Source organism: Zoogloea sp., from assembly GCF_030157465.1.
Taxonomy (GTDB): domain Bacteria; phylum Pseudomonadota; class Gammaproteobacteria; order Burkholderiales; family Rhodocyclaceae; genus Zoogloea.
The window spans coordinates 6,194-60,156 of the sequence record NZ_JAOAUU010000169.1 but is presented as its reverse complement, the minus strand read 5'-3'; the positions used below and the strand labels follow the sequence as shown (position 1 = coordinate 60,156).

At 63.5% G+C, this 53,963-nt stretch carries 60 protein-coding genes (1 of these 60 cut by a window edge); 28 read left to right on the top strand and 32 right to left on the bottom strand.

The genetic code is table 11. The annotated features are described in order from the left end of the window. From Q1W26_RS20655 to leuS, 9 genes are all read right to left on the bottom strand, one after another. Positions 1–168 carry the start of an H-NS histone family protein gene (locus Q1W26_RS20655; RefSeq protein WP_300444532.1) on the bottom strand. Its footprint begins 219 nt before the window's first position, so 168 of the gene's 387 nt are visible here — the first part of the coding sequence; the start codon lies at positions 166–168; the stop codon falls past the left edge of the window. A gap of 191 nt (positions 169–359) precedes the next feature. Next, the gene (gene ybaK / locus Q1W26_RS20650) at positions 360–851 is read right to left on the bottom strand and encodes a Cys-tRNA(Pro) deacylase (protein ID WP_300444598.1); all 492 of its coding nucleotides are present in this window, start codon (positions 849–851) and stop codon (positions 360–362) included. A 79-nt stretch (positions 852–930) separates the two neighbouring features. Continuing rightward, complete coding sequence (locus Q1W26_RS20645) at positions 931–1,437, bottom strand: methylated-DNA--[protein]-cysteine S-methyltransferase (RefSeq protein ID WP_300444530.1); 507 nt, start codon at positions 1,435–1,437, stop codon at positions 931–933. Between the two features lie 71 nt (positions 1,438–1,508). Beyond that, on the bottom strand, positions 1,509–2,087 hold the full coding sequence (locus tag Q1W26_RS20640; protein ID WP_300444528.1) for a chalcone isomerase family protein: 579 nt from the start codon (positions 2,085–2,087) through the stop codon (positions 1,509–1,511). A gap of 121 nt (positions 2,088–2,208) precedes the next feature. Further along, a complete protein-coding gene (locus Q1W26_RS20635) occupies positions 2,209–3,486 on the bottom strand; it encodes a glutamate-5-semialdehyde dehydrogenase (RefSeq protein ID WP_300444526.1) in 1,278 nt (425 codons plus the stop codon). Between the two features lie 65 nt (positions 3,487–3,551). Further along, positions 3,552–4,583: a DNA polymerase III subunit delta gene (holA, locus tag Q1W26_RS20630; protein WP_300444524.1), complete on the bottom strand. Its 1,032-nt coding sequence runs from the start codon at positions 4,581–4,583 to the stop codon at positions 3,552–3,554. Next, positions 4,580–5,128, bottom strand: coding sequence for an LPS assembly lipoprotein LptE (lptE, locus tag Q1W26_RS20625; RefSeq protein WP_300444522.1), 549 nt, complete (start codon positions 5,126–5,128; stop codon positions 4,580–4,582). Before lptE ends, holA begins: the two co-directional genes overlap by 4 nt. After that, on the bottom strand, positions 5,125–5,334 hold the full coding sequence (locus Q1W26_RS20620) for a hypothetical protein (protein ID WP_300444520.1): 210 nt from the start codon (positions 5,332–5,334) through the stop codon (positions 5,125–5,127). Before Q1W26_RS20620 ends, lptE begins: the two co-directional genes overlap by 4 nt. Positions 5,335–5,354: 20 nt before the next feature. Then, a complete protein-coding gene (leuS, locus tag Q1W26_RS20615) occupies positions 5,355–8,105 on the bottom strand; it encodes a leucine--tRNA ligase (RefSeq protein WP_300444518.1) in 2,751 nt (916 codons plus the stop codon). 215 nt (positions 8,106–8,320) lie between these two features. On the opposite strand from leuS, the gene Q1W26_RS20610 reads away from it, so the two are divergent. The 10 genes from Q1W26_RS20610 to murA are packed head-to-tail and all read left to right on the top strand — an operon-like array spanning position 8,321 to position 15,378. Continuing rightward, positions 8,321–9,124: an ABC transporter ATP-binding protein gene (locus Q1W26_RS20610; RefSeq protein ID WP_300444515.1), complete on the top strand. Its 804-nt coding sequence runs from the start codon at positions 8,321–8,323 to the stop codon at positions 9,122–9,124. Further along, positions 9,124–9,906 carry a lipid asymmetry maintenance ABC transporter permease subunit MlaE gene (gene mlaE, locus Q1W26_RS20605; RefSeq protein WP_300444513.1) on the top strand — a complete coding sequence of 261 codons (783 nt, stop codon included), beginning with the start codon at positions 9,124–9,126 and terminating at the stop codon, positions 9,904–9,906. The genes Q1W26_RS20610 and mlaE overlap by 1 nt, the downstream gene beginning before the upstream one ends. Next, entirely contained in the window at positions 9,906–10,382 is a 477-nt protein-coding gene (gene mlaD, locus Q1W26_RS20600) for an outer membrane lipid asymmetry maintenance protein MlaD (protein WP_300444510.1), read from the top strand. Before mlaE ends, mlaD begins: the two co-directional genes overlap by 1 nt. A gap of 59 nt (positions 10,383–10,441) precedes the next feature. Continuing rightward, complete coding sequence (locus tag Q1W26_RS20595; protein ID WP_300444507.1) at positions 10,442–11,227, top strand: VacJ family lipoprotein; 786 nt, start codon at positions 10,442–10,444, stop codon at positions 11,225–11,227. After that, the gene (locus Q1W26_RS20590) at positions 11,224–11,856 is read left to right on the top strand and encodes an ABC transporter substrate-binding protein (protein ID WP_300444504.1); all 633 of its coding nucleotides are present in this window, start codon (positions 11,224–11,226) and stop codon (positions 11,854–11,856) included. Before Q1W26_RS20595 ends, Q1W26_RS20590 begins: the two co-directional genes overlap by 4 nt. Then, a complete protein-coding gene (locus Q1W26_RS20585) occupies positions 11,853–12,137 on the top strand; it encodes an STAS domain-containing protein (protein WP_300444501.1) in 285 nt (94 codons plus the stop codon). The genes Q1W26_RS20590 and Q1W26_RS20585 overlap by 4 nt, the downstream gene beginning before the upstream one ends. Positions 12,138–12,164: 27 nt before the next feature. Next, a complete protein-coding gene (locus Q1W26_RS20580) occupies positions 12,165–13,067 on the top strand; it encodes an ABC transporter ATP-binding protein (protein WP_300444498.1) in 903 nt (300 codons plus the stop codon). 20 nt (positions 13,068–13,087) lie between these two features. After that, the gene (locus Q1W26_RS20575; RefSeq protein ID WP_300444496.1) at positions 13,088–13,843 is read left to right on the top strand and encodes an ABC transporter permease; all 756 of its coding nucleotides are present in this window, start codon (positions 13,088–13,090) and stop codon (positions 13,841–13,843) included. A 14-nt stretch (positions 13,844–13,857) separates the two neighbouring features. Further along, on the top strand, positions 13,858–14,112 hold the full coding sequence (locus Q1W26_RS20570; RefSeq protein ID WP_300444493.1) for a BolA/IbaG family iron-sulfur metabolism protein: 255 nt from the start codon (positions 13,858–13,860) through the stop codon (positions 14,110–14,112). 15 nt (positions 14,113–14,127) lie between these two features. Then, positions 14,128–15,378, top strand: a complete 1,251-nt coding sequence (gene murA, locus Q1W26_RS20565; RefSeq protein ID WP_300444489.1) for a UDP-N-acetylglucosamine 1-carboxyvinyltransferase — start codon at positions 14,128–14,130, stop codon at positions 15,376–15,378. 70 nt (positions 15,379–15,448) lie between these two features. On the opposite strand, the gene rnk is transcribed toward murA, so the two are convergent. Continuing rightward, positions 15,449–15,832, bottom strand: a complete 384-nt coding sequence (gene rnk, locus Q1W26_RS20560) for a nucleoside diphosphate kinase regulator (protein ID WP_300444486.1) — start codon at positions 15,830–15,832, stop codon at positions 15,449–15,451. A 176-nt stretch (positions 15,833–16,008) separates the two neighbouring features. Here rnk and hisG point away from each other — a divergent pair, with 176 nt between their 5' ends. Together hisG and hisD are read left to right on the top strand one after the other, a co-directional pair. Further along, complete coding sequence (gene hisG / locus Q1W26_RS20555; protein ID WP_300444483.1) at positions 16,009–16,653, top strand: ATP phosphoribosyltransferase; 645 nt, start codon at positions 16,009–16,011, stop codon at positions 16,651–16,653. Next, on the top strand, positions 16,650–17,966 hold the full coding sequence (gene hisD / locus Q1W26_RS20550) for a histidinol dehydrogenase (RefSeq protein WP_300444480.1): 1,317 nt from the start codon (positions 16,650–16,652) through the stop codon (positions 17,964–17,966). The genes hisG and hisD overlap by 4 nt, the downstream gene beginning before the upstream one ends. 69 nt (positions 17,967–18,035) lie before the next feature. On the opposite strand, the gene hisC is transcribed toward hisD, so the two are convergent. Further along, on the bottom strand, positions 18,036–19,127 hold the full coding sequence (gene hisC / locus Q1W26_RS20545; RefSeq protein ID WP_300444477.1) for a histidinol-phosphate transaminase: 1,092 nt from the start codon (positions 19,125–19,127) through the stop codon (positions 18,036–18,038). Between the two features lie 111 nt (positions 19,128–19,238). Here hisC and hisB point away from each other — a divergent pair, with 111 nt between their 5' ends. The 10 genes from hisB to tatC all read left to right on the top strand — a co-directional run bounded on the left by hisB (position 19,239) and on the right by tatC (position 24,705). Then, positions 19,239–19,826, top strand: coding sequence for an imidazoleglycerol-phosphate dehydratase HisB (hisB, locus tag Q1W26_RS20540; protein ID WP_300444474.1), 588 nt, complete (start codon positions 19,239–19,241; stop codon positions 19,824–19,826). Next, the gene (hisH, locus tag Q1W26_RS20535; RefSeq protein WP_300444471.1) at positions 19,823–20,461 is read left to right on the top strand and encodes an imidazole glycerol phosphate synthase subunit HisH; all 639 of its coding nucleotides are present in this window, start codon (positions 19,823–19,825) and stop codon (positions 20,459–20,461) included. The genes hisB and hisH overlap by 4 nt, the downstream gene beginning before the upstream one ends. A gap of 66 nt (positions 20,462–20,527) precedes the next feature. Then, the gene (gene hisA, locus Q1W26_RS20530) at positions 20,528–21,274 is read left to right on the top strand and encodes a 1-(5-phosphoribosyl)-5-[(5-phosphoribosylamino)methylideneamino]imidazole-4-carboxamide isomerase (protein ID WP_300444468.1); all 747 of its coding nucleotides are present in this window, start codon (positions 20,528–20,530) and stop codon (positions 21,272–21,274) included. Between the two features lie 3 nt (positions 21,275–21,277). Then, complete coding sequence (gene hisF, locus Q1W26_RS20525; RefSeq protein WP_300444466.1) at positions 21,278–22,036, top strand: imidazole glycerol phosphate synthase subunit HisF; 759 nt, start codon at positions 21,278–21,280, stop codon at positions 22,034–22,036. Further along, positions 22,033–22,428: a phosphoribosyl-AMP cyclohydrolase gene (gene hisI, locus Q1W26_RS20520; RefSeq protein WP_300444463.1), complete on the top strand. Its 396-nt coding sequence runs from the start codon at positions 22,033–22,035 to the stop codon at positions 22,426–22,428. Before hisF ends, hisI begins: the two co-directional genes overlap by 4 nt. Then, on the top strand, positions 22,425–22,751 hold the full coding sequence (locus tag Q1W26_RS20515) for a phosphoribosyl-ATP diphosphatase (RefSeq protein ID WP_300444461.1): 327 nt from the start codon (positions 22,425–22,427) through the stop codon (positions 22,749–22,751). The genes hisI and Q1W26_RS20515 overlap by 4 nt, the downstream gene beginning before the upstream one ends. A gap of 12 nt (positions 22,752–22,763) precedes the next feature. Further along, on the top strand, positions 22,764–23,111 hold the full coding sequence (locus Q1W26_RS20510; protein WP_300444458.1) for a histidine triad nucleotide-binding protein: 348 nt from the start codon (positions 22,764–22,766) through the stop codon (positions 23,109–23,111). A gap of 16 nt (positions 23,112–23,127) precedes the next feature. After that, positions 23,128–23,352 carry a Sec-independent protein translocase subunit TatA gene (gene tatA, locus Q1W26_RS20505; protein WP_300444455.1) on the top strand — a complete coding sequence of 75 codons (225 nt, stop codon included), beginning with the start codon at positions 23,128–23,130 and terminating at the stop codon, positions 23,350–23,352. A gap of 106 nt (positions 23,353–23,458) precedes the next feature. After that, positions 23,459–23,965: a Sec-independent protein translocase protein TatB gene (tatB, locus tag Q1W26_RS20500; RefSeq protein WP_300444452.1), complete on the top strand. Its 507-nt coding sequence runs from the start codon at positions 23,459–23,461 to the stop codon at positions 23,963–23,965. Next, on the top strand, positions 23,962–24,705 hold the full coding sequence (gene tatC, locus Q1W26_RS20495; protein WP_300444450.1) for a twin-arginine translocase subunit TatC: 744 nt from the start codon (positions 23,962–23,964) through the stop codon (positions 24,703–24,705). Before tatB ends, tatC begins: the two co-directional genes overlap by 4 nt. Positions 24,706–24,955: 250 nt before the next feature. On the opposite strand, the gene Q1W26_RS20490 is transcribed toward tatC, so the two are convergent. From Q1W26_RS20490 to Q1W26_RS20450, 9 genes are all read right to left on the bottom strand, one after another. Beyond that, a complete protein-coding gene (locus Q1W26_RS20490; protein WP_300444448.1) occupies positions 24,956–25,660 on the bottom strand; it encodes a PEP-CTERM sorting domain-containing protein in 705 nt (234 codons plus the stop codon). Positions 25,661–26,114: 454 nt separating this feature from the next. Further along, complete coding sequence (ychF, locus tag Q1W26_RS20485) at positions 26,115–27,206, bottom strand: redox-regulated ATPase YchF (RefSeq protein WP_300444445.1); 1,092 nt, start codon at positions 27,204–27,206, stop codon at positions 26,115–26,117. Positions 27,207–27,517: 311 nt separating this feature from the next. Further along, on the bottom strand, positions 27,518–29,224 hold the full coding sequence (locus tag Q1W26_RS20480; RefSeq protein ID WP_300444443.1) for a bifunctional protein-serine/threonine kinase/phosphatase: 1,707 nt from the start codon (positions 29,222–29,224) through the stop codon (positions 27,518–27,520). A gap of 90 nt (positions 29,225–29,314) precedes the next feature. Then, positions 29,315–30,529 (bottom strand): nitrate/nitrite transporter, encoded by a 1,215-nt coding sequence (locus tag Q1W26_RS20475; RefSeq protein WP_300444441.1) that lies wholly within the window; start codon positions 30,527–30,529, stop codon positions 29,315–29,317. 158 nt (positions 30,530–30,687) lie between these two features. Further along, entirely contained in the window at positions 30,688–30,999 is a 312-nt protein-coding gene (nirD, locus tag Q1W26_RS20470; protein ID WP_300444438.1) for a nitrite reductase small subunit NirD, read from the bottom strand. Positions 31,000–31,010: 11 nt separating this feature from the next. Further along, complete coding sequence (nirB, locus tag Q1W26_RS20465) at positions 31,011–33,473, bottom strand: nitrite reductase large subunit NirB (RefSeq protein ID WP_300444436.1); 2,463 nt, start codon at positions 33,471–33,473, stop codon at positions 31,011–31,013. Between the two features lie 347 nt (positions 33,474–33,820). Continuing rightward, positions 33,821–34,324 carry a disulfide bond formation protein B gene (locus Q1W26_RS20460; RefSeq protein WP_300444433.1) on the bottom strand — a complete coding sequence of 168 codons (504 nt, stop codon included), beginning with the start codon at positions 34,322–34,324 and terminating at the stop codon, positions 33,821–33,823. Between the two features lie 88 nt (positions 34,325–34,412). After that, positions 34,413–35,312 (bottom strand): acetylglutamate kinase, encoded by a 900-nt coding sequence (argB, locus tag Q1W26_RS20455; protein WP_300444431.1) that lies wholly within the window; start codon positions 35,310–35,312, stop codon positions 34,413–34,415. Positions 35,313–35,436: 124 nt separating this feature from the next. Continuing rightward, complete coding sequence (locus Q1W26_RS20450) at positions 35,437–35,853, bottom strand: Hsp20/alpha crystallin family protein (RefSeq protein ID WP_300444429.1); 417 nt, start codon at positions 35,851–35,853, stop codon at positions 35,437–35,439. A gap of 135 nt (positions 35,854–35,988) precedes the next feature. Here Q1W26_RS20450 and Q1W26_RS20445 point away from each other — a divergent pair, with 135 nt between their 5' ends. After that, positions 35,989–36,198, top strand: coding sequence for a cysteine-rich CWC family protein (locus Q1W26_RS20445; protein ID WP_366143714.1), 210 nt, complete (start codon positions 35,989–35,991; stop codon positions 36,196–36,198). On the opposite strand, the gene nudB is transcribed toward Q1W26_RS20445, so the two are convergent. The 12 genes from nudB to ccsA all read right to left on the bottom strand — a co-directional run bounded on the left by nudB (position 36,155) and on the right by ccsA (position 48,261). Further along, positions 36,155–36,637: a dihydroneopterin triphosphate diphosphatase gene (nudB, locus tag Q1W26_RS20440; RefSeq protein ID WP_300444426.1), complete on the bottom strand. Its 483-nt coding sequence runs from the start codon at positions 36,635–36,637 to the stop codon at positions 36,155–36,157. The two genes, Q1W26_RS20445 and nudB, sit on opposite strands and share 44 nt — an antisense overlap. Positions 36,638–36,644: 7 nt before the next feature. Next, positions 36,645–37,088, bottom strand: a complete 444-nt coding sequence (locus Q1W26_RS20435) for a barstar family protein (RefSeq protein ID WP_300444423.1) — start codon at positions 37,086–37,088, stop codon at positions 36,645–36,647. 6 nt (positions 37,089–37,094) lie between these two features. Beyond that, positions 37,095–37,472 (bottom strand): ribonuclease domain-containing protein, encoded by a 378-nt coding sequence (locus Q1W26_RS20430; protein WP_300444420.1) that lies wholly within the window; start codon positions 37,470–37,472, stop codon positions 37,095–37,097. Positions 37,473–37,524: 52 nt separating this feature from the next. Beyond that, positions 37,525–39,150: a tetratricopeptide repeat-containing response regulator gene (locus tag Q1W26_RS20425; RefSeq protein WP_300444418.1), complete on the bottom strand. Its 1,626-nt coding sequence runs from the start codon at positions 39,148–39,150 to the stop codon at positions 37,525–37,527. A 120-nt stretch (positions 39,151–39,270) separates the two neighbouring features. Next, positions 39,271–41,061 carry an aspartate--tRNA ligase gene (aspS, locus tag Q1W26_RS20420; protein WP_300444415.1) on the bottom strand — a complete coding sequence of 597 codons (1,791 nt, stop codon included), beginning with the start codon at positions 41,059–41,061 and terminating at the stop codon, positions 39,271–39,273. A 52-nt stretch (positions 41,062–41,113) separates the two neighbouring features. Then, on the bottom strand, positions 41,114–41,749 hold the full coding sequence (locus tag Q1W26_RS20415; protein ID WP_300444412.1) for a DUF502 domain-containing protein: 636 nt from the start codon (positions 41,747–41,749) through the stop codon (positions 41,114–41,116). Between the two features lie 26 nt (positions 41,750–41,775). Then, on the bottom strand, positions 41,776–42,042 hold the full coding sequence (locus Q1W26_RS20410; RefSeq protein WP_300444410.1) for a zinc ribbon domain-containing protein: 267 nt from the start codon (positions 42,040–42,042) through the stop codon (positions 41,776–41,778). 111 nt (positions 42,043–42,153) lie between these two features. After that, positions 42,154–43,011, bottom strand: coding sequence for an A24 family peptidase (locus tag Q1W26_RS20405; protein WP_300444408.1), 858 nt, complete (start codon positions 43,009–43,011; stop codon positions 42,154–42,156). 21 nt (positions 43,012–43,032) lie between these two features. Next, entirely contained in the window at positions 43,033–44,277 is a 1,245-nt protein-coding gene (locus tag Q1W26_RS20400; RefSeq protein ID WP_300444406.1) for a type II secretion system F family protein, read from the bottom strand. A gap of 22 nt (positions 44,278–44,299) precedes the next feature. Beyond that, positions 44,300–46,015, bottom strand: a complete 1,716-nt coding sequence (gene pilB / locus Q1W26_RS20395) for a type IV-A pilus assembly ATPase PilB (RefSeq protein ID WP_300444403.1) — start codon at positions 46,013–46,015, stop codon at positions 44,300–44,302. A 90-nt stretch (positions 46,016–46,105) separates the two neighbouring features. Continuing rightward, entirely contained in the window at positions 46,106–47,380 is a 1,275-nt protein-coding gene (locus Q1W26_RS20390; RefSeq protein ID WP_300444399.1) for an HlyC/CorC family transporter, read from the bottom strand. A gap of 53 nt (positions 47,381–47,433) precedes the next feature. After that, complete coding sequence (ccsA, locus tag Q1W26_RS20385; RefSeq protein ID WP_300444389.1) at positions 47,434–48,261, bottom strand: cytochrome c biogenesis protein CcsA; 828 nt, start codon at positions 48,259–48,261, stop codon at positions 47,434–47,436. Positions 48,262–48,299: 38 nt separating this feature from the next. On the opposite strand from ccsA, the gene ffh reads away from it, so the two are divergent. The 5 genes from ffh (at position 48,300) to Q1W26_RS20360 (ending at position 53,629) form a co-directional block, all read left to right on the top strand. Next, positions 48,300–49,658, top strand: coding sequence for a signal recognition particle protein (gene ffh / locus Q1W26_RS20380; RefSeq protein WP_300444386.1), 1,359 nt, complete (start codon positions 48,300–48,302; stop codon positions 49,656–49,658). 67 nt (positions 49,659–49,725) lie between these two features. After that, complete coding sequence (locus Q1W26_RS20375; protein WP_300444383.1) at positions 49,726–51,231, top strand: PAS domain-containing protein; 1,506 nt, start codon at positions 49,726–49,728, stop codon at positions 51,229–51,231. Positions 51,232–51,292: 61 nt separating this feature from the next. Next, positions 51,293–51,910, top strand: a complete 618-nt coding sequence (locus tag Q1W26_RS20370; protein WP_300444380.1) for a response regulator — start codon at positions 51,293–51,295, stop codon at positions 51,908–51,910. Between the two features lie 198 nt (positions 51,911–52,108). Beyond that, positions 52,109–52,672, top strand: a complete 564-nt coding sequence (locus Q1W26_RS20365) for a phasin family protein (protein WP_300444377.1) — start codon at positions 52,109–52,111, stop codon at positions 52,670–52,672. Positions 52,673–52,786: 114 nt separating this feature from the next. Next, positions 52,787–53,629, top strand: coding sequence for a ferritin-like domain-containing protein (locus tag Q1W26_RS20360; RefSeq protein ID WP_300444374.1), 843 nt, complete (start codon positions 52,787–52,789; stop codon positions 53,627–53,629). Positions 53,630–53,963 lie beyond the last annotated feature (334 nt).

Sequence of the window (53,963 nt, the reverse complement as noted above, 5' to 3'; positions counted from 1 at the left end):
GGCTTCCTGGCCAAGTACCTCGTTGAGGCTCATGCCGTGCTCCGCAGCCAGCTTCTGCATGCGCTTGAGCAGATCCTTCTTGGCGGTATCGGAACGACGGCGAATTTCTGCTTCTACTTTGGTCTGGAGACGACGCAATTCGTTCAGGGAAAGGGAGGAGATATCCATGGCGCTGTTTTCCTTGGTCCTGGCGTTTCGGGACGACCGTTTTTTTTAAGTATGGATGGAGGGGTGGCCGCCGTAAGGTTGCTCAAATGATCTCGTCAAATGGGCCCGTCGAATGAGGCTTTCTTGAAGCCTTTATTCTGTCGGCTATTTTGCCATTATTGACTCACGACTTGGCAAGTGTTTTTTGGCTTTTATTCCAGTGCCACATTAACCAGCCCGGGCTGCAGCATGCGCAGGATGTCGTGGGGGTGAACACCGACCAGGAATCCTCTTTTTCCGCCATTGATGTAAATGAGGGGAAGGTCGAGGATGCTGCGTTCCATGAATACCGGCAGGGTCTTTTTTGTTCCGAAAGGCGATGTGCCTCCGACCAGATAGCCCGTGTGTCGCTGGGCGACCGCCGGGTCGCAGGGGCTGATCTGTTTGTGGCCGGTCTGGCGTGCGAGTTCTTTGGTGGATACCTTGCGATCACCGTGCATCAATACGATGAGGGGCTGGCGGCTTTCGTCTTCCATTACCAGGGTTTTCACGACGGCGTGTTCTGCGACATTGAGTTCGCGGGAAGATACCTTGGTGCCGCCGTGATCTTCATAGTTGTAAAGATGTGTTGAAAAGGGCGTGTGGTGCTGGCGCAGGAAACGCGTGGCAAGGGTTTCCGGGGCGTTGTGGTCTGAGCGTGACATGGCGGTCGGCGAATGAAGTGTTGAGTCGGTTGTTGCGCTGCAGCGAAAAATCAATTGCAGGGAGTGGTGCTCCGTGTATTCACAGTACGCCCTCGTGGTGCAATAGCCAGCGTTTTGTATCAATAAGAAAACCGCCGTTGTCGTGGGCGAATCCGCCCAGCCCGGTGGCAGCGACAACGCGGTGGCAGGGGACGACAATTGGAAATGGATTGTCACCGCAGGCCTGGCCGACGGCCCGGGCGGCGCTGTTTGCGGTCTGCGCCAGTTCGCCGTAAGTGCGCGTCCGGCCGCGGGGAATGGCCGCGATGGCGGCCCAGATGCGTCGGCGGAATTCGCTTCCGCCGGGGGCGAGCGGGAGATCGAAGCGGTAATCGGGGTCGGCGAGGTAGTGCCCGAGTTGATGCAGCGCCATTTCAGCAATGGTATTGGCCGGCGCGGCGGTGGAATGTCCGGGTGGCAGGAATTCGATTCCACGGAGGTATTGCCCGTCGCTGACAATACCCAAGGCCCCGAATGGCGTTGCCATTACCGCTGAAAAATCCTGTGGCTGGGTGTGTGTGCCAGGTTGGGTGATGGACGCTTTCATGAGAGGAATTCTGCGCGCGCAACGGTGCTCCGGCAAGGGCATCGGCCCCGTCTGAATTGGCTTTGGCTGATTCAGTTGATTCCGAGAAGGGCGTTTTTGAGTTCGGCGTCGACGGGTTTGTCGCCGAGCCAGATTCGCAGCAGGGCGCGGTAGAAATCCTCACCGGGAATGTCCGTGCCGCGGACTTCATTGCCCACTGAAAGTCGGGTGCCGTTGCCGGGGATCCATTCGAGGCGGATCCGGGTGCTGCTCGTTGCTGATTTGAGGTTTAGCAGCGCATTGCGGAAATCGTCGCTGCGGGCCTGCAGTTTGATGAATTCGGCGTCGCTGTGATTCTTTTTCAGGCCTTCGATGAGGGCGTCGGCAAATTGCTCGGCGGTCAGCTCGCGCAGCGTGACGATCTGGATGCGTTTCGGGCCGCTTGTTGCGGCGATGGCGTCGAGGCTGCCGGCGCGCTTTGGAAGATAGAGGCCGATGGCGTACACCTTGAGCATGAAGCGGGTGCGCAGGCCGGCGCCGTTGAGGCTGATTTCGCTGCCTGAAAGACTGGCTTTGTCGTCGAAGTGCACGCCGGCAATGTCGGCGGCGAAGGCGGGCAGGCTGGTGCAGAGGGCGGCGGCTAAAAATGCGCGGCGCAGGAATGTGTGCATGCTGGTCTCCTGGGTGGGTCTGGATGTGAAAACGCCCGTTCGTCGCATTTTTACACGATTTCGAACGGGCGTTTTAATCCTGGCCGGGAAGACTTCCGGCCACGCGGTTTGGGTCAGCTTGTCAGGCGCGTACCTGGCCGTCGCCGAAGACGATCCACTTCTGGCTGGTGAGGCCGTCAAGGCCGACCGGGCCGCGGGCGTGGATCTTGTTGGTGGAGATGCCGATCTCGGCGCCGAGGCCGTATTCGAAGCCGTCGGCAAAGCGCGTCGAGGCGTTGATCATCACCGAGGCGGAGTCGACTTCGCGCAGGAAGCGCATGGCGCGGGTGTAGTTTTCGCTGACGATGGCTTCGGTGTGACCGGAGGAATAGCGGTTTATGTGATCAATGGCGGCGTCGAGGCCGGCAACGATCTTGACGGCGATGATCGGGGCGAGGAATTCCTCTGACCAGTCGGATTCAACGGCTTCCTTGAGCTGTGCAGCGGGTACGCCGGCCTTTTGCAGGATGGCGAGCGAAGCCGGGCAGGCGCGTATCTCGACACCCTTGCCGGCGAGCATGGCGCCGATGGCGGGCAGCTGGGCGTCGGCGATGGCGGCATCGACCAGCAGCGATTCGGTGGTGTTGCAGGTGCCGTAGCGCTGGGTCTTGGCGTTTTCGACGATGCCGAGGGCCTTGGCCGCATCGGCGAATTCATCGACGAAGACGTGGCAGTTGCCGTCCAGGTGCTTGATGACCGGCACGCGGGCGTCGCGGGAGATGCGCTCGATGAGGCTCTTGCCGCCGCGGGGGACGATGACGTCCACGAACTCGGGCATGGCGATGAGTTCGCCCACCGCGGCACGGTCGGTGGTGTCGATGACCTGGATCGCCAGTTCGGGCAGCCCGGCAGCGGCGAGGCCGGCGCGGACGCAGTCGGCGATGGCCTGGTTGGAGTGCAGGGCTTCCTTGCCGCCGCGGAGGATGGCGGCGTTGCCGGATTTGAGGCACAGGGCAGCGGCGTCGGCGGTGACGTTGGGGCGGGCTTCGTAAATGATGCCGATGACGCCCAGCGGCACGCGCATCTTGCCGACGGTGATGCCGGAGGGGCGGCGCTTGAGATCGGTCATCTCGCCAACCGGGTCGGGCAGCGCGGCAACCTGTTCTAGGCCGACCGCCATGGCCTCGATGCCCTTGGCGGAGAGGGTCAGGCGATCAATCATGGCCGGCTCGAGGCCGTTGGCGCGGGCTTCGTCCAGGTCGCGCTGGTTGGCGGCGGATAGCGCCACCTGGCGGGCACGGATTTCGGCGGCCATGGCCAGAAGGGCCTTGTTCTTGGCGTCGGTGGAGGCGGCTGCCACCGCGCGGGAGGCGGTGCGGGCCTGGCGGCCGACGGTCTGCATGTAGGTCTTGATGTCCATCTCGTCTCGCTTTGAATCGGTTTGCGGCGGCTTGGGGGGCGGCTTTGGGGCGGCTTCGGGGAGTTTTAACGCCGTGCCGGAGCCTGGCTTGTGCTGCGGGTGAGGCGCAGGCACAGCTGGAGGAATTCGTCCCAGACGTCGCCTCGTGCCAGACCCTTGATCATCCGGTCAATTTTGGCGGCGTGCAAGATCGAGGTGCGAAGCTGGCCGGCACCAAGGCGGGGCAGGGCGCGTTGGATGGCCTGTTTGCGGCGGTCGTCGAAAATCCGCTCGGCCTTGAGCAGGCCTTGCAAGGGCTGGCCGTCGTCCATGCCCTGGCGCAGGTTGGCGAGGGTGCGGATCTCGTTGGCGAGTGCCCACAGCACCAGCGGCGTGGCTTCGCCTTCGCCCTTGAGGCCATCGAGGAGGCGCGCGCAGCGGGCTGCGTCGCCTTCGAGGAGCGCCTGGCGCAGCGCGTCCACGTCGTAGCGGGCAACGTTGAGGACGGCCTCGCGCATGGCCTCGAGGCTGATGTCGCCGGGCGGGTGGAGGAGGCCGAGTTTGAGGATTTCCTGGTGCGCGGCGAGCAGGTTGCCTTCGACGTGTTCGGCGATGAAGGCCAGTGCGTCGGCGGGTGCCCGCTGTTGCTGGCGGGCCAGGCGCTGGGCGATCCAGTCGGGTAGGCGTTCGCGTTCGGGGGCGTTGAGTTCGATGGCCACGCCGGCTTCCAGCAGGGCGGTGAACCAGCTGGCTTTGCGGGCCGCCCAGTCGAGCTCGGGCAGGGTGATCAGCGTGACGATGCCGTCGTCCCGGATGCGGGCGTAGCGTTGCAGGGCTTCGCCACCGTCGCGTCCGGGCTTGCCGTTGGGAATGCGCAGGTCGATGAGCTTGCTGGCACCGAACAGCGACAGGTTGCCTGCAACCGATTGCAGCTCGCTCCAGCGAAAACCCTGGCCGGCGACCAGCACCTCGCGCTCGGCGTAGCCCTGCTTGCGCGCCGCGTTGCGGATGGCGTCACCGGCTTCGAGCACCAGCAGGGGCTCGTTGCCGTGCAGGATATAGAGCGGCGCGAGGGGCTTGTCGAGGTGGGCCGAAAGCTGTTCGGGGCGCAGGTTCACGGCTTGGGGGTGGGCGCCGGAGCCGGCGCTGCTTCGGGCATTTTTGCCGCGGCAAGCCGGCGCATCAGTTGCTGCACGAGGTCGTTCTGCATGTCGCGGTAGAGCAGGGTTTCTTCTTGCTGTTTGGCGAGGAGCTGGGTGTCGTCGAAGGCCAGTTCGCGACGCAGGAAGATTTCGTTCGAGGGCATGACTTCCTGCCCGGATTTGCTCACCAGCCGGAAAACGAAGCGCTGGCGGAGCTGGTATTCCCGCACCCGGCCCTGGGTGTTGAGGGCCAGGATGATCTTGTCCTTGATGTCGGCCATCACCTCGAGACGGACATCGGCGTCTGCGGGTGTTTCCGTGAGGCGGGTGCTGCCGTTGGCGCGAATCTCGCGCCGGATGGCGGCGGCGAGTTCGGAGTAGGGGCCCATGCCCAGGTAGAGCGACTCGAAGGGCAGCGGGCGCTGGCCGCGCAGCTTGAAGCCGCATCCGGCCAGCAGCAGCGGCGTGGCGCCGAGAAGGGCGAGGGCCCGGCGACGGCCGGCAAGGCGGGTGGGGCTCATTGGGGTGATTTCTCCTTGAGACGCTGGCGCTCTTGTTCGTAAGCCTCGTAGCTTGTTGCGGGCGGGTCGCGGTTGATGTCGCGACCCGGTTCGTATTGGCGTCGGGCGTTTTCCATACGCAGCCCTTCGTAGAGGTTACGGTCCCGCGGGCTGCTGGCGCAGCCGCTCAAGAGGGCAACCAGAACTGCACAAAAAAGGATGCGCATGATGTAAACCCTCCGCGTTTTCAGCCGGCGATGTTGACCAGCCGGCCGGGGACGACGATGACCTTCTTGGCCGGCCGGCCTTCGAGGAACTTGATGGCACCCTCGTGCGCGAGGGCGGCGGCCTCGATGGCGTCCTTGGTGGCATCGGCCGGCACGCGCAGCGAACCGCGCAGCTTGCCGTTGACCTGCAGCATCAGCTCGATCTCATCCTGCACCAGCGCGGCTTCCAGCGGCTCCGGCCAGGCGGCAGCCAGGATGTCGTTGCCGTAGCCGAGCTGGTTCCACAGCGCGTGGCTGATATGCGGGGTGAGCGGCGAGAGCACGCGCAGCAGGATGCCGAAGCATTCCTCGATCACCTCGGCGGCCAGGGCGCCTTCGCGGGGCGCTTTTTCAATGGCGTTGAGCATCTTCATCGTGGCCGAGGCGACGGTGTTGAACTGTTGCTTGCCGAGGTCGTAGTTGGCCTGCTTGAGCAGCAGGTGGATTTCGCGGCGGAAGGCGGCCAGGGCGTCCGGCAGCTTGGCGCTGGCGAGCGTGCGCGTGGCTCCGATCTGCGGGCGGATGTCGGTGGCGAAGGCGTGGCCGAAAGTCCACACCCGCTTCAGGAAGCGGTAAGCGCCTTCGACGCCGGCGTCGGACCATTCCAAGCTCTGTTCGGGATGTGCAGTGAAAATAATAAAAAACCGGCATGTATCTGCGCCGAACTGCTTCACTAACGCCTCTGGATCTACCCCATTGTTCTTTGACTTTGACATCTTTTCAACACCGCCGATCTGGACTCGATCACCGGCAACGATGACAACACTCTGCTTTCCGTGTTCATCGTCGTCTCTAATGACGTCAAGCTTGGAGGCAGAGATCCTAATTTTGGATTGATTTCCTCGCCCCTCCACCAAATTGGTTTCCCCGAAATCCAGGCCATCGTTCTGTACCCATGCATACCGTTTCCCCCCGATCACGGACTCGGTAACATTTGATGGGTTGACCCATTCTTTTTTGCCGCCTTCCAGCTCCCGGAAATATGTTGGGGCCAAAACCATGCCCTGGGTAAGCAGGTGGGCGAAAGGCTCGCGGTAGGTGACGAGGCCCACGTCGCGCATGACCTTGGTCCAGAAACGCGAGTAGAGCAGGTGCAGGATGGCGTGCTCGATGCCGCCGATGTACTGGTCGACGGTCATCCAGTAATCGGTTTCCTCGTCGACCATCTTGTCGGCGCCGAACTTGGTGGCGTAGCGGGCGTAATACCAGGACGAATCGACAAAGGTGTCCATGGTGTCGGTTTCGCGCCGGGCCGGCTTGCCGCACTTGGGGCAATCGACGTGCAGGAAATCGAGGCGCTTGTGGAGCGGATTGCCGGAGCCGTCGGGCACGCAGTCTTCGGGCAGCACCACCGGCAGCTGGTCGTCGGGCACGGGCACCGAGCCGCAGGCGTCGCAGTGAATGATGGGAATCGGGCAGCCCCAGTAGCGCTGGCGCGAAATGCCCCAGTCACGCAGGCGCCATTGCACCTTCTTCTCGCCGGTGTTTTTGGCGGCGAGGTCGGCGGCAATGGCGTCCACCGCGGCTGCGTAGCCGAGGTCGTCGTACTTGCCGGAGTTGATGCAGACGCCGTCCTTGCTGCCGTACCACTCCTGCCAGGCATCAAGGCTGTAGGCCTTGTCGCCGACAGCGACGACCTGCTCGATGGGCAGGCTGTATTTCTTGGCGAAGGCGAAGTCGCGCTCGTCGTGGGCCGGAACGCCCATCACGGCGCCGTCGCCGTAGCTCATCAGAACATAGTTGCCGACCCACACTTCGACCTGCTGGCCGGTGAGCGGGTGGGTGACGAACAGGCCGGTGGGCAGGCCTTCCTTCTCCATGGTGGCCATGTCGGCTTCCATCACCGAGCCGTGCTTGCACTTTTCGATGAAGGCGGCGAGTTCGGGATTGGACTTGGCCGCGTGCAGGGCCAGCGGGTGCTCGGCGGCCACGGCGCAGAAGGTGACGCCCATGATGGTGTCGGCGCGGGTGGTGAACACCCACATCTTGCCGTCGCCGATCAGGCCGTTTTCATCACCAACCGTGTGGCTGAAGGCGAAGCGCACGCCGGTGCTCTTGCCGATCCAGTTGGCCTGCATCAGCTTGACGCGCTCGGGCCAGCCTTCAAGCTCGTCGAGGTCGGACAGCAGCTCGTCGGCGTAGTCGGTGATCTTGAGGTAGTAGCCGGGAATCTCGCGCTTTTCAACGAGCGCGCCGGTACGCCAGCCGCGACCGTCGATGACCTGCTCGTTGGCGAGCACGGTCTGGTCGACCGGGTCCCAGTTAACAACCTGCGTCTTGCGTTCGGCGACGCCCTTTTCGAGCATGCGCAGGAACAGCCACTGGTTCCACTTGTAGTACTCGGGCGTGCAGGTGGCGAGCTCGCGGCTCCAGTCGATGGCAAAGCCGAGGGACTTGAGCTGCTGCTTCATGTAGGCGATGTTGTCGTAGGTCCACTTGGCCGGCGGCACCTTGTTCTTGATCGCCGCGTTTTCGGCGGGCAGGCCGAAGGCGTCCCAGCCCATCGGCTGCAGCACGTTGTAGCCGCGCATGCGGTGGAAGCGGGACAGCACGTCGCCGATGGTGTAGTTGCGCACGTGCCCCATGTGCAGCTTGCCCGAGGGGTAGGGGAACATGGACAGGCAGTAGTACTTGGGCTTCGAGGCGTCGGCGGTGACGCGGAAGGCTTCGCTACTGTCCCAGTGCTGCTGGGCGGCACGTTCGATATCGGCGGGGAGGTATTTGTCCTGCATGGGCGGGGAAGATCGAGGAAAATGGCGCGAACCGGGTCGCGGGTTGGGCCACGGATGGACCGAAACCGTGCATTATAAACCGCTCTTGCGACGGCCGCTTTGTGACGCTCAAGACCTTGATGTCACGCGATATTTCTCGCGGGGGTCGGGGAAGCCCGCATGTCACGCGGCAAGGCGTCTGATACAATTGTTATTCCGCAATGCAACATTTTTCCATGCCAGATCCACTTGTCCGCCTTGAAAACGTGAGCTTCGCCTATGGCGAACGGACGATCCTGCGCGACATTTCCCTGTCGATTCCGCGTGGCAAGGTGGTTGCCATCATGGGTGGCAGCGGCTGCGGCAAGACGACCCTGCTGCGCCTGATCGGCGGGCAGGAAAAGGCCGTCGGCGGCCAGGTGCAGGTCGATGGCCAGGATGTCGCCACCCTGGGGCGCGACGCGCTCTACGCGATGCGTCGGCGCATGGGCATGTTGTTCCAGTTCGGTGCGCTATTCACCGACATGACGGTCTTCGACAACGTGGCTTTTCCGCTCCGCGAGCACACTGACCTGCCGGCCGAGATGATCAACGATCTGGTGTTGATGAAGCTCCACGCGGTGGGCCTGCGCGGTGCCGCACGACTGATGCCGGGCGAACTTTCCGGAGGCATGGCGCGGCGCGTGGCGCTGGCGCGCACGATCGCCCTCGACCCGATGCTGCTGATGTACGACGAGCCCTTCACCGGCCTCGACCCGATCTCGCTGGGCGTGATCGGTCAGCTCATCCGCCGCCTCAACGACGCCCTCGGCGCCAGTTCGGTGATCGTTACCCACGACATCCAGGAATCCCTGCTGATTGTCGATTACATTTATTTCATCTCGGAGGGCAAGGTGGTGGCTGAAGGCACGCCGGACGAAATCCGCCACACGAGAGACCCCTTCGTGCACCAGTTCGTGCATGCGGAGGTCGATGGGCCGGTGCCCTTCCATTATCCGTCGGACGACTACGCCGCCGCGCTGACCGGAGGTAAGGCCTGATGGGAGGTGGAATCCGCAAGCTCGGCTCGGTTGCCATCGACGTGGTGTGGCAACTCGGCTTCATCGCCCGTTTCTTCTGGCTGATCCTGGTTTATTCCGGTCAGTCGTTCACGCGCCTCAATCTCACGATTCGCGAGCTGTATTTCAGCGGCGTGCTGTCGCTTTTGATCATCCTCGTGTCGGGCCTCTTCGTCGGTCTCGTGCTGGGTTTGCAGGGCTATGAAATCCTCCAGCGCTACGGCTCGAGCGATTCGATGGGCACGATGGTGGCGTTGTCGCTGCTGCGCGAGCTCGGCCCCGTGGTGGCCGGCCTGCTCTTCGCCAGCCGCGCCGGTTCGGCCGTTACCGCCGAAATCGGCCTGATGAAGGTGACTGAACAACTCAAGGCGATGGACATGATGGCCGTCAGCCCGATCGCCCGCGTGGTCGCGCCGCGTTTCTGGGGGGGGGTGATCTCGATGCCACTCCTCGCCGCGATGTTCTCCACAATGGGCATTTTCGGCGGCTGGCTGATCGGGGTGGTCTTCATCGGCATCGATGACGGCGCCTTCTGGTCGCAGATGCAGGCCGCAGTGGATTTTCGCTATGACGTGCTGAACGGCGTCATCAAAAGCTGCGCCTTCGGCGTGGCGGTTTCGCTGATCGCGGTGTTTCAGGGGTACGACTGCGTGCCCACCGCGGAGGGCGTGTCGCGGGCCATCACGCGCACTGTTGTGAGTTCGGCGCTGGCCATTCTGGCGCTCGATTTTGTAATGACGTCTTTCATGTTCCGAGGTCTGTAATGAGTCGTACGACGCTCGACCTGTGGGTCGGGATTTTCGTGGCGATGGGTATCGCCGCGCTGCTGTTCCTGGCCCTCAAGGTTGGCAGTATTTCCGGTGCGGAAATCCGCTCGCCCTATACCCTTACCGCCCACTTCGACAACATTGGCGGCCTCAAGGCGCGCGCACCTGTAAAGAGCGCCGGGGTGCTGGTCGGTCGTGTCGAGCAGATCCGCTACGATAATGAACGGTTCCAGGCCGAGGTGGTCTTTACCGTCGACGGGCGCTACAAGTTTCCGGTCGATACCTTCGCCAATATCCTGACTTCCGGCCTGCTCGGCGAGCAGTATCTGGGCCTCGAACCCGGCGGCGAGGAAAAGACACTGGCTCCAGGCGAGACTATCAAAAAGACCCAGTCGGCCGTTGTGCTCGAAAAACTGATCAGCCAGTTCATGTTCGACAAAGCCGCCGAAGGAGAGCCGGCCCCGGCCAAGTGAGGTTGAACGGAAACAGCCACAGAGAGTGCGACGCGGCTCAAGCCGCGCGCGGAGTCAAGATGAAGAAGAACAAGAAACCCGAATTGCGGGCCGTGCGGCGCAGTGCAGCAACGCTGCTGCTCGGCCTTGGCCTGACGGCCTGCGCCGGCCCTGGCGGACACCCCAAGGATCCGCTCGAGCCGATCAACCGGGCCACCTTCCGTTTCAATGAAACGGCCGACCGTTACGTCATGCGTCCCGCCGCAGAGGTTTATGATCTGGCCCCGCTGCCGGTCAAGGTGGGTGTCGGCAATTTCTTCGGCAACCTTGCCGACGTGTGGATCGGTGTGAATAACCTGCTCCAGGGCAAGTTCGCCGAAGGCCTGTCGGACGGTGGCCGCTTTCTGGTGAACAGCACCGCCGGCATGCTGGGCGTATTCGACATCGCCACCGAACTGGGCCTTGAGAAGCACGACGAGGATTTCGGCCAGACCCTCGGCCTCTGGGGGGTTGGCGACGGCCCCTACATCGTGCTGCCCTTGCTCGGTTCCAGCAACCTGCGCGACACCGCCGGCCTGATCGGTGATCTGAACGTGGATCCGGTGATGGCGATCAACAGCTCCGGGCCGCGTAACCGGGTTACCGCTCTGCGCTTCATCAACCGCCGCAGTCAGCTGCTGGGTGCCGATACCACGGCCGAGCAGGCCTCGCTGGACAAGTACGACTACATGCGCAGCTTCTACATTCAGTATCGCCAGAGCCAGATTTACGATGGCCAGCCGCCGCGGGTCAAGGATCCGGACGACGAGGCCGACATGGACGAAGCCACCCCCGCAGCTCCCGCCAGAAAAGAGAACCAGGAATGAAAAAGATCGCTTCCCTGTTTGCTGCACTGACCCTCGGCATCGGCATCCAGTGTGCCGCCTTCGCCCAGAGCATTGCGCCCGATGCGCTCGTCAAGAGCGTTACCGACGACGTCATCACCATCGTCCGCCAGGACAAGGCGATCCAGTCCGGCGACACCCGCAAGGCCGTCGATCTTGTCGAAACCAAGGTGCTGCCGTACTTCGATTTCGCCCACATGACCCGCCTTGCCGTCGGCAAGGACTGGCGTCAGGCCAGTGCCGAGCAAAAGACCGTTCTGACCCACGAGTTCAAGAACCTGCTCGTGCGCACCTATTCCAACGCGCTCACCCAGTACCGCAACCAGCACATTGATTTCAAGCCGCTCAAGGCCAAGCCGGAAGATACCGATGTGGTCGTCCGCACCGAAGTCCGGCAGCCCGGCGCAAAGCCGGTCCAGATCGACTACAACCTTGAAAAGCAGGGCGACAACTGGAAGGTCTACGACGTGATGGTGGCCGGCGTCAGCCTTGTCACCAACTACCGTGACAGCTTCGGCCAGGAGGTGCGCAACGGCGGCATCGACGGCCTGATCAAGTCCCTCAAGGACAAGAACAAGCAGCTCGACACCACGGTTTCCGCCAAGAAATGATTCGCGAAGACGGCCCGCGCCTGGCCCTCGAAGGTCCGCTCACGCTCGCCACGGTGGCCGGTCTGGTGGAGGAGGGGCGCAGCCTGGTGGCGAGTGCCGACAGGCTGCTCGATCTGGCTGCGGTCACCCAGGTCGATTCGGCCGCGCTGGCCCTGCTGCTGTCCTGGGTTCGGGCCGCCCGCAGTGCAGGGCGGCAGTTGACCATCGTCCACGCGCCGGCCTCGCTGGTCAGCCTGGCGGCGCTCTATGACGTCGACACCATTCTTCCCCTCGGGCGCTGAGCCCTCTTTCCGATCTTTTCTGCACCCATGAGCCCTGCGATCCGCATAGCCGGTGTCACCAAGCGTTTCCGTTCCCTGCAGGCCCTTGCCGGTGTCGATCTCGAAATCGCCCAGGGTGAGTTCTTCGGCTTGCTCGGGCCCAACGGCGCCGGCAAGACAACCCTCATTTCCTCCCTCGCGGGCCTTGCCCGACCCGATTCCGGCACGCTGGAAGTCATGGGCCACGATGTGGTGCGCGACTATCGTGCCGCCCGCATGGCCCTTGGCGTGGTGCCGCAGGAGCTGGTTTTCGATCCCTTCTTCACGGTGCGCGAGATGCTGGTGCTGCAGTCCGGCTATTTCGGGCTCAAGAAGAACGACGCCTGGATCGACGAAATCCTGCATCACCTGGATCTGACCTCGAAGGCCAACGCCAACATGCGCATGCTCTCGGGCGGCATGAAGCGCCGCGCGCTGGTTGCCCAGGCGCTGGTACATCGCCCGCCGGTGATCGTGCTGGACGAGCCCACCGCCGGCGTGGATGTGGAGTTGCGCCAGGGCCTGTGGCATTTCATCCGCAAGCTCAACCGGGACGGCCACACCATCGTGCTGACCACCCATTACCTCGAAGAGGCCGAAACCCTGTGCGGGCGTATCGCCATGCTGAAGGCCGGCCGCATCGTTGCCCTCGACACCACCGCCAACCTGCTGCAGCGTTTTGCCAGCCACGCCCTGAAGGTGAAGCTGGCCGCGCCGGTAGTGCTGCCGGCCGAGCTGGCCGCCAAGGCGACGCGCCAGGAAGGCGCCGAGCTGGAGTTCGGCTTCGATCGCTTCGACGAGGTTGCGGAGCTTCTCGCCGGCATCAAGTCGGCTGGCGGCACCATTGTAGACATGGCCCTCGGTACGCCCGACATGGAGCAGGTCTTCGTCGGCATCATGAACCAGAACTGAAAGCGGAAACGACAAACCCCATGCAAGGCTTCAATACCCTGTTGTACAAGGAGTGCCTGCGTTTCTGGAAGGTCGGCTTCCAGACGGTGCTCTCACCCGTGCTCACCGCAGTGCTTTACCTGCTGATCTTCGGCCACGTGCTGGAGGACCACGTCCAGCCCTATCCGGGCGTCAATTACACGGCCTTCCTGGTGCCCGGTCTGGTGATGATGACCGTGCTGCAGAACGCGTTCGCCAACAGCTCCTCGTCGCTCATCCAGAGCAAGATCACCGGTAACATTGTGTTCGTGCTGCTGCCGCCGATCTCCTATCGGGAGTTCTATGCCGCCTACGTGATCGCCGCCGTGCTGCGCGGCGCCATGTGTGGCCTGGGCGTGCTGCTGGTGTCGCTGCCATTCGTGTCGTTCAATCTCGCCGAGCCGGCCTGGATCGTCGCCTTCACGTTGCTGGGTGGGGCCTTTCTGGCCAGCCTGGGCGTGATTGCCGGCATCTGGGCCGACAAGTTCGACCAGCTGGCGGCCTTCCAGAACTTCCTGATCATGCCGCTCACCATGCTGTCCGGTGTGTTCTACTCGATTCATTCCCTGCCGGCTTTCTGGCAGGGGGTGTCGCATTTCAACCCGTTTTTCTTCATGATTGACGGTTTCCGCTACGGATTTTTCGGCGTCTCCGATGTTTCTCCCTGGACGAGCATCGGCGTCGTGACGGTCTGTTTTGTTGTTCTCGCGGTGATCACCCTGCAAATGCTTGCCAGGGGCTACAAGCTGCGCGCCTGAGGATTGAATTAAAGATGTTTGAAGCGAGTGAAATCGAGCGGCTGATCGCCGCAGGCCTCCCCTGTGACTTCCTGCAGATCGAGGGTGATGACGGCACCCATTTTTCGGGCATCGTGGTCAGTCCCGAATTCGAGGGCAAGATGCGCGTGCGCCAGCACCAGTTGGTCTACGCCACGCTGGGCAAGCTGATGGGCAATGAGATTCACGCCCTCCAGCTGAACACCTACACGCCCAAGCAGTGGGCAGAACTTCTGAAGGAACTGGGCTGAACGCCCGGTCGACGCATGGATAAACTGTTGATTGCAGGCGGAGCCCGCCTGTCGGGCGAGATCGCCATTTCCGGCGCCAAGAATGCCGCGCTGCCCATCCTGTGTTCGGCGCTGCTGACCCGGGAGCCGGTCACCTATACCAACGTGCCGCGCCTCAACGACATCGGCACGCTGCTGCGCCTGCTCGAACAGATGGGCGTCAAGGTCAGTCGCGAAGACGATACCGTCACGCTGGACGCAAGCGGGGTCGACAACCCGGTGGCCTCCTACGAGATGGTCAAGACCATGCGCGCCTCCATCCTGGTGCTCGGCCCGCTGGTTGCCCGCTTCGGCGAGGCCCGCGTGAGCCTGCCGGGTGGCTGTGCCATCGGCGCGCGTCCGGTCGACCAGCACATCAAGGGTCTGCAGGCGATGGGCGCCACGGTTACGGTCGAGCACGGTTATGTGCACGCCAAGGTGCCGCGACTGAAGGGCGCCCGCATCTTCACCGACATGGTCACCGTGACCGGCACCGAGAACCTGATGATGGCCGCGTGTCTTGCCGACGGTGAAACCGTCATCGAGAACGCCGCCCGCGAACCCGAAGTCGTCGACCTGGCCAACTGCCTGGTGGCGATGGGCGCGCAGATATCCGGCGCCGGTGGCGACGTGATCCGCATCCGTGGCGTGCAGGCCTTGCACGGTGCCACCCACCGCGTGATGCCGGACCGCATCGAGACCGGCACCTACCTGTGCGCCGCGGCTGTCACCGGGGGTGAAGTGCGCCTCACCGGCACCTCGGCCAGCTACCTCGACGCCGTCATCGACAAGCTGATGGACGCCGGCTGCGAAGTGATCGCCGAGCGTGATGCGATCCGTCTCAAGGCCCCGGCCCGTCTCACCGCAGTCAGCCTGCGTACCTCGCCGTACCCGGCCTTCCCGACCGACATGCAGGCCCAGTTCATGGCCCTGAATGCGGTGGCCGACGGCACCGCGGTGATTCGCGAGACGATCTTCGAGAACCGCTTCATGCATGCGGTGGAATTGCAGCGCCTGGGGGCCGACATCAAGATTGACGGCAACACGGCCTTCGTGAAGGGTGTCGAGCGCCTGCAGGGTGCCACCGTGATGGCCACCGACCTGCGTGCCTCGGCCAGCCTGATCATTGCCGGCCTGGTTGCCGAAGGTGAAACCACGGTCGAGCGCATCTACCACCTCGATCGCGGCTACGAGCGGCTCGAAGAAAAACTCGGGGCGCTGGGGGCAAGGGTTACGCGCTTGCGCTGAAAACCTGAAGGTGGGCCCCGGTTCGAGGCCCATATTGAAATCCTTCGGACGGCGAACGCGTCCGGATGGCTCAGGTGACGGGGCTTACCGCCAGCACCGTGAGCTGGATGGCGTGGCCTTCCGGAGTTTGCCAGTCGATGTGCTGGCCGACCGAAAGGCCGAGCAGGGCGCTGCCGGCCGGCGAAAAAATGGAAACCTTTCCATCGGCGGCGCTGGCTTCGTGAGGCCAGGCCAGGGTCAGTTCGTATTCGCGGCCCGATGTCTCCTCGCGGAAACGGGCACGGCTGTTCATTGCGATGACGTTGTCGGGCATGGCGTCGTCGTCGAGCACCCTGGCGCGCTCGAGTTCTGCGCGCAGATCGTCGAGGTCGCTGCGGTTGCGGGTCGGCGGTTTGGACAGCAGGCCTTCCAGGCGTTCGAGATCGTGGGTTGAAACAATGATTTCGGGTTTCATATATCAAACTCTCCGGAGTTGAAAAAAAGAAAAAGGCCGAACCCGCTCCAGCGGTTCAGCCACGAAGTCAAGGCTAACAGAAGGGCCGTTGCAGAACAATTGCCTTCCTGGATGCCTGGGCGTGGACCTTGCCGCGAATCGGCTAAAATCGCTTTTTACGCAGACAGATCACCATCTTGAACGGCATAACGCTTGCCCTTTCGAAGGGCCGAATTTTCGAAGAGACCCTGCCGCTGCTTGCCGCCGCAGGGATCACGCCCACCGACAACCCGGAAACCTCCCGGAAGCTGATCATCGGTACCAACCGGCCCGATGTGCGCCTGGTCATCGTGCGTGCCACCGACACGCCGACCTACGTGCAGTATGGCGCAGCCGACATGGGCATTGCCGGCAAGGACACCCTGATCGAGCACGGCGGTGCCGGCCTGTATCAGCCCCTTGACCTCAACATCGCCAAGTGCCGTCTGTGCGTGGCCGTGCGCAAGGATTTCGACTACGCCGCGGCGGTCAAGCGCGGTGCGCGAATCCGTGTTGCCACCAAGTACGTCAAGGCCGCCCGGGAGCACTTCGCAGCCAAGGGCATGCACGTCGATCTCATCAAGCTTTACGGCTCGATGGAGCTGGCGCCGCTGGTCGGGCTGGCCGACGCGATTGTCGATCTCGTCTCTACCGGCAACACGCTCAAGGCCAACAACCTGATCGAGGTCGAGGACATCATGCCGATCAGTTCCCGTCTCGTCGTCAACCAGGCCTCGCTCAAGCTCAAGCGCGAGCTGATCCAGCCGGTGCTGGAGGCCTTTGCAGGAGCCATCAAGCCATGAGCGCCCAGATTCGCCGCCTTTCCTCGGCCGAGCCGGATTTCATGTCCACGCTCGACACCTTGCTGGCTTTCGAAGGCAGCACCGATGCCGCCATCGAAGTGGCCGTAGCCGAGATCCTGCGGGCCGTGAGGAGCCAGGGTGACGCCGCCGTCGTCGACTTCACCCGCTGCTTCGACCACCTGGATGTGGCGGACATGTCGGCGCTGGAGCTGCCCAAGGCCGAGCTTGAAGCCGCGCTGGCGGGGCTGCCCGCCGCGCAGCGTGCCGCGCTCGAGGCGGCGGCTGCCCGGGTGCGCAGCTACCATGAGCGCCAGGTCCAGGAGTCGTGGCGCTACAACGACGAATCGGAAGGCATGCAGGGTACGCGCCTCGGCCAGAAGGTCACGCCGCTGGACCGCGTGGGTCTCTACGTGCCGGGCGGCCGGGCGTCCTACCCCAGTTCGGTGCTGATGAACGCCATCCCCGCCAAGGTGGCCGGTGTCGGCGAGCTGATCATGGTCGTACCGACTCCACGCGGTGAAAAAAATCCGCTGGTGCTGGCGGCCGCGGCCATCACCGGCGTCGATCGGGTGTTCACCATCGGTGGCGCCCAGGCTGTCGCCGCGCTGGCTTACGGCACGGCAACGATTCCGCAGGTCGACAAGATCGTCGGTCCCGGCAATGCCTACGTGGCCAGCGCCAAACGGCGCGTTTTTGGCACCGTCGGCATCGACATGGTCGCCGGCCCGTCCGAAGTGCTGATCATCTCCGATGGTTCCGGCAACCCGGATTGGGTGGCGATGGACCTCTTCGCCCAGGCCGAGCACGACGAACTGGCCCAGTCCATCCTGCTGTGCACCGACGAGGGCTTCATCGGTCGAGTCGAGGAGAGCATCGCCCGGCTGCTGCCCGAGATGCCGCGTCGCGAAACAATCGCCACCTCGCTGAAGAACCGCGGTGCGCTGATCCACGTGAGCGATCTTGCTGAAGCGTGCCGGATCGCCAACCGCATCGCGCCAGAGCACCTCGAGCTGTCGCTCGACGATCCTTACCCGTGGATCGACCAGATCCGCCACGCCGGTGCGATCTTTATCGGTCACTACTCGGTCGAAGCCCTGGGCGATTACTGTGCGGGCCCCAACCACGTGTTGCCGACCATGCGCAGTGCACGTTTTTCCAGTCCGCTGGGCGTCTACGACTTCCAGAAGCGCACCAGTCTCATCGATATTTCGGAAGCGGGTGCGCAAACGCTTGGCAGGGTTGCGTCTGTCCTGGCCCATGGTGAAGGCCTGCAGGCCCACGCCCGTTCCGCCGAGATGCGATTGAAAGACTGATCGCAGCTCCTGGCACGCAAAAAAGCCGCACCTTCGGGTGCGGCTTTTTCATGGCGCCGGCGTGATGTGTCAGGCCACGATTTCCTTCAGCGCCTCCAGCAGCAGGTTGCACTGCGCCTCCGTTCCCACCGTGATGCGCAGGAACTGATCAATGCGTGCCGCCTTGAAGTGACGCACGATGATGCTGCGCTCCCGCAGCGCAGCGGCAAGGGTGAGTGCATCGCGATCCGGATGGCGGGCGAAGACAAAGTTGGCGGCCGACGGCAGCACCTCGAAGCCGAGCGCGGCGAGGCCGGCAGAGAGTGCATCCCGGCTGACGATGACCTGCCTGCGGGTTTGCTGGAACCATGCCTCGTCGTCCATCGCCGCGCTGGCGCCCACCAGGGCGAGGCGATCGAGCGGGTAGGAGTTGAAGCTGTCCTTGACCCGCGTGAGCGCCTCGATGAGCTCCGGCTGGCCGATCGCGAAGCCAACCCGCAGCCCGGCCAGCGAGCGGGATTTGGACAGGGTCTGGGTGACGAGGATGTTCGGGTGCTGCCTGATCAGTGCCACCGCGGTGGGAATCAGGTCGAGGCCACCAAAATCGACGTAGGCTTCGTCGATGACGATGGGCGCATCGGGCAGGGCGTCGGCCAGACGGGCGATTTCATCCAGTGGCAGCAGGCGGCCGGTGGGGGCGTTGGGGTTGGGGAAGATCACCCCGCCAATGTTGGCCGCGCCGCGGGCGAGGTAGTCATCCACGCGGATTTCGAACTCGTCCGACAGCGCTAAGGTTTCGAAGTCGATGCCATAGAGGCCGCAATACACCGGATAGAAGCTGTAGGTGATGTCGGGAAAGAGCAGCGGCTTGTCGTGCTTGAGCAGGGCCTGGAAAGTGTGGGCCAGCACCTCGTCCGAACTGTTGCCGACGAAAACCCATTCAGGGGGCACGCCGAAATGGCGACCGACGGCATCCTTGAGCTGGCTGCCGGTCGGGTCCGGGTAGAGCTTGAGGCGGTCTGCGTCATGGCCCAGCTCGGCGTGGATCGCTGCCTGTACGCGGGGGCTGGGCGGGTAAGGGTTTTCGTTGGTGTTGAGCTTGACCAGATTGGCGAGCTTGGGCTGCTCGCCGGGAACATACGGGGTCAGGTCGTGGACGACGGGGCTCCAGAAGCGGCTCATGGCAAATCTGCTCCGCGGCGTTGGGCGCCGCAAGGGACGGTGAAAACGCTAAATGCTATCATGGCCATTCCGATTACCTCGTTTCGACCGTTTCTCCTGGAAAAACACGCAATGCGGCAAGCCGAAATCTCTCGCGACACCCTCGAAACCAAGATCCGGGTCCGGATCGACTTGGATGGTTCGGGCAAGAGTCAGCTCAATACCGGCATCGGTTTCTTCGACCACATGCTCGACCAGATCGCCCGCCACGGCACATTCGACCTCGAGATCGAAGCTGTCGGCGACCTGCATATCGACGGCCACCACACGGTGGAGGATGTGGGAATCACCGTCGGCCAGGCCTTCGCGAAGGCGGTTGGCGACAAGAAGGGCCTGACCCGCTATGGCCACGCCTACGTGCCGCTCGACGAGGCCCTGTCGCGCGTCGTCGTCGATCTGTCGGGGCGGCCCGGGCTGGAGTTCGACGTGCCCTTCAGCGCCGGCATGATCGGTGCGCTGGATACGCAGCTCGTCTATGAATTCTTCCAGGGTTTCGTCAATCACGCCGGCGTCAGCCTGCATATCGACAACCTCAAGGGCCGCAACGCGCACCATCAGTGCGAAACCGTGTTCAAGGCCTTTGGCCGCGCGCTGCGCATGGCGGTAACGCCCGACCCGCGCCAGGCCGGCGTGGTGCCTTCGACCAAGGGGGCCCTGTGAGCACGGTCGCCATCATCGATTACGGCATGGGCAACCTGCGTTCGGTGGCCAAGGCCATCGAACATGTAGCCCCCGCGGCGACGGTTGTCGTGACCGCCGATCCGGCCGAAGTGCTGTCCGCCGACCGGGTGGTGTTCCCCGGCCAGGGGGCGATGCCCGACTGCATGGCCGAACTCGACGCCCGCGGCCTGCGTCCGGCGGTGCTGGAAGCCGCCAGGAGCAAGCCCTTCCTGGGAATCTGTATCGGCCAGCAAATGCTCTTCGAGCACAGCGAAGAGGGCAACGTGCCCGGCTTGGGTATCTTCAAGGGCGAAGTCCGGCGTTTTCCCGCCGACAAGATGGTGGCTGCCGACGGCTCGCGCCTCAAGGTGCCCCACATGGGCTGGAACGAGGTCTGGCAGAAGCAGGCCCACCCGCTGTGGGCCAACATCGAGGACGGCGCCCGCTTCTACTATGTTCACAGCTACTATGTCGATCCGGCAGATCAGTCCGTCATCGCGGCGACCACCGACTACGGCATCCCCTTTACCGGGGCGGTAGCGCAGGCTAATATCTTCGCAATCCAATTCCACCCGGAAAAGAGCGCGCAAGCCGGTCTGCAGTTGCTGTCGAACTTCATGTCCTGGAAGCCCTGACCTGCCGCCGTCGCCTATCTCACCCTCCCGCCGTTCCGTTTCAACTCATCTAACGCACTTCTTCCTATGCTGCTGATTCCTGCCATCGACCTCAAGGACGGTCACTGCGTGCGCCTGAAACAAGGCGAAATGGACGCTGCCACGGTCTTCTCCGAAGATCCGGGTGCCACCGCCCGACACTGGATCAACCAGGGCGCCCGGCGCCTGCACGTGGTGGATCTGGACGGTGCCTTTGCCGGCAAGCCCAAGAACCAGACCGCGATCAGGGCCATTCTTGCGGAAGTCGGTGACGAGATCCCCGTCCAGCTGGGCGGTGGCATCCGTGACCTCGACACCATCGAGCGGGCGCTCGACGCCGGACTCACCTATGTGATCATCGGTACCGCGGCAGTCAAGAACCCCGGTTTCCTGCATGATGCCTGCGGCGCCTTCCCAGGCCATATCATCGTCGGCCTCGACGCAAAGGAAGGCAAGGTGGCGGTGGATGGCTGGTCCAAGCTCACCGGTCATGATGTTGTCGACCTCGCCAAGAAGTTCGAGGACTACGGCGTTGAAGGCGTGATCTACACCGACATCGGCCGCGACGGGATGCTTTCCGGCGTCAATATCGAGGCGACCGTCAAGCTGGCCCAGGCCCTGCGCATTCCGGTCATCGCCAGCGGCGGCATCGCCACCCTGACCGATGTGGAAGCGCTCTGCGCTGTCGAGTTCGAAGGCATCACCGGTGCCATCACCGGTCGTGCGATCTACGAAGGCACCCTCGATTTCGCGGCAGCCCAGGCCCGCGCCGACGCCCTTAACGGGGCCGTCTGATCCATGCTTGCCAAGCGCATCATTCCCTGCCTCGACGTCAGTGCCGGCCGTGTGGTCAAGGGCGTCAATTTCGTCGAGCTCAGGGATGCCGGCGACCCCGTCGAGGTGGCCCGCCGCTACGACGAGCAGGGCGCCGACGAAATCACCTTCCTCGACATTACCGCCAGTTCTGACGACCGCAACATCATCCTGCATGTCGTCGAGCAGGTCGCCGAGCAGGTTTTCATTCCGCTCACGGTGGGGGGCGGGGTGCGTACCGTCGATGACGTGCGGCGTCTCCTCAATGCCGGTGCGGACAAGGTCAGCATGAACACCGCGGCGGTGAATAACCCGCAGCTGGTTGCTGAAGCTGCCGGCAAGGTCGGCAGCCAGTGCATCGTCGTCGCCATCGACGCCAAGCAGGTGGCACCCGGCAAGTGGGAGGTCTTCACCCACGGTGGTCGCAACCGTACCGGGCTCGATGTCGTCGAGTGGGCGCAAAGGATTGCTGCCCTGGGCGCCGGCGAGATCCTGCTCACCAGCATGGACAGGGACGGCACCAAGAACGGTTTCGACCTGGGCCTGACTCGCGCCGTTTCGGATGCGGTTTCAATTCCCGTCATCGCCAGCGGTGGTGTCGGCAGCCTCGAGCACCTTGCCGACGGTGTCACCCTGGGTCGTGCCGATGCAGTGCTGGCCGCCAGTATTTTCCACTTCGGCGATCACACGGTGCGCGACGCCAAGGAACTGATGCGTGCCCGTGGCATCGAGGTGCGCCTGTGAGCCACGATTCTGCCTGGCTCGACGAACTCGCCTGGGACAAGGACGGCCTGATTCCCGCCATCGCCCAGGATGCCGAAACCAATGATGTGTTGATGTTTGCCTGGATGAACCGAGACGCCCTGGCGCGAACGGTTGAAACGGGTGAAGCTGTATATTTCTCGCGTTCCCGCGGGCGGCTGTGGCACAAGGGCGAAGAGTCCGGCCACACTCAAAAGATCCGCGAGATCCGCATCGACTGTGACAATGACGTGGTGCTTCTGAAGATCGAGCAGGTTGGCGGTATCGCCTGTCACACCGGGCGGCGCAGCTGCTTCTTCCAGAAATACCTCGCAGACGGCCGCTGGGAAGCCGTCGACCCGGTTCTCAAAGACCCGAAGGACATATACAAATGATCGATATCGAAGTGCTGCACCGGGTCGCCCAGACCCTTGCCGAACGCAAGGAAGCGAGTCCGGAATCCTCTTATGTGTCCGGATTGTTCCACAAGGGGACTGACGCGATCTGCAAGAAGGTTGCCGAGGAGTCTGCCGAGGTCATCATGGCCGCCAAGGACAAGGATCTGTTGCACGTGGTGTGGGAAGTGACCGACGTGTGGTTCCACACGATGATTCTTCTGGCCCACTTCGGCCTTACGGTCGATGACGTGCTTGCGGAGTTCCGCCGCCGTGAAGGCGTGTCGGGCATCGACGAGAAAAAAGCGCGAACCGCCAAGTAAAGAGAGAGTCAGATGCAGGATTGCCTGTTCTGCCGTATCGTGCGCGGAGAGATTCCCGCCGCTAAGGTGTATGAAGACGACGAGGTGCTGGCTTTCAACGATATCCAGCCTCAGCGTCCGGTGCATGTGCTGGTCATTCCGAAAAAGCACATCACCTCGCTGGCTCACGCCGGGGTTGAAGATACGCCGGTGCTCGGCCGGATGCTGGCGGTGGCCAACCAGATTGCCGTCGATCAAGGAAGCACGGACGGCTTTCGGTCCATCATCAACACCGGTCGCGTTGGCGGACAGGAAGTCATGCATGTGCACATGCACATTGTCGGTGGGCAGGAGCCTGTCGGGCCGATGCTTAAACGGTAGTTTCTAGGAGAATTCAATGGGTTCCTTCAGCATTTGGCATTGGCTGATCGTTCTGGTGATCGTCATGCTCGTGTTCGGTACCAAGAAGCTGCGCAACATCGGGCAGGATCTCGGTGGTGCGGTCAAAGGTTTCAAGGACGGCATGCGCGAGGCTGATCAGGGCGGTGACGCCAGCCAGAAGATCGCCGATGGTGGCAAGCAGACCATCGACGCGGAAGCGCGGGAAAAGACTAAATCCTGATTCCTTGCCCGCGACAGGCGCGGAAAAGGGGGGCGCATTAAGTCGCCCCTCTTTTTGTTTGTGGCGCCTGTTCTTTTCCGACGTTTCGAGAACATAGGCGAATCGGATGTTTGATATCGGTTTTTCCGAACTCATAGTCATCGGTATCGTGGCCCTGCTGGTGCTTGGCCCCGAACGGCTTCCCAAGGTTGCGCGTACCGCAGGTCATCTGCTTGGTCGCTTGCAGCGCTATGTTTCCGACGTCAAGTCGGACATCAGCCGGGAAATGCAGCTCGATGAGCTGAAAAAATTGCAGGAAGAGGCGCGCCAGTCGGCGATGTCCTTCGAATCTTCGGTGCGCGGCGAGATGGCCGGCATCGAGAACGGTGTTGCGTCCTCGCTGCAATCGGCTTCGTCGGCGGTGGCCGACCTTGAAAACAGTTTCAAGGCACAGCCTCAGGACGCGACGGCCGTATCGGATGGCGCGCATGATGCCGCCGCCGAACTGCTCGACCGGCAACTGGCCGAAGCCGAAACCCACGCCGGTCCCGCGCCCTTCGCGGATCAGCCCGTCGTTGCCGAGGCGCCGAAATCCGTCGAAGCCGTGTCCGAACCCAAGATCATCAAGTCATGAGTGCCCAGGAAGATACTTTCATTTCGCACCTGGTCGAGCTGCGCGACCGTCTGCTGCGAGCCGTTGTCGCCATCGCGGTGGCCTTTGTCTGCCTGATGCCGTGGGCGGGCGAGATTTACGACATTCTCGCCCATCCGATGATGCAGGCGCTGCCGGAGGGTACGCGGATGATCGCCACCGGCGTGGTGACGCCCTTCTTCGTGCCGATGAAGGTCACGCTGCTGGTGGCCTTCGTCGTGGCGTTGCCCTTCGTGCTCTACCAAGCCTGGTGCTTCATCGCGCCTGGGCTGTACGCCCACGAAAAGCGTCTTGGGCTGCCGCTGGTTATCGGCAGCACCATCCTGTTTCTGGCGGGCATGGCCTTCTGCTACTTCTTCGTGTTCGGCACGGTATTCAAGTTCATCGCCCAGTTTGCCCCCAAGAGCATTACCCCGGCGCCTGACATCGAGCAGTACCTGGCTTTCGTGATGTCCATGTTCCTGGCCTTCGGCATTACCTTCGAAGTGCCGGTGTTCGTGATCGTGCTGGTCAAGCTGGGCGTGGTTGACGTGCCCAAACTGAAGGAGGCGCGGCCTTATGTCATCGTCGGCGCCTTCATCATCGCCGCCGTGGTTACGCCGCCGGACGTCGTTTCGCAACTGATGCTGGCGATTCCCATGTGCCTGCTCTACGAACTGGGGATTTTCCTTGCGCGCTTCGTCACCAAGACGCGGGCCGATGCGGTGGCCGAAGAGAGCTGAATCTGGGGGCTGTGCAGGAGCAAAGCGGTTTTGTAAGGGCGTCCGGCGGACGCCCTTTTTACATGCCAGGAGCCGTCCCGTGGTGCGGCAGAGGTGTGGGCTTTCAGGCACATGGGCATGAGCGACACACCACATCGGATTGCCGCTTGGCCTGCGCAAGCCATGGCCTGAAGAATGTTCAGGGCAAAAAAACGGCCCACATCCTGTGAGCCGGTTTTGGCTGCGGGAGGCGTGTGCCCCCGGCGGGTAATCAGTTCTTGCGGCGGCGGGCTGCGGCCAGGCTCATCAGGCCAAGACCCGCGAGAGCCATCGTTGCGGGTTCCGGCACGGCAGTCGGGGGTGCGCTGACCAGCATGTAATTGATTTCGTTGGTGAATAGCGCCTGGCCCTGGGCGAAATCGACAAAGGTGTCGCTCAGGAAACCGTTGATGATCGTCTTATCGCCGTTTCCGATGATGATTGCGTCATCTGTGTTGGCGAAGTCGGCAGCGCTGATGCCGCTCGTTTCTGCCATTCCCAGCGAGAACACGGACCAGCCCGGGTTATACAGTCCAACCGGGTTGGTGATGCCGGTTGCGAGCAGCGTATTGGAAACGCTGAAGGAGGTGATGTTTTCCTGACCCGTATAACTGGCACCAAAAGCGGCGCCGGCGCTGGAAAGCCAGTGGGTGAAAATGGCCTTGCCGCCGCCGGCAACCCAGCTGTTCGTGGCCGATACCGCTGCATTGTTACTGCTGTTCTGGTTGAAGTTCACCACGAGATCCCAGCCGCCGGTGGTGACCTTGGTGACGAAGTCGGTTTCGTTGCTGGCGGTGGTGATCGTGTGGCCGGACGCGGCAAGGGCTGCGTCCATCGCGTCGACGCCAACTGACTTATCACTCCAGTAAAGAATGTCGGCAGCCTGGGCCCCGATGGCATACAGCGAAAGGCAGGCGGCGATTGTGATTTTTTTCATGGCTGTCCGATTTGGAGTCAAAGAGGTTTGCCATGACTAAAGCAATTAACGTGCTAATTTTATTTTCAGCATTAAAACGTATGTGAATTATGTGTTTAGCTGGAAGTTAAAATTACAAGGAACTTATGTTTTTGTCGTTGTGTAAAAAATGTCGACGTGAAAATGTCACGATTTGACAGGTGGCAGGCCTGCCATTTGGCCCCGCTGAGTCAGCATCGGGCCGCATTTGAGATGTTCACGAAATTCGACCCGTCTCGATGCGTCATGTGCGGGCGGCTTCCGATCAAGGGCTCGGTCGTCATGACTGACGGCCTTCCTGAAAAGGAAAATCCCTGCTCGGCAGACCATGCCGAGCAGGGATCGGGCTGATCCAGCGTGTCAAACCCCGCAAGGGTGGTGGGGTTTGGGGGTGTTGCCTACCCGCCCTGACATGCCGTGATCCAGCACTTTTGGCTTAGACGTTGAACAGGAAGTTCAGCACGTCGCCGTCCTTGACGACGTATTCCTTGCCTTCGGAGCGCATCTTGCCGGCTTCCTTGGCGCCGGCTTCGCCCTTGTACTTGATGAAGTCGTCGAAGGCGATGGTCTGGGCGCGGATGAAGCCGCGTTCGAAGTCGGTGTGGATGACGCCGGCGGCCTGGGGGGCGGTGTCGCCCACGTGGATGGTCCAGGCGCGGACTTCCTTGACGCCGGCGGTGAAGTAGGTTTGCAGGCCGAGAAGCTGGTAGCCGGCGCGGATCAGGCGGTTGAGGCCCGGCTCTTCGAGGCCCAGATCGGCGAGGAAGGCCATCTTGTCTTCGTCGTCGAGGTCGGCCAGTTCGGCTTCGATCTTGGCGCACAGGGCGACCACCGGGGCACCTTCCTTGGCTGCGTGTTCGCGCAGGCGGTCGAGGTAGGGGTTGTTCTCGAAGCCGTCTTCCATCACGTTGCCCACATACATGGCGGGCTTGAGGGTCATCAGGCACAGGGGCTTGAGGATCAGCTTCTCGTCGTCGCTGAGTGCCATGGTGCGCGCCGGCTGGCCTTCGTTGAGGTGGGGCAGCAGCTTTTCGAGAATGGCGACGAGCTTCTGCGCATCCTTGTCGCCGGAGCGGCCCTTCTTGCTTTCGCGGTGGATGGCCTTCTCGACGGCGGACATGTCGGCCAGGGCCAGTTCGGTGACGATGGTTTCGATGTCGGCGAGCGGGTCGACCTTGCCATTCACGTGGATGACGTTCTCGTCGTCGAAGCAGCGCACGACGTTAACGATGGCGTCGGTTTCGCGGATGTTGGCGAGGAACTGGTTGCCCAGGCCTTCACCCTTGGAGGCGCCCGCTACGAGGCCGGCGATGTCCACGAATTCGACGATGGCCGGCTGGGTCTTCTGGGGCTTGACGATCTCGCACAGGGCGTCAAGGCGCGGGTCGGGCACTTCGACGATGCCGACGTTGGGCTCGATGGTGCAGAAGGGGTAGTTCTCGGCGGCGATGCCGGCCTTGGTTAGGGCATTGAAGAGGGTCGATTTGCCGACGTTGGGCAGGCCGACGATGCCGCATTGGAGAGCCATGGTGTTCCTTTGATGTTCAGGGCTTCCGGCCAGACGAGCCGGAAAACCCGCTATTGTAAAGCGGGTTCGGGTTCATCCAAAGGCCGACGCGGTTTTGGTGGGAGACTGGCGGTGGAAGCGGGCGTAGACGTGCTGCGCTGCCGCTGGGTGTTGTGCCTTCGTCTTTGGTCGCGCCGAGTTGGCTGTTGGCGCGGCTGCTGATGGCGATCGCTCGCGGCGCTCAACCGCGGTCAGCTGGAGCGGCTTGCCTTGATTCACATTCGCGCCATCGACCGGGCGAAATCATGGTGGCTTCGAAAACTTCGCAAGAACTAGCGTAGCAGCATCAGATAGATCAGAAATATGTTGAGCACCAGCGAGCCTGCGGCCAGCAGCTTGAGGCCGAGTTGTGGATCGCGTTCCAGGAGGGGCGATCTGCGCGGTACGGCCAGCGGGCGGTTGGCGCCCCGTTCGAGGGCGAGGAGGAATTCTTCGGCGGTTTCGAAGCGGGCCTTCGGTTCGCGGGCGACGGCCTTGAGGAGCACCGCCTCGAGCCAGGCGGGAATGTCGGGGCGGTAGCGGGTGGGGGGCACCGGGTCGCCGAATCTCGGGTTCTGGAAGGGCTCGATCTCGCCGTAGGGGTATTTGCGGGTCAGGAGTTCGTAGAGGGTGACGCCGATGGCGTAGAGGTCGGTCTGCTCGTTGGCGGGGATGGTTTTGGGGCCGTAGAGTTCCGGCGCCATGTAGCTGGGGGTGCCGGGGTTGTTGATCTCCTCGAAGGGCTGGCCGTCGGCGTGGCTGTCCGAGGCGGCCACGCCCAGGTCGAGGATGCGCAGGCGGCCTTCGGTGTCGAGGTGCAGGTTGTCGGGCTTGATGTCCCGGTGAATGATCGAAAGCCGGTGCAGGCCGGCGATGCCCTTGAGGATGCGGGTGCCCAGCCCGGCCACTTCGCCGGCGCCGAAGCGGTGGCCGTTGTCGAGCCGGGCCTTGAGGGTGGCGCCTTCGTGCCAGCTCATCAGGTAATAAAGGTGGCTGCGCCCGGGGTGGGGAACGACCTGCGGAAACCACGCGTCGTTCACCCGGCGGGCGAGCCATTCTTCGTGGGCCAGCGCGGCCGCGGCCTGGGCGTCGTCGTGTTCGGGGCGCAGGGTTTTGAGGACGTGGGCCTGGCCCTTGGCGTCGCGCACGCGGTAGAGCAGGGTGGCGACGGACTCGTGGAGCAGGGCGTCGATGGTGAGCCCGTCGATCTGCTGGCCGGGCTTGAGGCGTGGCGGCAGCGGCAGGTGGTGCAGGCGGGCGATGTTGTCGCGCAGGCGGTCGGGCGGCAGGGCGTCGATGCGCAGCACCAGCGCCGTGCAGTTGTCCGGGCTGCCGCTGTCTTCGGCGCCCATGGCAAGGCGGGCGGCGGCATCCTGGGGGTCGGCCTCCATGCGCAGGATGTCGGCGATCTTGCGTTCGCCGAGCTGGCCCCACACGCCGTCGCTCATCAGCGCAAAAACGTCGCCGGCCTCTAGTTCGCCGTCGGCGTAATCCACCGAGAGATGGGCGTCGAGGCCGACCGCGCGGGACAGCACGTTTTTGAGTTCGGGGTGTTCCCACACGTGGTCGGTGGTGAGCTGTTCGAGCTTGCCGGCGCGCAGCCGGTAGATGCGCGTGTCACCCACATGGGCGAGGTAGTAGCGCCGGCCGCGCAGCACGATGGCCGACAGGGTGGTGGCCATGCCGGCGGTTTCGCGGGTGCGGGCCGCGTGGGAAACCAGCCAGCGGTTGAGTGCGGCAAGAACCGTGTCGAGGGATTTGTTGACCGCCCAGGTGTCGGGCGTGGCGTAGTAGTCGGAGAGCAGGCCGCGAACGGTGTATTCGGAGGCCTCGCGCCCGTTGGCATGACCGCCGACGCCATCCGCCACCACGGCGAGGATGCCTTTGGCGTCGAGTTCCGGCCCCTCGGGGGTAGCCGCGCCGCAGAAATCCTCGTTCTTCGTGCGCGGGCCGGTGAGGGAGGAGTAGCCGAGGGATGTCTGGAGTGTGGCGGCGGTCATGGCGGATATCCTGGAGCCAAATGGTACGAATCGGAAGCGGGAGTGAGTCCCGGTTCCGATTCGTTGGTCAAGCCTGGGTGAAGGCTTCGATCAGATCTTTGCGGCGGTGAGGTGCGGTGCGCCCCAGGTGGTGCGCCAGCGCTTCTTGACGGCGGTGAGGCCGACCAGGGCGGCGATGGCCAGCGCGGCAAAGATCAGGAAGCCGGACTGATAGCTGCCGGTCATCTGCTTGCTGTAGCCCAGGCTGGAGGCCAGGTAAAAGCCGCCGACGCCGCCGGCCATGCCGACCAGGCCGGTCATCACGCCGATTTCCTTGCGGAAGCGTTGGGGAACCAGCTGGAACACCGCACCGTTGCCCATGCCGAGGGACAGCATTGCGCAGACGAAGATCGCCAGTGCTTGCCAGGCTTCGGGCAGGCGGAAGCTGACGATGGCCAGGAAGACGGCTGCAAGCACGTACATCACGGTGAGGCTCTTGATGCCGCCGATGCGATCGGCCACGTTGCCGCCGATGGGGCGCACCAGGCTGCCGGCAAACACGCAGGCGGCGGTAAAGAAGCCGGCCATCTTCGGGTCAAGGCCGTACTCGGAGTTGAAGTAGATGGTCAGCGACGAGGCCAGGCCCACAAAGCCGCCGAAGGTGACCGAGTAGAAGAACATGAACCACCAGGAATCCTTGTCCCTGAGCACCTTGAGGTATTCGGAGAGGGACTTGGCGGGCGGGCATTCGGGCGCGTCCTTGGCCATCACGAGATACAGCACGAAGACGATGGACAGCGGGATCAGCGCCAGGCCGAAGACGTTGGTCCAGCCGTAGGCCGCGGCCAGGCCCGGCCCGACGAGGGCGGCCAGCGCGGTGCCGGAGTTGCCGGCACCGGCAATGCCCAGCGCGGTGCCCTGGTGCTCGGGCGGATACCAGCGGGATGCCAGCGGCAGGGCGACGGCGAAAGAAGCGCCGGCCACGCCGAGGAAGAGGCCGAGGATCAGCACCTGCTCGTAGCTGTGGATGCCGAACTTCCAGGCGACAGCCAGCGCGCACAGCACGATGACCTGGCCGATGGCGCCGGCCATTTTCGGTTTGAGGTGATCCACCAGCACGCCCATCACCAGGCGCAGGAGCGCGCCGGCGAGTACCGGCGTGGCCACCATCAGGCCTTTCTGGGCGTGGGTCAGGCCGAGGTCGCCGGCAATCTGCACGCCCAGCGGGCCGAGGATGACCCACACCATGAAGGCGAGGTCGAAGTAGAGAAAGGCGGCTAGCAGCGTGGGCGTGTGGCCGGCCTTGAGGAAGGATGTGCGATCCATTTTCGGACTCCTGGGTACGAATGGTCCCCGGCCGGCGCCTTTGTGGGCGCAGCCAAGGGGGTTCTTCTGTGTGTTTGTCAACGCGGGCGAGGGCTCACGCAACGGGGGAGGTGGAGGAGAGACTGCCTTGACAGGGCACTCCCCCGTTTCGTGAGTGCTTACAGGGCGAGAAAGACCTCGCCGTTTTCCACCTTGGTCGGGAAGTGCTTGACGCAGCCTACGTCGGGCGCCACCACCTGGCCGTCCTCGAGCTGGATCTTCCAGCTGTGCAGCGGGCAGGTCACGGTCTTGCCGTGGACGATGCCCTGGGACAGCGGGCCGGCCTTGTGGGGGCACTTGTCATGCACGGCAAAGACTTCGTCGGCGGAGTTGCGAAAGACCGCGATGCGGCCGTGGGCCTCGCTGTCCACCACGCGAGAGCCCAGTACGGGCACGTCGCTGACGGCGCAGATTTTTTTCCAGTCGGTCATGGTTCGGGCCCTTATACCTTGATGATTTCGAATTCGCGCTTGAGGGTGCCGCCGGACTTGTCCTCGAAAATCTCGGCCCACGGATCCTTGTAGTTCTGCAGGGCGAAGAGCAACCGCTCGTGGAGCGCCTTGCGCTGGCTGGCGTCTTCGAGCACCTGTTTCTTGACGTGCTCGAGGCCAACCCGCTCGATGTAGTGGCAGGTGCGCTCCAGGTAGTAGCCTTCTTCGCGGTAGAGCTGGATGAAAGCGCCGCCGTATTCCATCACCTCGTCGTCGTTGGCCACCTTGCAGAAGAACTGCGCCACTTCGGTCTTGATGCCGCCGTTGCCGCCCACGTAAAGCTCGTAACCGGAATCGACCCCGATGACGCCGATGTCCTTGATGCCCGACTCGGCACAGTTGCGCGGGCAGCCCGAGACGGCCAGCTTGAACTTGTGGGGGCTCCACATGCCGAAGAGCATTTTTTCAAGCTTGACGCCCAGATCCATCGAGCGCTGGGTGCCAAAGCGGCAGTGCTCGGAACCCACGCAGGTTTTGACGGTGCGCAGGCTCTTGCCGTAGGCGTGGCCGGAAACCATGCCGGCGGCGGCAAAGTCGGACCACATGGCCGGCAGGTCTTCCTTCTTCACGCCCAGCAGGTCGATACGCTGGCCGCCAGTCACCTTCACGGTGGGCACCTTGTACTTTTCGGCGGCGTCGGCGATGGCGCGCAGTTCGGTGGGGTTGGTCAGGCCGCCCCACATGCGCGGCACCACCGAGTAAGTGCCGTCCTTCTGGATGTTGGCGTGGGCGCGCTCGTTGATGAAGCGGCTCTGCGGATCGTCGATGGCCTCGTGGGGCCACGTGGAAATGCAGTAGTAGTTGAGCGCCGGCCGGCAGCTGGCGCAGCCGTTGGGCGTCTTCCATTCGAGGAATTTCTGGGCTTCGGCCACGGACAGCAGCTTGTTGGCCCGGATCGCCTTGCGCACTTCGCCGTGGGAGTGATCGGTGCAGCCGCACACCGCCTTGTTGTTGGAGTCGGCCGGCTGGTAGGCGCCGCCGATGGTCGAGGCGAGGATCTGCTCGACAAGGCCCGTGCAGGAGCCGCAGGAGCTCGAGGCCTTGGTGTGCTTCCTCACGTCTTCAAGGGTGAAGAGGCCTTGTTCCTGAATCGCCTTGACGATGGTGCCCTTGCACACGCCGTTGCAGCCGCACACTTCGGCGCTGTCCGGCATGCTGGCGGCCATGCTGTTGCCCTTGTGGCCCACGTCGCCCAGGTGGGCATTGCCGAAGACGAGGTGATCGCGGATCTCGCCCACGTCCTGCGCATCCTTCAGCAGCTGGAAATACCAGGCACCGTCCTTGGTGTCGCCGTAGAGTACGGTGCCGACCAGCTTGTCACCCTTGAGCACGAGGCGCTTGTAGATGCCCATGCCGGGGTCGTGCAGGACGATGTCCTCGGTGCCTTCGGCGCCGGAAAAATCACCGGCCGAAAACACGTCGATGCCGGTGACCTTGAGCTTGGTGCTGGTGACTGAACCCTGGTAGCGGCCAATGCCATACATGGCCAGGTGGTTGGCGCAGACCTTGGCCTGCTCGAACAGCGGCGCCACCAGGCCGTAGGCGGTGCCGCGGTGGTTGGCGCATTCGCCCACGGCATAGATGCGCGGATCGTAAGTCTGCAGGGTGTCGCTCACCACGATGCCGCGGTTGCAGTAGATGCCGGCCTTCTCGGCCAGTTCCACATTCGGGCGGATGCCGGCGGCCATGCAGACGAGGTCGGCGGGGATGCTCTCGCCGTCCTTGAACTTCACCGCACAGACGCGGCCCGATTCGCCTTTCACCAGCTCGGCGGTCTGGGCATTCATCCGGAACTTCATGCCCTTGTTTTCAAGCTCGGCCTGCAGCATCTTGCCGCCGGTGCGGTCGAGCTGGCGCTCCATGATCCAGTCGGAGATATGCACGACGGTGACGTCCATGCCACGCAGGGCCAGGCCGTTGGCCGCTTCGAGGCCAAGCAGGCCGGCTCCGATGACCACCGCGTGCTTGTACTTCGCCGCGGCATCGATCATCTCGTCGGTGTCCTTGATGTCGCGGTAGGCGAGTACGCCCGGCAACTCCTTGCCGGGAATGGGCGGCATGAAGGGGGTGGAGCCGGTGGCAATGAGCAGGCGGTCGTAATCCACCTCGATGCGCTGACCGTCTTTGCCGGTGGCGACCACCGAGCGGTTCTGCCGGTCGATCCCGGTGACGGTGCTGCCCAGGTGCAGCGTGATGCCGTTGTCGGCGTACCACTGCAAATCGTTGAGGATGATGTCCTGGATGGTCATCTCGCCGGCGAGCACCGGAGAGAGCAGGATGCGGTTGTAGTTCGGATGCGGCTCGGCTCCGAACACCGTGATGTCGTACATGTCCGGTGCGATCTTCCGCAGCTCTTCCAGCGTGCGGACGCCCGCCATTCCGTTGCCGACCATGACCAGTTTGAGTTTGCGCATGATTCCTCCGACGATTGATTCTCTCCGGACCGGTCGCACTGCGGCCGATGCGGGCTGTAAGCCTTGTGCAGGAGAGATCGTCGTTGATCGCGGAAGTGGCCGCCGTTGGCCCTGCCGCGTCGCTGCGTCCGTGGGGACGGCTGCGCGCTCGTACCTGATGTTCAGGTTGCGGGCGGTGCAGCAAATTCGTTATTGCTTCACGCCCGCATTGGTTTAATAAGCTCTAGCAAGGCTTGTGCCACCCTTGGGAGGGCCCGCCGTTGGCGGGAAAGGTGGCGGTGCGGGAGGGCGCTCCAGAGGCAAGGGCGCACCGTGCTGGTGCCCCGGGCCCCGTGCTGGGGCGTATTTCAGGCGGGGGTTTTGTCGCGCCGCAGCAGGTAGAGCACCAGCGCGGCGAGAATGCTTGCGAAGGTCAGGAAGGACCAGTTGGCGATGGACAGACCGAGGAAGGTCCAATCCACCACCGAGCAGTCGCCGGCGCCGCGGAAGATCATCGGCAACGCCGAGCTGAGCGGAAAGCTTTCGAGCATGTACTCGAGGCCCGGCCCGCATTCGGACACTGCGGGCGGGTACCACTGCATCCACGACTGGCGCGCTGCCACGCCGCCGCCCGCGAGTGCTCCCGCGGCCAGCAGCGCAGCGTAGGCGTTCTGGCCGGTACGGCGCGGGTTGTGCAGCCCGGCGACGAGGCCGATCAGCCCGCAGGCGGCCAGGGCATAGCGCTGCATGATGCACATCGGGCAGGGTTCGATACCCTGCACATGCTGGATGTAGAGCCCGGCCGCCAGAAGGCTGGCGCAGACCACGAAGAGGGTAATGGCAAGGGGGCGAAGCAGAAGGCGGGAGGGCATCGGTATGGGTAGGAAGCAAGCCGGGGCATCAGAGGGGAAGACTCCCCGCCGTGCCCCGGAGTTCCGCTGGCTGCGGAAGGGGAAGAGCTTACTTGCTCTTGATCATCGTCCCGACACCGTGGTCGGTGAGGATTTCGAGCAGCAGGCAGTGTTCGACGCGGCCGTCGATGATGTGCACGCTCTTCACGCCGTTGCGGGCTGCGTCGAGGGCCGAGGCGATCTTGGGCAGCATGCCGCCGGAGAGCGTGCCGTCGGCCACCAGCCCGTCGATGTCGCGCGGGGTGAGGCCGGTGAGCAGCTTGCCGGATTTGTCGAGCACGCCCGGGGTGTTGGTCAGCAGCACCAGCTTTTCGGCCTTGAGGATCTCGGCCAGCTTGCCGGCCACCACGTCGGCGTTGATGTTGTAGCTTTCACCGTCCTCGCCGACGCCGATCGGGGCGATGACGGGGATGAAGTCGCCCTTGTCGAGAAAGGAGATCAGGCTCGGGTCGATCTGGGTGATGTCGCCAACCTGGCCGATGTCGATCAGATCGCCCGGCGCGTCCTTGTTCTCCATCATCAGCTTCTTGGCGCGGATGAAGTTGGAGTCCTTGCCGGTGAGGCCCACGGCCTTGCCGCCGGCCTGGTTGATGAGGCTGACGATTTCCTTGTTCACCTGGCCGCCGAGCACCATCTCGACCACTTCCATGGTTTCGGCGTCGGTCACGCGCATGCCCTGGACGAATTCGCCCTTCTTGCCCACGCGGCTCAGCATGTTTTCAATTTGCGGGCCGCCGCCATGCACGACCACCGGGTTGAAGCCGACCAGCTTGAGCAGCACCACGTCGTGGGCGAAGCATTCCTTCAGGTGCGGATCGGTCATCGCGTTGCCGCCGTACTTGATGACGAGGGTCTTGTCCTGGAAGCGCCGGATGTAAGGCAGGGCTTCGGCGATGATGGCGGCCTTCTGGGCCGGGGCGAGGTTGGAGGTGTCGATATGCTCGGTCATGATCTTGTGCGGCGCAGGAAGGGTTGCGGGTAGCCGCGATTGTAATGAGCGGGCTGTGAAACAAAAAGCGGGAAGAGCGATCTTCCCGCTTTTTGCTGGCTTGATGTGCCGCGCGGCGCGGCGATCAGTCGATGACGAGGCGCTTGGCCTGGGGTGCCAGCTTCTTGGGTAGCGTCAGTTCGAGCACGCCATCGGCGAATTTTGCGCTCGATCTGGATTCATCCACATCCTGACCAAGCTGGAAGCTGCGCGAAACCTGACCGAAATAACGCTCGGTACGCAGCACGCGCTCGCCTTCCTTCACTTCCTTGCTCTGCTTGCGCTCAGCGCTGATCGACACCACCGGGCCGTCGATATGTACGTGGATGTCTTCCTTCTTGATGCCGGGCAACTCCGCATGCACCTGGTAGTTATCATCCACCTCCTTCACATCCACCCGCATCTGCGGGGCTTCGGAGGTGCCGCCGCCGTATTCGACGGGGCGCACCAGGAATCCACGGAAGAAGTCGTCCAGAGGGTCACGGCGAGTAAGGTTGCTCATGCGTAAATCTCCTTTTTCGGGTTGCTGTGCAGAGGGCGATACGCCTTCTCTGATGCATATATAGGGCGCACCGATTGCTACTTCAAGCCCCTCCGGGTGGATAAACTTGATGCTTGTCAAAACAGGAATAACGAAATGGAAGACAGCAGGAATGTGGCGCCGACGAACGTTTGCCCCGAGTGCGGTGCGTTGTTCACCTGCGGCATGAACGCCGGCCAGACGAGCTGTTGGTGCGTGGCCTTTCCGCCGCTGCTTGCGGTGCCGGAGGGGGCGGCGGGCTCCTGTTACTGTCCCGATTGCCTCAGAAAGAAGATCGAGGCGCTACCGGGAGCCGGGCCGCGCTGAGTGCCCGCGCGACGAGGCGGATCGCGTCGCGGTTGGTCCATGAGAACACCGCTTCGGCGGCTTCCTGCCAGGGCAGCCAGCGGGCGGCGGTGTGTTCGTCAGGCGCAAGGCGCACGGGCACGATGGCCGGCACCGGGAGGCTGAAGACGTGCTCGATGTTGTGGCTCACGCCGGGGGCGAACTTGCCCTGCCAGGGCGGCAGGATAGGGAAGCGGTTGCCGAGGCGCCAGTCGACGAGCGCGTCGGCGGTGGCCGCGATGCCGGTTTCCTCGGCCACTTCGCGCAGGGCCGTGGCGGGCAGTGTTTCATCGCCTTCCCGGCTGCCCGTGACCGATTGCCACAGGCCGGCTCCGCTGGCCCGTTCGAGCAGCAGGATGTCGAGCTGTGGGGTGTGGATCACCACCAGCACCGAGACCGGCTGCTTGAATGCCTCGCTCACGCCAGGTTCATTCCAGCTCGCGCAGCCAGGCGATGCCGTCGGTTGCGGTGCCGATCAGTGCCCAGAACGGAATGCCGTCCTCGCGCCAGGTGTCTGCCGCATCCTGGAAAATTGACAAGGCGGTGGCGAAGTCGGTGGGGTTGGCGCGGGCGAAGGCATCGGCGTGGTCGAGAACGATCACGTAGCCGTCGGCGGCCATCCATGACAGATCGGTCAGGCAGTCGGCCAGCGCATCCCAGTTGTGGCCGTACCAGTCGGGAAAGTCGAGGGCCTTGCCGATGGCGTCGAGAAACCCGTCCTTGTCGGTGACTTTGGACAGGTTGATACGGTGCATCGGGTAGTCGAGGCTTTCGGCGGCTTCTTCAAGGGCAAGGTCGGCGGCGTAGGGCATGTGGTAGATCCCGGCCCGTTCGGCGCGGGACAGCAGGGAGTCGAGTTTGTCGGTGCTCATGGTGGCTTACTCGCGAATGCGCCGGAAGCTGCGGTAGTGGTCATCCGAGTAGTAAAAGACCACCGGGGGCTGGCCACCGCTGATGATTCGCCGGGCGCCGCGGTCGCGGGAGCCGGGTGTGGTGACGGTGAATTCGCGGTAGTAGCCGCGGGCGGCGCCGGGCAGCCGGCCTTCGCGGTTCTGGAAGGTGATACCGTCCCGGCGATAGGGGTAAGGGCCGCCCTGGTGGATCAGCGCGAGGGTTTCGCGTGCTTCCGCCGGCAGCGCGGCGGCGGCAACGGTGGCGATCTCGTTGCTCCGCCAGTCGAGGAAGTCACGGGCGTTGGCCGCGCCGGCAAAAAGAAGAAGGAGAACAGCAAGGAATCGGAAGTAGCGAGCGAGCATGGCGTACCTGGCGATGACGGAGGATCCGCTTGCCAGTGTAGCAGCCCGCGCGTCAGGGCTGGATGCCGTACTTCTTCAGGAGGTTGTAGTAGTAGGTGGTGATGGCGGCAAGGCGCGGATTGCCCGGATCCTGCTGTCCGCCGCGCTCGATCATGCCGCGGGCCTGCTCGGCGAAGCGTTCGTTCCAGCCGCAGTTTTCGATGTGCTTGAGGAGCGCCAGGGTGGCGTTGAAGAGCACGTGGGTGTTGCCCGGCATGCGCCGCACCGCGGCCAGCATGAACTGCACGGCACCGTCGAAATCGCCGCTCTGGGCCTTGCGGGCGCCTTCGGAGACGAGATCCTTGACCTCGCCGTTGATCTGTCCTTCCAGGCGCTCGCCCAGTTCGACCCGGTCAGCGTCCTTGAGCATGGATTTGGCGTTGGCGAGAGTTCGCTGGTCGGGCGCGTTGCGCATGATGTCCAGGACGACTGCGGCGCCCTGGTCTTCAAGCTGGGTGGCGAAACAGGCGCGGGCGAGCTCTCCCTTCAGCTTGAGTGATAAGCCTTGCGAGGCTCCTTCTTCGGCAAGAAGGGATTTGATGGCTTCCCCCGCGCGCTCGGTATCGCCCTTTTTCACATGCACGAGGACGTTCGACAGCGCCGAGCAGGAGCGGGTCTTGTCCAGCCCGGCCATCGAGCGTTCGAGATCCCGAATTGTCGCTTCGGCCTGGGTTGTGTCGCCCTTTCCGAGCTGGGCCTGGATCAGGCGCACATGGTCTTCCGGGTCGCGGAAGTCCGAATACTTACCCTTGCGCACGACCTCGCTGAGAATTTTCTCGGCGCCTTCGTGGTCGCCGGTTTCGATGGAAAGCTCGCCGAGGCGGCGCAGGCGTCCGACCCGGTGGGGCGACAGCGCGGTGGCCGTGGCGAGGATGCTGCGCGCGGATTCGAGCTCGCCGGCTGCTTCGCGGGTGCGCGAGAGCCAGTCGTAGGCGTCCACGAACAGATCGTTTTCGTTGACCAGGGCTTGCAGCATGTCTTCGGCTTCAGCGTAGCGCCGCTGCATGAACAGGGCTTTGGCCAGGCCGAGGCGGGCCCAGGGAACGCTGCGGGTCTCGAGGATGCGTTCGTAAAGGTGCTGGGCTTCGTCGGCATGACCGCTGGCGACGTGCAGTTCGGCCCTGAGGCGCATGAAGTCGAGCTGCCACTGGGGGTAGGTGCCCTCGGCCCCGGTGCAGTAGGTGATGGCATCGGGCACGTTGCCGAGTTCGATCAGCCGATAGGCCGGCATGAACGCTTCACGCTTGTCGAGGGCACGCAGGATGCGGTCGTGCAGGGTGTCGGCGGCGAAGGGTTTGAGGATGTAGTCGTTGGGCGCCAGTTCGGCGGCGCTGACGACGCGCTCGTACTGGCGCTCGCCGGTAACCATGACGAACAGTGTCGATAGCGGGATGATGGCGTTGTGACGCAGGTCTTCGAGCAGGTGCTGGCCGTCCTGACCGTCGCCGATGTGGTATTCGCAAAGGATGAGGTCGTAGCGCCCGTCGCGCAGCTTGCGAACCGCGACCCCGGCCGTGACGGCGAATTGAACCTTGTTGATGCCGCTCATGTTGAGCATGTTGCGGAGCTGCGTCCGCATGCTCGGATTGGCTTCGACGATGAGGGCGGAGATGGTGTCGAGATCGATCACTGGGGGCATGTGGGCACAAGTCGCAAGAACGACTGTGCAACGGCGCTGCAGGCGCTTTCTTGAGGGCCGGGGCAAAGAAAAAGGGCGAACGGCCCGGCCGTTCGCCCCTTGGTGTGACGCAGTTTGCGATCAGGCTGCGGGTGCGTCCGGCGCCTTCTGGCGCAGGCGGATGTGCAGTTCGCGCAGTTGCTTCTCATCTACCGGCGACGGGGCGTTGGTGAGCAGGCACTGGGCACGCTGGGTCTTCGGGAAGGCGATCACGTCGCGGATGGATTCGGCGCCGGTCATCATCGTGACGATGCGATCGAGGCCGAAGGCCAGGCCGCCGTGCGGGGGCGCACCGTAGCGCAGCGCGTCGAGCAGGAAGCCGAACTTGGCCTGCTGTTCTTCGGGCCCGATGTTGAGGGCGGAGAAGACTTTTTCCTGCATGTCGGCGCGGTGAATACGCACCGAGCCGCCACCGATTTCCCAGCCGTTGAGGGCCAGGTCGTAGGCTTTGGCAAGACACTTGCCCGGATCGGTGGTGAGCAGGGCGACGTGTTCGTCCTTCGGGCTGGTGAAGGGGTGGTGGCAGGCCGTCCAGCGCTTGTCTTCCTCGTCGTACTCGAACATCGGGAAGTCGACGACCCACAGGGGTTCCCAGGCCTTGCCGTTGACGAAGCCCTTTTCGTGACCGAGCTTGGTGCGCAGTGCGCCGAGGGCGTCGTTCACGACCTTGGTCTTGTCGGCACCGAAGAAGATCAGGTCGCCGGACTGGGCGCCGGTACGCGTGAGGATCGTGCGCAGGGCGGTTTCGTGGAGGTTCTTGACGATGGGCGACTGCAGGCCGGTTTCGTTGGGCTGGGCCGCGTCGTTCACCTTGATGTAGGCGAGGCCGCGGGCGCCGTAGATGCTGACGAACTTGGTGTATTCGTCGATCTCGCCACGGCTGAGGCTGGCACCGCCGGGCACGCGCATGGCGGCGACACGGCCGCCGCTGGTGGCGGGGCCGCTGAACACCTTGAAGGCGACATCGGCAACGGCGTCGGTGACGTCGGTGAGCTCGAGGGTGACGCGGAGGTCGGGCTTGTCCGAGCCGAAGCGGCTCATGGCTTCGGCGTAGGTCATGCGCGGGAAGGGCTGGGGCAGGTCGACCGAGAGGACTTCCTTGAAGACCGTGCGAACCATTTCTTCCGTGAGAGCGGTGATTTCATCTTCGCCCAGGAAGGAGGTTTCGATATCGACCTGGGTGAATTCGGGCTGGCGGTCGGCGCGCAGATCTTCGTCACGGAAGCACTTGACGATCTGGTAGTAGCGGTCGTAGCCGGCCACCATCAGCATCTGCTTGAAAAGCTGCGGCGACTGGGGCAGGGCGAAGAACTGGCCGTCGTGCACGCGGGACGGCACGAGGTAGTCACGGGCGCCTTCCGGGGTGCTCTTGGTGAGCATCGGGGTTTCGATGTCGATGAAGCCCTGGGCGTCGAGGAAGCGACGGAAGGACATGGCCGTCTTGTAGCGCAGCATCATGTTCTTCTGCATCTGCGGGCGGCGCAGGTCGATGACGCGGTGCGTGAGGCGGGTGGTTTCGGAAAGGTTCTCTTCGTCGAGCTGGAAGGGCGGCGTGGCCGAGGTGTTGAGCACTTCGATCTCGTGGCACAGCACTTCGATCTCGCCCGAGACGAGGTTTGCGTTCTCGGTGCCGGCCGGGCGGCGACGCACCTTGCCGGTGATCTTCAGGACGAATTCGCTGCGAATGGATTCGGCCACCTGGAACATGTCGGCCCGGTCGGGATCGCAGACGACCTGTACGAGGCCTTCACGGTCACGCAGGTCGATGAAGATCACGCCGCCATGGTCGCGCCGGCGATGGACCCAGCCGCAGAGGGTGACGATCTGGTCGAGGTAGGCGGTCGAAACGAGGCCGCAGTATTGAGTTCGCATGGTGGGGTCTTTATTCCTGGGAAAACGGAACGCGCCTGCCGGACAAGCGCGTTTATTGATTCAGAAGGGCTGATGCGGGCTGCGGCACCCGGGCCCGGCCGGGCGGGGGGGCAACGACGCCCATCGAGATGATGTACTTGAGGGCTTCATCGACGCTCATGTCGAGCTCGATGGCGTCCTTGCGGGGCAGCATCAGGAAGAAGCCGGAGGTGGGGTTCGGCGTGGTCGGCACATAAACGCTGACGAAGTCGTTGCCCAGATGGTGGGCCGCATCACCGCCCGGCGTGCCGGTCTGGAAGCCGATGGTCCACATGCCTTCGCGGGGGTACTGGATCAGCAGGGCCTTGCGAAAGGCCTGGCCGTTGCTGGACAGCAAGGTGTCGGAAACCTGCTTGACGCTGTAGTAGATCGACTTGACGACGGGAATGCGCGACAGCACGCCTTCCCAGAAGCGCACCATGCGCTGGCCGACGAAGTTGGCTGCTGCGAGGCCGGTGAGCAGGATCAGGAGCAGCGACACGAGGACGCCGATGCCGGGCATATGGAAGCCGAGGAAGGCTTCCGGCCGGACAGTGGCTGGAACCAGCAGGAGGATCTGGTCGAGGGTGTTGATGATCCAGGCCAGCACCACGAAGGTGATGACCAGCGGAATCCAGATCAGCAGTCCGGTAACGAAGTATTTTTTCATTCAGCGACGTTCGCGTGCGTCTGCACTCAGTGACACGCGCAACTGCCGCCGCAGGGGGTGGATGCCGGGCTTTCGGATTTTGTGGGCTCGGTTTTCGGGCTTGCGCCGGTGCTGCCCTTGAAGTCGGTGGCGTACCAGCCGCTGCCCTTGAGCTGGAAGCCTGCGGCCGAGAGCTGCTTGGCGTAGCTTTCGGCGCCACAGGCGGGGCAGGTGGTGAGCGGGGCATCGCTCATTTTCTGAAGATGGTCTTTTTGATGGCCGCAGGCGCTGCAGCGATACTCGTAGATGGGCATGACGAGCTCCGGAAAGTCAATGGGACGAAGTTTAGCGCATCGCAACATCGGGCGAAACAGACCCGCTTCCACCTAGATGGGGGTGGAAGCGGATGTTTCAAGCTGCGAGCATCAGAGCAGGCCGACGTAGGCGGCGGTCAGCGGGGTGCCCCAGTAGAGCGCCAGCAGGCCGGCTGCCGCGAGGTAGGGGCCGAAGGGGATGGGGATTTCGCGGCCGTGCCTGCGAAAGACGATGAGGGCGATGCCGACCACCGCGCCGACCAGCGACGACAGCAGGATGGTAAGGGGGAGTATCTGCCAGCCGAGCCAGGCGCCAATGGCGGCGAGGAGCTTGAAGTCGCCGTAGCCCATGCCTTCCTTGCCGGTGGCGAGCTTGAACAGCCAGTACACCGACCACAGTGTGAGGTAGCCGGCTGCCGCGCCGACCACTGCGCCGGTGATGTCGGTGTAGGTGTTGCCGAGGTTAAGCAGCAGGCCGAGCCACAGCAGGGGCAGGGTAATGCTGTCCGGCAGCAGCTGGGTGTCGAGGTCGATGAAGCACAGGGCGATCATGGACCACACGAAAACCAGCGCCCCGACGGCAGCCAGGCCGTATCCGAAGTGGAGGGCGGTAAAGCCCGACAGCACCGCGCAGAGAACTTCGATCAGCGGGTAGCGGGGGCTGATGGATGCGCTGCAGTGCCGGCAGCGGCCGCGGAGCAGGATGTAGCTGACCACCGGGATGTTCTCGAGGGCGCTGATGAGGTGGCCGCAGTGGGGGCAGCGGGAGCGCGGGGTGGCAAGATTGAAGCGCTGCGGGCTGGCAGTGACGCCCTCGTCCTCGCCCCGCAGGCTGGCGGCTTCGGCCTGCCATTCGTGCTCCATCATCACCGGAAGGCGGTGGATGACGACGTTCAGGAAGCTGCCGACGAACAGGCCGAGCAGCGTGCAGGTCGTCACGAAGACAAGGGGATCCTGGAAGATTTCCATGGGGTGCGGTGAGTGCCGGGCTTAGCCGACGACTGCGCCAAGCTTGAAAATCGGGAGGTACATGGCGACGACGAGGCCGCCGATCACAACGCCGAGGAAAACCATGATGATCGGCTCGAGGAGCTGGCTCAGGCCGGCGACTGCATCGTCGACCTCGCGCTCGAAGAAGTCGGCGACCCGGCTGAGCATGGAGTCGAGCTGGCCCGATTCCTCGCCGATGGACACCATCTGGATCACCATGGTCGGGAAGACGAGGGTGTTCTGCATGGCGACGGTGAGGCTGGTGCCGGTGCTGACATCGGACTGGATCTGTTTGGTGGCGTTTTTGTAGACCACGTTGCCGGCTGCGCCGCCAACGGAATCGAGCGCTTCGACGAGGGGAACGCCGGCCGCAAACATCGTGGAGAGTGTTCGTGTCCAGCGGGCGATGGTGGCCTTGCGGATCACCTCGCCGATGACCGGGAACTGCAGGACCGCCCTGTCCACGGCCATCTGCATGGGTACCGAATGCTTGTAGGTATATGAAATCCCCGCGATGGTCCCGAATATGATGCCGAACGCGAAATACCAGTAGCTGACGAAAAAGTCCGATACCGCGATGACGAGCATGGTTGGCGCCGGGAGGTCGGCACCGAAGCTGCTGAAGACCTTTTTGAATTCGGGCACCACGAACAGCATCATCACCGAGACCACGAGGGCCGCCACCACGATCACGGCGATCGGGTAGAACATGGCTGACTTGATCTTGCTCTTGATGGCAAGGATCTTTTCCTTGTAGGTGGCGAGCCGGTCGAGCGGGGAGTCGAGGATGCCGGCCTGCTCGCCTGCGGCCACAAGGTTGCAGAACAGGGCGTCAAAGTGGTTCGGGTGACGGCGGAAAGCCTGGGACAGGTTGCTGCCAGTCTCGACGTTGGCACGCACGTCGTTGAGAAGCCGGGCCAGCGACGGGTTGCCGCAGCCTTTGATGGCAATGTCGAAGGATTGCAGCAGCGGCACGCCCGAACGCATCATCGTGGCGAGCTGGCGGGTGAAAAGCGCGATGTCCTTGTCGGTGATCTTGCGGCCGCGGGCGAAGGCCTGTTTGCGGATCTTGTGGGTCAGGATGCCCTGGCGGCGAAGCACCGTCTGAACGACGGTTTCTGTCGTGGCACGCATTTCGCCACGGATGATCTTCCCGGTCTTGTCCTTGCCTTCCCAGACGAAGAGGTGTTCGCGGGCGATGTTCGTGGTGCGCGCTGGTGATTTTTTGTTGGGTGCTGTGGCCATCAGTTGTTTCCGCGTGAAGCGATCACTCGTTTGTGCAGGCGAGCACTTCGGTCAACGATGTGACCCCCTGCTTCACCTTCAGGAGGCCGGATTGGCGAAGATCCCTTACGCCTTCCAGCTGGGCCTGGGCTGCAATATCCATCGAGTTGCCGTTCGTCATGATTATACGTGCGATCTCTTCGGAGATCGGCATCACCTGGTAAATGCCCAGCCGCCCCTTGTAGCCGGAACCCTTGCACCGCTCGCAGCCCTTGGGACCGTATGGTTGCCAGCTTCCGTCGAGATCCTCTTCGGCGAAACCCGCGGAAACCAGCGCCTCAATGGGGATGTCCACGGGCTGCTTGCAGGTGCACAGTCGCCGGGCCAGCCGTTGTGCGGTGATCATGATCACCGACGACGCTATGTTGAACGGCGCGACGCCCATATTCTTTAGCCGTTCCAGCGTGGAGGGCGCGTCATTGGTGTGCAGGGTGGAGAGAACGAGGTGACCGGTCTGGGCTGCCTTGATGGAAATTTCGGCAGTTTCGAGGTCGCGGATTTCGCCCACCATGATGATGTCCGGATCCTGGCGCAGAAAGGCGCGCAGGGCGAAGGCAAAGGTGAGGCCCGCTTTCTCGTTGACGTTCACCTGGTTGACGCCGGGAAGGTTGATTTCCGCAGGGTCTTCGGCGGTGCTGATGTTCACGCCGGGCTTGTTGAGCAGGTTGAGGCAGGTGTAGAGGGAGACCGTCTTGCCGCTGCCGGTCGGGCCGGTGACGAGGATCATGCCGTAGGGGCGCCCGACGGCGTCGAGAAGCGCGGCTTTCTGGTCGGGCTCGTAGCCGAGGGCGTCGACGCCGAGCATCGCGGAGCTCGGGTCGAGAATACGCATGACGATCTTTTCGCCGTAAAGCGTGGGCAGTGTCGAGACCCGGAAGTCGATGGCCTTGCTCTTGGACAGCACGAGCTTCATCCGGCCGTCCTGCGGCACCCGCTTCTCGGAAATGTCGAGGCGCGAGATCACCTTGATGCGTGCGGCGATTTTTTCCTTGAGCACAAGCGGCGGCTGGGCGATCTCGCGCAGGATGCCGTCGGTGCGAAAGCGGATGCGGTAGTACTTTTCGTAGGGTTCGAAGTGGATGTCCGAGGCCCCTTCGTTGATCGCGTCGATCAGGAGTTTCTGGATGAAGCGCACGACCGGCGCATCATCCACTTCCGAGGCATTGTCTTCCTGTTGAGGCAGTTCGATGCCGCCCTCCTGGCCGAGGAGGTCCATGTCGAACTCTTCGCCGGTCAGCTCCTTGAGTGCGGCCGATGCCGTTTCCGAGAGGTGTTCGACCAGAGCGACGAGCTTGGGGGCTTCGACGACTACCGGGTCGACGGCGAGCCCCGTCTGGAAGCGGATTTCGTCGAGAATGCGCAGGTTGGACGGGTCGGCCAGGGCAAGGCTGAGGCGACTGCCCCGGCGGCCGAGGGCCACGACCTGATGCTTGATCATCAACTTGCGGTCGATGGCGTCCACCGCCAGGTGGGCCGGATCGAAGGCCGACAGGTTGAGGGCCGGCGTACCAAAGATCCGGGCGGCGAAGCTGGCGATGTCGACGGCACTCATCAGGCCGCGGTTGATGACGGCAATGACGAAGTCATTCGGGTTTCCGGTGGGCGTCGAGCACTGGAGTGCTTCGGCTTCCAGGAGCCGGTCGTGCTGTACCAGGGCGCGGGCGAGCCCGCTCAGGGCGGCTTGTGGGGTTGCTGACATGCCTGGGCGTAGATTGGAGTGGTAGGCCTGAAATGTGCTTCGATCATGCCGTCAGGCAGGTGGCTTGTAAAGCCACGATACATTCTGTGGCTATTTCACGGCATGGGGCCGGAATATTCGCACGTTCTTGATGCGGCGATCCTCTGCTTGGACGACTTCGATCGGCGTTCCGGCGATTTTGACCGACACGCCAGACTCGGGAATGTCCTGCAGGTGCTCCAGGATCAGGCCGTTGAGGGTCTTGGGACCATCGACCGGCAGGTTCAGGCCCAGTGTGCGGTTGAGCGTGCGCAGGTGCTGACTGCCATCGACGATCACACTGCCGTCGTCGTTCCAGCCGAGCTTGTCTGCGGCACCCGGTGCGCTGGTGGTGAATTTTCCGATCAGTTCCTCGATGATGTCCTCGAGGGTGACGAGTCCAAGCAGTTCGCCGTATTCGTCTACCACAAGGCCCAGGCGTTCGCGGTTTTCCTGGAAGAAGTGGAGCTGGGAGTAGATCGGGGTACTGGCCGGGATGAAGTAGGGTTTGGACAGCATCTCGCGGATGTCGGTAACTGACAGGCTGCGGTCAAGGGTTTGTCCGAGCACGCGGCGAACGTGAAGAACGCCAACCACGGCGTTCATCTCGCCGTCAAAAACCGGCAGGCGGGTGTGGTAGCAGGTGGCCAGGTGCCCCGCGATGACGCTGAGGGGCTCGGCAATATTGACGGCCTCGATCTGGTTGCGCGGCGTCATTACGTCTTCGACGGTGATGTCTTCGAGTTCGAACAGGTTGAGCAGGATGCTGCGGTGCTTTGGCGGGATGAAGGCACCGGATTCCAGTACCAGCGTGCGCAGCTCTTCGGTGGACAGGTTGTGTGCGTCCTGTCCGCCGTGGCTCTTCAGTCGCAAGAGCCTGAGGAGCCCGGCAACAAACAGGTTGATGAACCAGACGACGAAATACAGGCCCTTGAGCAGGGCGGACAGCGGGTAGCTGACGATGCAGGCCAGACGGTTGGCGTGGTTGGCTCCAACGACCTTGGGCGTGATTTCCGAAAAAACCAGGATCAGGAAGGTGACGACCAGCGTACTGACGCCCAGCACCCACTCCTCGCTGCCGAAAAGCCGGATCGTGATGACGCTGACCAGGGTGGCGGCGGCGGCATTCACGAGGTTGTTGAACAACAGGATGATGCCGAGCAGTTTGTCGGTGTGCTCCAGCAGATCGAGGGCCAGACGGGCGCCCCGTGAGCCTTGGCTGGCGGCCGTGCGCAGGCGATAGCGGTTGGCCGCCATCATGGCCGTTTCGGCCATAGAGAAAAAACCGGAGAGCGCCAGCAGCGTGACCAGGATGGCCGACTGGGCGTAAAGGGGAATACTGTCCAAGCGGAGCTACAGAGGGGATGACCCGGCGAGTATTCAGGCCGGGTCAGGCCTTGTCAAGCGGCCCGGCCGAGCAGGACTTCGGCCACGAAGCGGCTTCCCACGTAGGCCAGCATCAGTGCGATGAAGCCTGCGAGGGTCCAGTACTGAGCCTTTTTGCCGCGCCAGCCCCAGGCGTGCCGGCCGATCAGCAGGCTGCCGAAAAGCAGCCACGAGATAATCGCGAAGACGGTTTTGTGGTCGAGGCGGAAGGCCTTGCCGAACAGCGCTTCGGAAAACAGGATGCCCGAGCCGACCGTGAGCGTCAGCAGCACGAAGGCGATGCCGATCAGGCGGAACAGCAGGGTTTCCATGGTCAGCAGCGGCGGCAGCGCGGAAATGGCCCGGGTGAGCCTTGCGCCGTGCAGGCTGCGCTCGGCCACGGCCATCAGTACTGCGTGCAGGGCGGCCAGCGTAAACAGGCTGTAGGCCAGCATGGCGACGACGAAGTGGGCGCGGAACAGCGCAGATCCGGCGTTTTCCAGCAGGTGCGGGTCGGGGAAGAAGGCGGGCAGCAGGGCGCAGACGGCAGCGGCCGGCATGGCCAGCGTCTGCAGCCCCTCGAGGCGGGCGTAGAGGCTTTCGATCCAGTAGAAAAGCATGGCCAGCCAGAGCATCAGCGACAGGGCCAGGCTGAAGCCGAAGCGGATACCCTCCGGCGAGAAGAACACGCCGTGCAGCGAAACACCATGGGCGACAAGGGCCGCGAGCATCAGCGCCCTTTCCCAGGGCAGCAGTCCCTGGCGGGGTGCCCGCGTGGGAGCACGCCAGCGGCTGTGCCAGAAATGCATGCCGAGCAGGGCGTACAGGGTTGCAGGGAGGAGATGAAGTAGAATCGCGGGCATCTTCGAAGTTTACCCCAAGGCCTCGGCTACAAACCATCATGCTGGATAACCTCACAACGCGACTGGCCAAAGTCGTCAAGACTCTGCGCGGCCAAGCCCGCCTCACCGACGAGAACATCCAGGAAGCCCTGCGTGAAGTGCGCATGGCTTTGCTGGAGGCCGATGTGGCCCTTCCGGTGGTCAAGGAATTCATCTCCCGCGTCAAGGAAAAGGCGGTCGGCACGGAAGTGCTAAGTTCGCTGACGCCCGGTCAGGCACTGGTCGGGGTGGTGCACCGGGAGCTTACCGAGCTGATGGGCGGCGCCCACACCGGCCTCAACCTGGCTACCCAGCCGCCGGCGGTCATCCTGATGGCCGGCCTGCAGGGTGCCGGCAAAACCACCACCACCGGCAAGCTCGGCAAGATGCTGGTCGAGCGGATGAAGAAAAAGGTGTTGGCGGTTTCCACCGACATCTATCGTCCGGCCGCCATCGCGCAGTTGCAGACGGTTTCCCAGCAGGCGGGGATCGAGTTCTTCCCGTCCACGCCCGATCAAAAGCCGGTTGACATCGCCCGCGCCGCCATTGATTACGCGCGCCGTCACTATCTGGACGTGGTGCTGGTCGATACGGCCGGTCGTCTGGCCATCGACCAGGCGATGATGGAGGAAATCCAGGCGCTGCATGCCGCGGTCAAGCCGATCGAAACGCTGTTCGTCGTCGATGCGATGCTCGGTCAGGATGCGGTGAATACGGCTCGTGCCTTCAACGAAGCGCTGCCGCTCACCGGTATCGTGCTGACCAAGCTCGATGGCGATGCCCGCGGTGGTGCGGCGCTCTCGGTGCGTCACGTCACCGGCCAGCCGCTCAAGTTTGCCGGTGTCGGTGAAAAGCTCGGCGGGCTTGAAGAGTTCCACCCGGAGCGGATGGCCAGCCGGATTCTCGGCATGGGTGACATCCTGTCGCTGGTCGAGGACGCCCGCCGCGGTGTCGATGAAGAGAAGGCCAAGGAGTTCGCCCAGAAGCTCAAGAGCGGCAAGGGCTTCGATCTCAACGACTTCAAGGACCAACTTGGCCAGATGAAGAAGATGGGCGGCCTGACCAGCCTGATGGACAAGCTGCCGGCCCAGTTTGCCCAGGCTGCGGGCCAGTTGCAGGGCGGCGTCGAGGAAAAGGCGGTCAAGCGCATCGAGGGCATCATCAATTCGATGACTGCGGTCGAGCGTGCGAAGCCCGAGCTTCTCAAGGCCTCGCGCAAGCGCCGCATCGCGGCCGGCGCCGGGGTGACGGTGCAGGAGGTTAATCGTCTCCTGAGCCAGTTCGAGCAGACCCAGAAAATGATGAAGCAGTTCTCGAAGGGCGGCATGCAGAAAATGATGCGCGCCATGAAGGGGCTGATGCCCGGCGGCATGCGCTGACCGGTTCGGGCTTCGGAGCCTGCTTGCGACGGCGGTGCCGGTCAGGATGGGAATGATGCCGAGCGGTTTGACGGAAGATCCCGGCCTGGCCGAGGCGAGCTGGCGCCTGGCGCTCGAAGCCGCGGGCGACTGCGTGTGGGACTGGAATCTCCGCGACGGCCGTGTCGCCTGTTCGGAAAATCTGCGGGAGGTTTTTGGCGATCTGTTCGCCGAAGGCGAAGTGCCGGACTGGCGCGATCTGCTTCACGCCGATGAGCGGCGGGAGGTGCTGGGCCGGCTGGAGGCCTGCCTGGATGACTCGCTGGCGGCCTTCGAAGCGGAGTTCCGGGTGCGTTGCCGGAGCGGAGGCCCGCGCTGGATTTCCGCCCGGGGCAAGGTCGTTGCGCGGGACGAAGCAGGCCGGCCGGAGCGCTTTATCGCCACGTTTCGCGACCTCACCGCTGCGCGTGCCCGGATCGATCATCTCCAGGCTTCTGCGCGCCTGTGGCAGTTTGCCCTCGAGGGGCATGGCGACGCGCTGTGGGACTGGAGCCTGGTCACCGGCGAGATCGATGTCAGCCCGTCATTCCGGGCCATCGTCGGCTGGCAGGACGGGCGCCCCCTGTGTGGCAACGACATCTGGCCCGAAAGGCTGCATCCGGACGATCTGCGCAAGGCGATGGCGGCTTTCAGCGCTCATCTCGCGGGTGATCGGCCGATCACCGAAGTGGAGTTCCGGTTGCGCGTCGAGGATGGCTCATACCGCTGGCTGGCGCTGCGCGGAAAGATCATGGAAAGGGATGCCGACGGCCGTCCGCTGCGCATGATCGGGACTGTCCGGGATGTCCATGACCGCTATCTCGGCATCGAGCGCGAGAAGCGCCAGGAGCAGGAGCTGGCCCGCGCGGCCCGCCTGATCCACGTTGGTGAAATGGCCTCGGCGCTGGCCCATGAACTCAATCAGCCTCTCACGGCATTGCGCAACTTCAGCGGCGTGGCGCTGCGTCGGCTCGAAGAGCTGGGCGCAGCGGGCGCGCGTATCCGCGAACCGCTCAAAATGATCGCCGAGCAGGCCCTCAGGGCCGGTGAGATCGTCCATCGGGTCAGGGGCTTCGTGCGCAAGGGCGGGCTGGTGGCCGCTCCGGTGGCCATCAATGGTGTGGTTCGCAGCACGGTTCGTTTCGCCGAGTTCGAGGCCCGCGCGCACGCCGTGCATTTTGTGCTCGAGCTGGCCGATGCCTTGCCGATGGTACAGGCCGACCAAGTGCAGCTCGAGCAGGTGCTCAGCAATCTCATCAAGAACGGAATCGACGCCATGAGCGCCATTCCGGGCGAGCGGATCCTGCAGATTCGCTCCCGGCTCGGGGCGGATGGCGTTGTGGAGGTGGCGGTCATCGACTGTGGCGAAGGGCTGGCCGAGGCCGTGCGCAGCGATCCCTTTGCCCCTTTCGCGACGACCAAGCCGGACGGCGTCGGGCTCGGGCTGGCCATCTGCAGGACAATCATCGAGAACCATGGCGGGCGCTTGTGGGTCGAATCCAGTACAGCTCGAGGTTCGACCTTCTGTTTCGCTCTGCCCTCGGCTGCGGCGTGACGTGGGATCGGGAGACCGGGTGTATTCGTCTCAAATCGATTTTGCCGTACAGGAGGCTGACATGAGCGGGCCACTTGTGTGTGTTGTTGACGACGATGACGCAGTCAGGCTTTCCATGGGGCTGCTGATCGAAACCCTCGGTTTGCCGGTTCGCTGTTTTCCCACGGCGCTCGACGTGCTGGCCGACGGTGATGCCCTGGAGCGGGTTCATTGCCTGGTGCTGGATGTGCGCATGCCGGGCCTCTCCGGCGTCGGGCTGCAGGAGCGCCTGGGAAAGCTGGGGCGGGTGGTGCCGATCATCTTTGTCTCGGCCCACGGCGATGTGCCGATGGTCGCCCGGGCCATGCGCGAGGGCGCCTTCGATTTTCTCCAGAAGCCGTTCAACGAGCAGGTGCTTCTCGACCGGGTGCTGGAGGCCGTCCAGCTGGCCGCCCGGCGCCGCCAGGAGAGCGCGTGGCTGGCCAATGTCCAGAGTCGGCTCGACAGCCTCACCGCCCGGGAGCGCGACGTGATGGAGGGCATGGTGGGCGGCCGGCTCAACAAGCAGATTGCCGAGGATCTGGGCATCAGCATGAAAACCGTCGAACAGCATCGCTCGCGCGTGATGGAGAAGCTGCAGGTGGATTCCCTTGCCGAGCTGGTTCGCATCGTGGTCCGCTCGTGCCGGCAGGAAGACTGAAGTCGTTGCCCTGTTGATGCGCTTCCGGGTTTTCCCGGATGTGCGGAAGGGAAACGCCGGATTCGTGAAAACCTTCTTCTTTGGCAGAATCCGCCTCGTTCATTCGATCAGACGCATCGATTCTTGCGATGCCCGGAAGAGGTGGGGGAGACACCCTCGATGCCGTTCTGACGCAATTTCAATGTTTGAGGAAGATTTATGCCGACAAAGGTTTTTGCCCAGTTCGCCGCCCCGTTTCAGGGTGCAGCGATGAACAGCCTGCTTGACCTCGGGCAGAGCCTTGCCGCCCAGGCAGAGAAAATCACCCGTCTTCAGTTCGAGGCCGGTATCGAGTCGTCCCGCGATGCGATGGCTGTCACCCAGGCCCTGCTCGAAGTGAAGGATGCGGATGGCCTGGCCAAGTGGCAGGAGGCCTTCTTCCAGCCGAACCTCGACCGCGCGGCAGAGAGTGTCAGCCAGCAGTATGAAGTGCTGCTCGAGACCCGCGGCATCCTGGCCGAGGCGGTCAAGCAATCCACTGCCGAGGCGACCCGCCAGATCCAGGAAAACATCGACCGTATCGCCAAGGGCGCGCCGGAAGGTTTTGCGCCGGTGTTCGATGCGATTCGCAAGAGTCTCGACACCCAGGTCGCCACGCTGGAAACCATGGGCAAGTTCACTGATCAATTTGGCGATCTCGCCAATGCAAACCTGTCGGCCCTCAAGGATGTTGTTCAGCCGGTTGCAAAAGCCGCGGGCACATCCCGCCGCAAGACCGCCTGACCGGCGTTTTGTTTCAAGGGTTGGGGCCGCTTCCGAAGGGGAGCGGCCTTTTTTGCGCCTGCGAAAAGCGGGCGGCAGGGCCGCTTCTGGCGACTCCTGCTAACATCGCGGCCCATGCTGGAAGACCAAGACGATTTGCACGCCCGCGCCTGGCGGGCACTGATGAGCCCCGTACCGGCTGACAAGGCCGCATTCACCGGGAGGCTCTTCGACGACTGGCGCGCCGGGCGTATCGTCGTGCCGGATGCGAGCCTGTGTCCGGTGCTGGCGGTAGACGACCCGGGACGACCGGAGCGCCCCGAACTGATCGCCCATACCTCGGTGGTGCGCCGCAAGCCGGGATCGCCGGAGGGGCGTGCCGCGCTGCTGCATGCCATTGCCCATATCGAGTTCAACGCGATCAATCTGGCCCTCGACTGTGCCTATCGCTTTCGCGGTCTGCCGGCCGAGTTTTATGCCGACTGGCTGCAGGTGGCGGCGGAGGAGGCCTATCATTTCGGACTGGTGAGCGAGCAGCTCGGTGCCTCCGGTTTTGCCTATGGCGATTTTCCAGCCCACCGGGGTTTGTGGGACATGGCCGTCAAAACGGCCGCCGATCCGCTCGCGCGCATGGCGTTGGTGCCGCGGGTGCTGGAGGCCCGGGGGCTCGACGCCACGCCGCCCATCATTGCCAGCCTGCGCCGGGTCGGCGACGAGGCGACGATTGCCGTGCTGGACATCATCCTGCGTGACGAAATCGGCCACGTGGCCCTGGGAGACCGCTGGTTTCGCCATTTCTGCGCCGGCCGTGGGCTGGAGCCGGAGGCGACTTACCTCGCGCTGATGGCCGAGTTCGATGCGCCGTGGCCACCCAAGCCCCTTAACGTGGAGGCCCGCCTTCAGGCGGGCTTCAGTGCGGCTGAGATCGCCCGGCTCGAGGGCGTGAAGCCCAAAAGCGGGCAGAAGAGTGAGCCGTAGGCGTGCAGAGGCCTGACAAGAACAGGGTGACGACGGCGAAAGCGAAGGCCGTGACGACCAGCCCGATCGCCACCCACCAGGTAAGCATGGCGAAGCCGATGGCGATCGCCTTGTGCATCACGTCGTCGAGCTGGCCGCCAAGGTAGATCAGCGCAATGGCGGAGGGGGCGAAAAAATAGCCGATATGCGTCCAGCTTCCCGGGCGTGCTCTCGGAAGGCGCGCCTGTCCGCCCGGCCTGTGAACGAAAAAAAGGGTGGTCGAAACCCCCTTTTTTTATGACTGCCCGGCGCGCTGGCGCGCCTTGATTCGGCTTAGCGCAAGCCGGCAGCGAAG

Coding starts and splice junctions, on each gene's coding strand:
- tatB (WP_300444452.1), top strand. CDS start 23,459: ATGTTTGATATCGGTTTTTCCGAACTCATAGTCATCGGTATCGTGGCC.
- ybaK (WP_300444598.1), bottom strand. CDS start 851: ATGTCACGCTCAGACCACAACGCCCCGGAAACCCTTGCCACGCGTTTC.
- Q1W26_RS20480 (WP_300444443.1), bottom strand. CDS start 29,224: ATGACCGCCGCCACACTCCAGACATCCCTCGGCTACTCCTCCCTCACC.
- ffh (WP_300444386.1), top strand. CDS start 48,300: ATGCTGGATAACCTCACAACGCGACTGGCCAAAGTCGTCAAGACTCTG.
- Q1W26_RS20365 (WP_300444377.1), top strand. CDS start 52,109: ATGCCGACAAAGGTTTTTGCCCAGTTCGCCGCCCCGTTTCAGGGTGCA.
- Q1W26_RS20620 (WP_300444520.1), bottom strand. CDS start 5,334: ATGCGCATCCTTTTTTGTGCAGTTCTGGTTGCCCTCTTGAGCGGCTGC.
- Q1W26_RS20370 (WP_300444380.1), top strand. CDS start 51,293: ATGAGCGGGCCACTTGTGTGTGTTGTTGACGACGATGACGCAGTCAGG.
- ychF (WP_300444445.1), bottom strand. CDS start 27,206: ATGGCTCTCCAATGCGGCATCGTCGGCCTGCCCAACGTCGGCAAATCG.
- tatA (WP_300444455.1), top strand. CDS start 23,128: ATGGGTTCCTTCAGCATTTGGCATTGGCTGATCGTTCTGGTGATCGTC.
- Q1W26_RS20635 (WP_300444526.1), bottom strand. CDS start 3,486: ATGGACATCAAGACCTACATGCAGACCGTCGGCCGCCAGGCCCGCACC.
- rnk (WP_300444486.1), bottom strand. CDS start 15,832: ATGAAACCCGAAATCATTGTTTCAACCCACGATCTCGAACGCCTGGAA.
- Q1W26_RS20585 (WP_300444501.1), top strand. CDS start 11,853: ATGATTCGCGAAGACGGCCCGCGCCTGGCCCTCGAAGGTCCGCTCACG.
- Q1W26_RS20415 (WP_300444412.1), bottom strand. CDS start 41,749: ATGAAAAAATACTTCGTTACCGGACTGCTGATCTGGATTCCGCTGGTC.
- hisB (WP_300444474.1), top strand. CDS start 19,239: ATGCGGCAAGCCGAAATCTCTCGCGACACCCTCGAAACCAAGATCCGG.
- Q1W26_RS20490 (WP_300444448.1), bottom strand. CDS start 25,660: ATGAAAAAAATCACAATCGCCGCCTGCCTTTCGCTGTATGCCATCGGG.
- Q1W26_RS20510 (WP_300444458.1), top strand. CDS start 22,764: ATGCAGGATTGCCTGTTCTGCCGTATCGTGCGCGGAGAGATTCCCGCC.
- Q1W26_RS20460 (WP_300444433.1), bottom strand. CDS start 34,324: ATGCCCTCCCGCCTTCTGCTTCGCCCCCTTGCCATTACCCTCTTCGTG.
- aspS (WP_300444415.1), bottom strand. CDS start 41,061: ATGCGAACTCAATACTGCGGCCTCGTTTCGACCGCCTACCTCGACCAG.
- Q1W26_RS20645 (WP_300444530.1), bottom strand. CDS start 1,437: ATGAAAGCGTCCATCACCCAACCTGGCACACACACCCAGCCACAGGAT.
- Q1W26_RS20595 (WP_300444507.1), top strand. CDS start 10,442: ATGAAGAAGAACAAGAAACCCGAATTGCGGGCCGTGCGGCGCAGTGCA.
- Q1W26_RS20575 (WP_300444496.1), top strand. CDS start 13,088: ATGCAAGGCTTCAATACCCTGTTGTACAAGGAGTGCCTGCGTTTCTGG.
- tatC (WP_300444450.1), top strand. CDS start 23,962: ATGAGTGCCCAGGAAGATACTTTCATTTCGCACCTGGTCGAGCTGCGC.
- Q1W26_RS20360 (WP_300444374.1), top strand. CDS start 52,787: ATGCTGGAAGACCAAGACGATTTGCACGCCCGCGCCTGGCGGGCACTG.
- hisD (WP_300444480.1), top strand. CDS start 16,650: ATGAGCGCCCAGATTCGCCGCCTTTCCTCGGCCGAGCCGGATTTCATG.
- Q1W26_RS20610 (WP_300444515.1), top strand. CDS start 8,321: ATGCCAGATCCACTTGTCCGCCTTGAAAACGTGAGCTTCGCCTATGGC.
- murA (WP_300444489.1), top strand. CDS start 14,128: ATGGATAAACTGTTGATTGCAGGCGGAGCCCGCCTGTCGGGCGAGATC.
- hisC (WP_300444477.1), bottom strand. CDS start 19,127: ATGAGCCGCTTCTGGAGCCCCGTCGTCCACGACCTGACCCCGTATGTT.
- Q1W26_RS20570 (WP_300444493.1), top strand. CDS start 13,858: ATGTTTGAAGCGAGTGAAATCGAGCGGCTGATCGCCGCAGGCCTCCCC.
- Q1W26_RS20590 (WP_300444504.1), top strand. CDS start 11,224: ATGAAAAAGATCGCTTCCCTGTTTGCTGCACTGACCCTCGGCATCGGC.
- Q1W26_RS20410 (WP_300444410.1), bottom strand. CDS start 42,042: ATGCCCATCTACGAGTATCGCTGCAGCGCCTGCGGCCATCAAAAAGAC.
- mlaD (WP_300444510.1), top strand. CDS start 9,906: ATGAGTCGTACGACGCTCGACCTGTGGGTCGGGATTTTCGTGGCGATG.
- Q1W26_RS20435 (WP_300444423.1), bottom strand. CDS start 37,088: ATGAGCACCGACAAACTCGACTCCCTGCTGTCCCGCGCCGAACGGGCC.
- ccsA (WP_300444389.1), bottom strand. CDS start 48,261: ATGCCCGCGATTCTACTTCATCTCCTCCCTGCAACCCTGTACGCCCTG.
- lptE (WP_300444522.1), bottom strand. CDS start 5,128: ATGAGCCCCACCCGCCTTGCCGGCCGTCGCCGGGCCCTCGCCCTTCTC.
- Q1W26_RS20425 (WP_300444418.1), bottom strand. CDS start 39,150: ATGCCCCCAGTGATCGATCTCGACACCATCTCCGCCCTCATCGTCGAA.
- pilB (WP_300444403.1), bottom strand. CDS start 46,015: ATGTCAGCAACCCCACAAGCCGCCCTGAGCGGGCTCGCCCGCGCCCTG.
- Q1W26_RS20405 (WP_300444408.1), bottom strand. CDS start 43,011: ATGGAAATCTTCCAGGATCCCCTTGTCTTCGTGACGACCTGCACGCTG.
- mlaE (WP_300444513.1), top strand. CDS start 9,124: ATGGGAGGTGGAATCCGCAAGCTCGGCTCGGTTGCCATCGACGTGGTG.
- leuS (WP_300444518.1), bottom strand. CDS start 8,105: ATGCAGGACAAATACCTCCCCGCCGATATCGAACGTGCCGCCCAGCAG.
- Q1W26_RS20515 (WP_300444461.1), top strand. CDS start 22,425: ATGATCGATATCGAAGTGCTGCACCGGGTCGCCCAGACCCTTGCCGAA.
- Q1W26_RS20580 (WP_300444498.1), top strand. CDS start 12,165: ATGAGCCCTGCGATCCGCATAGCCGGTGTCACCAAGCGTTTCCGTTCC.
- nirB (WP_300444436.1), bottom strand. CDS start 33,473: ATGCGCAAACTCAAACTGGTCATGGTCGGCAACGGAATGGCGGGCGTC.
- nirD (WP_300444438.1), bottom strand. CDS start 30,999: ATGACCGACTGGAAAAAAATCTGCGCCGTCAGCGACGTGCCCGTACTG.
- hisF (WP_300444466.1), top strand. CDS start 21,278: ATGCTTGCCAAGCGCATCATTCCCTGCCTCGACGTCAGTGCCGGCCGT.
- Q1W26_RS20400 (WP_300444406.1), bottom strand. CDS start 44,277: ATGGCCACAGCACCCAACAAAAAATCACCAGCGCGCACCACGAACATC.
- hisA (WP_300444468.1), top strand. CDS start 20,528: ATGCTGCTGATTCCTGCCATCGACCTCAAGGACGGTCACTGCGTGCGC.
- Q1W26_RS20640 (WP_300444528.1), bottom strand. CDS start 2,087: ATGCACACATTCCTGCGCCGCGCATTTTTAGCCGCCGCCCTCTGCACC.
- argB (WP_300444431.1), bottom strand. CDS start 35,312: ATGACCGAGCATATCGACACCTCCAACCTCGCCCCGGCCCAGAAGGCC.
- Q1W26_RS20475 (WP_300444441.1), bottom strand. CDS start 30,529: ATGGATCGCACATCCTTCCTCAAGGCCGGCCACACGCCCACGCTGCTA.
- Q1W26_RS20430 (WP_300444420.1), bottom strand. CDS start 37,472: ATGCTCGCTCGCTACTTCCGATTCCTTGCTGTTCTCCTTCTTCTTTTT.
- Q1W26_RS20445 (WP_366143714.1), top strand. CDS start 35,989: ATGGAAGACAGCAGGAATGTGGCGCCGACGAACGTTTGCCCCGAGTGC.
- Q1W26_RS20450 (WP_300444429.1), bottom strand. CDS start 35,853: ATGAGCAACCTTACTCGCCGTGACCCTCTGGACGACTTCTTCCGTGGA.